50 protein-coding genes, 1 other RNA gene and 1 pseudogene (1 of these 52 running past the window's edge) are annotated in these 56,713 nt (G+C 64.1%); 34 read left to right on the plus strand and 18 right to left on the minus strand.

The window, feature by feature from the left end:
* Positions 1–985, minus strand: a 985-nt coding sequence (gene pyk, locus KZO25_RS17755; protein WP_223137971.1) for a pyruvate kinase, incomplete at its 3' end; no start/stop codon positions are given.
* Between the two features lie 279 nt (positions 986–1,264).
* Between pyk and gap the strand changes: the two genes are divergently transcribed.
* The gene (gene gap / locus KZO25_RS17760) at positions 1,265–2,287 is read left to right on the plus strand and encodes a type I glyceraldehyde-3-phosphate dehydrogenase (RefSeq protein ID WP_066451897.1); all 1,023 of its coding nucleotides are present in this window, start codon (positions 1,265–1,267) and stop codon (positions 2,285–2,287) included.
* Between the two features lie 106 nt (positions 2,288–2,393).
* Here gap and iolB read toward each other — a convergent pair whose 3' ends face one another.
* Genes iolB through KZO25_RS17775 form a run of 3 tightly spaced genes read right to left on the minus strand, consistent with a single transcriptional unit; the run spans position 2,394 to position 5,144 of the window.
* Entirely contained in the window at positions 2,394–3,197 is an 804-nt protein-coding gene (iolB, locus tag KZO25_RS17765; protein ID WP_223137972.1) for a 5-deoxy-glucuronate isomerase, read from the minus strand.
* A gap of 34 nt (positions 3,198–3,231) precedes the next feature.
* Positions 3,232–4,227 carry an inositol 2-dehydrogenase gene (gene iolG / locus KZO25_RS17770; protein ID WP_223137973.1) on the minus strand — a complete coding sequence of 332 codons (996 nt, stop codon included), beginning with the start codon at positions 4,225–4,227 and terminating at the stop codon, positions 3,232–3,234.
* A gap of 53 nt (positions 4,228–4,280) precedes the next feature.
* Positions 4,281–5,144 (minus strand): MurR/RpiR family transcriptional regulator, encoded by an 864-nt coding sequence (locus tag KZO25_RS17775; protein ID WP_223137974.1) that lies wholly within the window; start codon positions 5,142–5,144, stop codon positions 4,281–4,283.
* Between the two features lie 219 nt (positions 5,145–5,363).
* Here KZO25_RS17775 and KZO25_RS17780 point away from each other — a divergent pair, with 219 nt between their 5' ends.
* From KZO25_RS17780 to KZO25_RS17825, 10 genes are all read left to right on the plus strand, one after another.
* Complete coding sequence (locus KZO25_RS17780) at positions 5,364–6,302, plus strand: sugar ABC transporter substrate-binding protein (protein ID WP_223137975.1); 939 nt, start codon at positions 5,364–5,366, stop codon at positions 6,300–6,302.
* Positions 6,303–6,354: 52 nt separating this feature from the next.
* Entirely contained in the window at positions 6,355–7,482 is a 1,128-nt protein-coding gene (locus tag KZO25_RS17785; protein WP_223137976.1) for an ABC transporter permease, read from the plus strand.
* Between the two features lies 1 nt (position 7,483).
* Positions 7,484–8,344, plus strand: a complete 861-nt coding sequence (locus KZO25_RS17790) for an ATP-binding cassette domain-containing protein (protein WP_223137977.1) — start codon at positions 7,484–7,486, stop codon at positions 8,342–8,344.
* A 94-nt stretch (positions 8,345–8,438) separates the two neighbouring features.
* A complete protein-coding gene (locus KZO25_RS17795) occupies positions 8,439–9,236 on the plus strand; it encodes a TIM barrel protein (protein WP_223137978.1) in 798 nt (265 codons plus the stop codon).
* A gap of 76 nt (positions 9,237–9,312) precedes the next feature.
* The gene (locus KZO25_RS17800) at positions 9,313–11,259 is read left to right on the plus strand and encodes a bifunctional 5-dehydro-2-deoxygluconokinase/5-dehydro-2-deoxyphosphogluconate aldolase (RefSeq protein ID WP_223137979.1); all 1,947 of its coding nucleotides are present in this window, start codon (positions 9,313–9,315) and stop codon (positions 11,257–11,259) included.
* Between the two features lies 1 nt (position 11,260).
* On the plus strand, positions 11,261–13,108 hold the full coding sequence (gene iolD, locus KZO25_RS17805; RefSeq protein ID WP_223137980.1) for a 3D-(3,5/4)-trihydroxycyclohexane-1,2-dione acylhydrolase (decyclizing): 1,848 nt from the start codon (positions 11,261–11,263) through the stop codon (positions 13,106–13,108).
* Positions 13,109–13,160: 52 nt separating this feature from the next.
* Positions 13,161–14,063, plus strand: coding sequence for a myo-inosose-2 dehydratase (iolE, locus tag KZO25_RS17810; RefSeq protein WP_223137981.1), 903 nt, complete (start codon positions 13,161–13,163; stop codon positions 14,061–14,063).
* Positions 14,064–14,106: 43 nt separating this feature from the next.
* Positions 14,107–15,609, plus strand: coding sequence for a CoA-acylating methylmalonate-semialdehyde dehydrogenase (locus KZO25_RS17815; protein WP_223137982.1), 1,503 nt, complete (start codon positions 14,107–14,109; stop codon positions 15,607–15,609).
* Positions 15,610–15,685: 76 nt separating this feature from the next.
* Complete coding sequence (locus KZO25_RS17820) at positions 15,686–16,807, plus strand: Gfo/Idh/MocA family protein (protein WP_223137983.1); 1,122 nt, start codon at positions 15,686–15,688, stop codon at positions 16,805–16,807.
* 77 nt (positions 16,808–16,884) lie between these two features.
* Positions 16,885–17,130, plus strand: a complete 246-nt coding sequence (locus KZO25_RS17825) for a hypothetical protein (RefSeq protein ID WP_223137984.1) — start codon at positions 16,885–16,887, stop codon at positions 17,128–17,130.
* Positions 17,131–17,218: 88 nt separating this feature from the next.
* Here the strand turns inward: KZO25_RS17825 and KZO25_RS17830 are convergent, their stop codons facing one another.
* The 3 genes from KZO25_RS17830 to KZO25_RS17840 all read right to left on the minus strand — a co-directional run bounded on the left by KZO25_RS17830 (position 17,219) and on the right by KZO25_RS17840 (position 21,043).
* Positions 17,219–18,517: an aspartate kinase gene (locus KZO25_RS17830; protein WP_223137985.1), complete on the minus strand. Its 1,299-nt coding sequence runs from the start codon at positions 18,515–18,517 to the stop codon at positions 17,219–17,221.
* Between the two features lie 147 nt (positions 18,518–18,664).
* On the minus strand, positions 18,665–19,837 hold the full coding sequence (gene nspC / locus KZO25_RS17835) for a carboxynorspermidine decarboxylase (protein ID WP_223137986.1): 1,173 nt from the start codon (positions 19,835–19,837) through the stop codon (positions 18,665–18,667).
* 6 nt (positions 19,838–19,843) lie between these two features.
* Positions 19,844–21,043, minus strand: a complete 1,200-nt coding sequence (locus KZO25_RS17840; RefSeq protein ID WP_223137987.1) for a saccharopine dehydrogenase family protein — start codon at positions 21,041–21,043, stop codon at positions 19,844–19,846.
* Between the two features lie 373 nt (positions 21,044–21,416).
* Between KZO25_RS17840 and KZO25_RS17845 the strand changes: the two genes are divergently transcribed.
* Together KZO25_RS17845 and KZO25_RS17850 are read left to right on the plus strand one after the other, a co-directional pair.
* Positions 21,417–22,178, plus strand: coding sequence for a Crp/Fnr family transcriptional regulator (locus KZO25_RS17845; protein ID WP_316935858.1), 762 nt, complete (start codon positions 21,417–21,419; stop codon positions 22,176–22,178).
* Positions 22,179–22,323: 145 nt separating this feature from the next.
* A complete protein-coding gene (locus KZO25_RS17850; RefSeq protein WP_223137988.1) occupies positions 22,324–23,352 on the plus strand; it encodes an osmoprotectant NAGGN system M42 family peptidase in 1,029 nt (342 codons plus the stop codon).
* Here KZO25_RS17850 and KZO25_RS17855 read toward each other — a convergent pair.
* From KZO25_RS17855 to KZO25_RS17875, 5 genes are all read right to left on the minus strand, one after another.
* Positions 23,343–24,164 (minus strand): FadR/GntR family transcriptional regulator, encoded by an 822-nt coding sequence (locus KZO25_RS17855; RefSeq protein ID WP_223137989.1) that lies wholly within the window; start codon positions 24,162–24,164, stop codon positions 23,343–23,345. The two genes, KZO25_RS17850 and KZO25_RS17855, sit on opposite strands and share 10 nt — an antisense overlap.
* Positions 24,161–25,186 carry an ABC transporter ATP-binding protein gene (locus KZO25_RS17860; RefSeq protein WP_223137990.1) on the minus strand — a complete coding sequence of 342 codons (1,026 nt, stop codon included), beginning with the start codon at positions 25,184–25,186 and terminating at the stop codon, positions 24,161–24,163. The genes KZO25_RS17855 and KZO25_RS17860 overlap by 4 nt, the downstream gene beginning before the upstream one ends.
* A complete protein-coding gene (locus KZO25_RS17865) occupies positions 25,183–27,081 on the minus strand; it encodes a dipeptide/oligopeptide/nickel ABC transporter permease/ATP-binding protein (protein ID WP_223137991.1) in 1,899 nt (632 codons plus the stop codon). Before KZO25_RS17865 ends, KZO25_RS17860 begins: the two co-directional genes overlap by 4 nt.
* Positions 27,078–28,025, minus strand: coding sequence for an ABC transporter permease (locus KZO25_RS17870; protein WP_223137992.1), 948 nt, complete (start codon positions 28,023–28,025; stop codon positions 27,078–27,080). The genes KZO25_RS17865 and KZO25_RS17870 overlap by 4 nt, the downstream gene beginning before the upstream one ends.
* 63 nt (positions 28,026–28,088) lie before the next feature.
* Complete coding sequence (locus tag KZO25_RS17875; protein WP_223137993.1) at positions 28,089–29,666, minus strand: ABC transporter substrate-binding protein; 1,578 nt, start codon at positions 29,664–29,666, stop codon at positions 28,089–28,091.
* A gap of 168 nt (positions 29,667–29,834) precedes the next feature.
* Here KZO25_RS17875 and KZO25_RS17880 point away from each other — a divergent pair, with 168 nt between their 5' ends.
* Positions 29,835–30,503, plus strand: coding sequence for a DUF1028 domain-containing protein (locus KZO25_RS17880; protein WP_223137994.1), 669 nt, complete (start codon positions 29,835–29,837; stop codon positions 30,501–30,503).
* Positions 30,504–30,539: 36 nt separating this feature from the next.
* Entirely contained in the window at positions 30,540–31,808 is a 1,269-nt protein-coding gene (locus KZO25_RS17885; RefSeq protein WP_223137995.1) for a M20 family metallo-hydrolase, read from the plus strand.
* 56 nt (positions 31,809–31,864) lie between these two features.
* On the opposite strand, the gene ssrA is transcribed toward KZO25_RS17885, so the two are convergent.
* Both ssrA and smpB read right to left on the minus strand, forming a co-directional pair.
* Positions 31,865–32,244: a transfer-messenger RNA gene (gene ssrA / locus KZO25_RS17890) on the minus strand.
* Between the two features lie 98 nt (positions 32,245–32,342).
* On the minus strand, positions 32,343–32,834 hold the full coding sequence (gene smpB / locus KZO25_RS17895) for an SsrA-binding protein SmpB (RefSeq protein ID WP_043511136.1): 492 nt from the start codon (positions 32,832–32,834) through the stop codon (positions 32,343–32,345).
* A gap of 128 nt (positions 32,835–32,962) precedes the next feature.
* Here smpB and KZO25_RS17900 point away from each other — a divergent pair, with 128 nt between their 5' ends.
* Positions 32,963–33,397 carry a type II toxin-antitoxin system RatA family toxin gene (locus KZO25_RS17900; protein WP_223137996.1) on the plus strand — a complete coding sequence of 145 codons (435 nt, stop codon included), beginning with the start codon at positions 32,963–32,965 and terminating at the stop codon, positions 33,395–33,397.
* On the plus strand, positions 33,387–33,704 hold the full coding sequence (locus KZO25_RS17905) for an RnfH family protein (RefSeq protein WP_223137997.1): 318 nt from the start codon (positions 33,387–33,389) through the stop codon (positions 33,702–33,704). The genes KZO25_RS17900 and KZO25_RS17905 overlap by 11 nt, the downstream gene beginning before the upstream one ends.
* Positions 33,705–33,738: 34 nt before the next feature.
* Here the strand turns inward: KZO25_RS17905 and KZO25_RS17910 are convergent, their stop codons facing one another.
* On the minus strand, positions 33,739–34,224 hold the full coding sequence (locus KZO25_RS17910) for an outer membrane protein assembly factor BamE (RefSeq protein ID WP_066451874.1): 486 nt from the start codon (positions 34,222–34,224) through the stop codon (positions 33,739–33,741).
* A gap of 72 nt (positions 34,225–34,296) precedes the next feature.
* Between KZO25_RS17910 and fur the strand changes: the two genes are divergently transcribed.
* Positions 34,297–34,713 carry a ferric iron uptake transcriptional regulator gene (gene fur / locus KZO25_RS17915; protein WP_066452422.1) on the plus strand — a complete coding sequence of 139 codons (417 nt, stop codon included), beginning with the start codon at positions 34,297–34,299 and terminating at the stop codon, positions 34,711–34,713.
* A 134-nt stretch (positions 34,714–34,847) separates the two neighbouring features.
* On the opposite strand, the gene recN is transcribed toward fur, so the two are convergent.
* Positions 34,848–36,524 carry a DNA repair protein RecN gene (recN, locus tag KZO25_RS17920; RefSeq protein ID WP_223137998.1) on the minus strand — a complete coding sequence of 559 codons (1,677 nt, stop codon included), beginning with the start codon at positions 36,522–36,524 and terminating at the stop codon, positions 34,848–34,850.
* Positions 36,525–36,778: 254 nt separating this feature from the next.
* Between recN and grpE the strand changes: the two genes are divergently transcribed.
* The 3 genes from grpE (at position 36,779) to dnaJ (ending at position 40,725) form a co-directional block, all read left to right on the plus strand.
* Entirely contained in the window at positions 36,779–37,408 is a 630-nt protein-coding gene (gene grpE, locus KZO25_RS17925; RefSeq protein WP_066451872.1) for a nucleotide exchange factor GrpE, read from the plus strand.
* 121 nt (positions 37,409–37,529) lie between these two features.
* Positions 37,530–39,464 carry a molecular chaperone DnaK gene (dnaK, locus tag KZO25_RS17930; RefSeq protein WP_066451871.1) on the plus strand — a complete coding sequence of 645 codons (1,935 nt, stop codon included), beginning with the start codon at positions 37,530–37,532 and terminating at the stop codon, positions 39,462–39,464.
* A 106-nt stretch (positions 39,465–39,570) separates the two neighbouring features.
* Positions 39,571–40,725: a molecular chaperone DnaJ gene (dnaJ, locus tag KZO25_RS17935; RefSeq protein ID WP_223137999.1), complete on the plus strand. Its 1,155-nt coding sequence runs from the start codon at positions 39,571–39,573 to the stop codon at positions 40,723–40,725.
* Positions 40,726–40,793: 68 nt separating this feature from the next.
* Here the strand turns inward: dnaJ and KZO25_RS17940 are convergent, their stop codons facing one another.
* Entirely contained in the window at positions 40,794–41,738 is a 945-nt protein-coding gene (locus tag KZO25_RS17940) for an HNH endonuclease (RefSeq protein ID WP_223138000.1), read from the minus strand.
* 145 nt (positions 41,739–41,883) lie between these two features.
* On the opposite strand from KZO25_RS17940, the gene KZO25_RS17945 reads away from it, so the two are divergent.
* From KZO25_RS17945 to greA, 8 genes and pseudogenes are all read left to right on the plus strand, one after another.
* A complete protein-coding gene (locus tag KZO25_RS17945) occupies positions 41,884–42,165 on the plus strand; it encodes a DUF2218 domain-containing protein (RefSeq protein ID WP_223138001.1) in 282 nt (93 codons plus the stop codon).
* A complete protein-coding gene (locus KZO25_RS17950; RefSeq protein WP_262489122.1) occupies positions 42,162–43,073 on the plus strand; it encodes a DMT family transporter in 912 nt (303 codons plus the stop codon). The genes KZO25_RS17945 and KZO25_RS17950 overlap by 4 nt, the downstream gene beginning before the upstream one ends.
* Before the next feature lie 417 nt (positions 43,074–43,490).
* A pseudogene (locus KZO25_RS20250) lies at positions 43,491–43,608 on the plus strand (type II toxin-antitoxin system RelE/ParE family toxin); the annotation flags it as partial.
* Positions 43,609–43,633: 25 nt separating this feature from the next.
* The gene (locus tag KZO25_RS17955; RefSeq protein WP_066451865.1) at positions 43,634–43,936 is read left to right on the plus strand and encodes a HigA family addiction module antitoxin; all 303 of its coding nucleotides are present in this window, start codon (positions 43,634–43,636) and stop codon (positions 43,934–43,936) included.
* 52 nt (positions 43,937–43,988) lie between these two features.
* Positions 43,989–44,792: a 4-hydroxy-tetrahydrodipicolinate reductase gene (dapB, locus tag KZO25_RS17960; RefSeq protein WP_066451864.1), complete on the plus strand. Its 804-nt coding sequence runs from the start codon at positions 43,989–43,991 to the stop codon at positions 44,790–44,792.
* Between the two features lie 427 nt (positions 44,793–45,219).
* Entirely contained in the window at positions 45,220–46,374 is a 1,155-nt protein-coding gene (gene carA / locus KZO25_RS17965) for a glutamine-hydrolyzing carbamoyl-phosphate synthase small subunit (RefSeq protein ID WP_201025424.1), read from the plus strand.
* Positions 46,375–46,479: 105 nt separating this feature from the next.
* Positions 46,480–49,725 (plus strand): carbamoyl-phosphate synthase large subunit, encoded by a 3,246-nt coding sequence (gene carB, locus KZO25_RS17970; protein WP_223138002.1) that lies wholly within the window; start codon positions 46,480–46,482, stop codon positions 49,723–49,725.
* A complete protein-coding gene (gene greA / locus KZO25_RS17975) occupies positions 49,722–50,198 on the plus strand; it encodes a transcription elongation factor GreA (protein WP_066451861.1) in 477 nt (158 codons plus the stop codon). The genes carB and greA overlap by 4 nt, the downstream gene beginning before the upstream one ends.
* Positions 50,199–50,290: 92 nt before the next feature.
* Here the strand turns inward: greA and yhbY are convergent, their stop codons facing one another.
* Complete coding sequence (yhbY, locus tag KZO25_RS17980) at positions 50,291–50,617, minus strand: ribosome assembly RNA-binding protein YhbY (RefSeq protein ID WP_066451860.1); 327 nt, start codon at positions 50,615–50,617, stop codon at positions 50,291–50,293.
* A gap of 176 nt (positions 50,618–50,793) precedes the next feature.
* On the opposite strand from yhbY, the gene rlmE reads away from it, so the two are divergent.
* The 5 genes from rlmE to tpiA all read left to right on the plus strand — a co-directional run.
* On the plus strand, positions 50,794–51,483 hold the full coding sequence (gene rlmE, locus KZO25_RS17985) for a 23S rRNA (uridine(2552)-2'-O)-methyltransferase RlmE (RefSeq protein WP_316935868.1): 690 nt from the start codon (positions 50,794–50,796) through the stop codon (positions 51,481–51,483).
* Between the two features lie 179 nt (positions 51,484–51,662).
* On the plus strand, positions 51,663–53,708 hold the full coding sequence (gene ftsH / locus KZO25_RS17990) for an ATP-dependent zinc metalloprotease FtsH (RefSeq protein WP_066451859.1): 2,046 nt from the start codon (positions 51,663–51,665) through the stop codon (positions 53,706–53,708).
* Positions 53,709–53,870: 162 nt separating this feature from the next.
* Positions 53,871–54,665: a dihydropteroate synthase gene (folP, locus tag KZO25_RS17995; protein ID WP_144439742.1), complete on the plus strand. Its 795-nt coding sequence runs from the start codon at positions 53,871–53,873 to the stop codon at positions 54,663–54,665.
* Positions 54,658–56,007 carry a phosphoglucosamine mutase gene (glmM, locus tag KZO25_RS18000; protein WP_223138004.1) on the plus strand — a complete coding sequence of 450 codons (1,350 nt, stop codon included), beginning with the start codon at positions 54,658–54,660 and terminating at the stop codon, positions 56,005–56,007. Before folP ends, glmM begins: the two co-directional genes overlap by 8 nt.
* A gap of 73 nt (positions 56,008–56,080) precedes the next feature.
* On the plus strand, positions 56,081–56,713 hold the 5' portion of the coding sequence (tpiA, locus tag KZO25_RS18005) for a triose-phosphate isomerase (RefSeq protein WP_223138005.1). Its footprint extends 117 nt past the window's final position; 633 of the gene's 750 nt are visible here — the first part of the coding sequence; it begins with the start codon at positions 56,081–56,083; the stop codon falls past the right edge of the window.

The following is a 56,713-nucleotide window of genomic DNA, read 5'->3' on the forward strand; positions in this document are numbered from 1 at the left end:
CGGCGGCGGTCTCGGCGGAGAGCATCACCGCATCGGTGCCGTCGAGCACCGCGTTGGCCACGTCGAACACCTCGGCCCGGGTGGGCAGCGGCGAGGTGATCATCGACTCCATCATCTGCGTTGCCGTGATCACCGCCCGGTTCAGGGTGCGGGCGCGCTTGATGATGCGCTTCTGCATGCCGATCAGCTCGGCATCACCGATCTCCACCCCCAGGTCGCCGCGGGCTACCATCACCGCCTCACTGGCCTCGATGATGCCGTCGAGCGTCGCCGCGTCGGCCACCGCCTCGGCGCGTTCGAGCTTGGCCACCAGGCCGATCTCTTTCCCCGTCTCGCCCAACAGCGCCCGCGCTTCCTGCATGTCGGCGGCGCTGCGCGGGAACGAGACCGCCAGGTAGTCGACGCCGATGTCGATGGCGGTCTTGAGGTCGGCGCGGTCCTTGTCGGTGAGCGCCGGGGCCGAGAGCCCGCCCCCCTCCTTGTTGATGCCCTTGTTGTTGGAGAGCTTGCCGCCCACCACCACGCTGGTGTGGATCAGGTGGTCGGCCACCCGGTTCACATGCAGCACCAGCCGGCCGTCGTCGAGCAGCAGGCGGTCGCCGGGGGAGACGTCATCGGCCAGGGTCTTGTAGTCGCAGCCGACCCGGGTCACGTCACCGGCATCGGCATCCAGCGCCATGTCGAGCAGAAAGGACTGCCCCTCCTCGAGCGTCACCGGCCCATCCTTGAAGCGGGCGATGCGGATCTTGGGGCCCTGCAGGTCGCCCAGGGCGGCCACGGCCCGGCCCAGGCGGGCGGCGATCTCGCGCACCCGCTCGAGGCGGCGCCGGTGGTCGCCGGGCGAACCGTGGGAGAAGTTGAGGCGCACCACGTCGACGCCGGCCTCGATCATCGCTTCCAGCACGCCGTCGCGGTCGCTGGCCGGACCCAGGGTGGCGACGATCTTGGTGCGACGAAGGGGAGAGCGAGGTTGGCAGTGGGGCATGGAGAGTCCTCCTTGTGGCGACGCCGGTAGTTAACAGGATGTCACCACCTTAGCTGTGCGTGCGTAATATTACTACAATATTTTCCTGCTTCCCAAACCCCTGTTGGCGCGGGATGGAGGCCGCTGCAGCAGCGTTCTATGCGTATTTTGCGGTGCGGCGAAGCAAGGTGTCAGCGTGGCGCCCTCAAAAGTGTTGTAATATTACCAAAAAAACTTGAGACTCAACGGCAATTGCACCACATTAAAATAATTGCTACCCACTCCCGGGAGGAAGATGCCATGACACTCAAGGTTGCCATTAACGGATTCGGTCGCATCGGTCGAAATGTCCTGCGCGCGCTCTACGAAAACGGCTATCGCAATCGCGTCCAGGTGGTTGCCATCAATGATCTGGGCGCCCCGGCGCTCAATGCCCACCTGCTGCGCCACGACACCGTACATGGCCATTTTCCGTTTTCCGTGACGCACGATGACGAGACGTTGACCGTGGATGGCGATCGCATCGCCATCCTGTCGGAGCGCGATCCATCCGCCTTGCCCTGGAAAGACCTGGATGTCGATCTGGTCATGGAATGCACCGGCCTGTTCACCAAGCGTGAGGCTGCAGCTAAGCACCTGTCCGCCGGTGCCGGGCGAGTGCTGATTTCGGCGCCGAGCCCGGATGCCGATGCCACCATCGTCTTCGGCGTCAACGAGGGCGTGCTGAAGCCCGAGCACAAGGTGGTCTCCAACGCCTCCTGCACCACCAACTGCCTGGCGCCGATCGCCCAGGCGCTCAACGAGTCGGTGGGCATCGAGAATGGCCTGATGACCACGGTGCATGCCTACACCAACGACCAGAATCTCTCCGACGTCTACCACAGCGACCCCTACCGGGCCCGCAGCGCCACCCACTCGATGATTCCCACCAAGACCGGCGCCGCCGCCGCCGTAGGTCTGGTGTTGCCGGAGCTTGCCGGCAAGTTCGACGGCCTGGCAGTGCGCGTGCCGGTGATCAATGTGTCGCTGGTGGATCTGGTGTTCACCGCCAGTCGTGACACCACCAAGGAGGAGATCAACGCCATCCTCGTCAAGGCGGCGGAGGCCTCGCCGGTGCTGGCGGTCAACGCCCAGCCGCTGGTCTCCATCGATTTCAACCACGACCCCAACTCCTCGACCTTCGACGCCAACCACACCCGGGTGAACGGACGCCTGGTGAAGGTGATGGCCTGGTACGACAACGAATGGGGCTTCTCCAACCGCATGCTCGACACGGCCCTGGCCATGCAGGCAGCGAGTGACGCCAAGCGGGACGCCGCCTGACGCGGTGATCGCAGACGAGCAAGATCCAGCGCCGGGGCGATGAGTCACCCCGGCGTTCGTGCGTCCGGGCCCCACCCTTGCTGCCGCTGCTCCGCGGGTCACCCGCTCACTGCTTGACGATCCACTCGTGGGCCGGGTCGTTCTGGAACTTCCATGCCCGCTTGGGGCCGGCCATCACGTTGAGGTAGTAGAGGTCGTAGCCGTGGGCGGCACCCACCGGGTGGTAGCCACGGGGTACCATCACGCAACAGCCGTTCTCCACCGCTATGGTCTCGTCCAGGGAGTGGTCATCTGTGTAGACCCGCTGGAAGGCGAAGCCCTGGGTGGGGTTGATGCGGTGATAGTAGGTCTCCTCTAGGATCGACTCTTCGGGAAGGTTGTCCACATCGTGCTTGTGCGGCGGGTAGCTGGACCAGTTGCCCGCCGGGGTGTAGACCTCCACCACCAGCAGGCTATCCGCCGGCTCGGTCTCCGGGAGGATGTCCTGGATATGCCGAGTGTTGGTGCCGCTGCCTCGAGTGCTGCACTTGACCTGCTTGGGAGTGATCAGCCGCGGCGGGTGGTTGCCGAACCCCGGAGCACTGCATATCGCCAGCTCCAGGTCGGTGGTGGCCTCAACGCTGTAGCTTGCGCCATCGGGGAGGTAGACCGAGTAGGGGGGGATCTTCTCGAAGATGTCCATCCGCTCACCGATCTCCTCCCAGCAATGCTCACCGCTGGTCACGGTAGCGCGCCCGGAGAGCAGCACCAGGCAGTGTTCTCGGCCCTCGGTATTGGCCTCGAGGCGCTGGCCTTTATCCAGCTTGTGAACGCGAAAACCCACATGCTCCCAGCCGGCGGATTCCGGGGTGACTTCCAGGACTTTGCCCTGCTCGTCGGGCTGTTTTGGACGTACCAGTAGTGAGGTCATGGGTCGCTCCTGTCCAGTTCAGTGAATTCTAGTGTCAGTGAATATCGTCCAGGGCGATGCGGCGGCCTTCCTTCAGCGATCGCTCGGCCGCCTCGGCGAGGCGCAGGGCCTCGAGACCGTCACTGGCACTGGCCAGGGGGGCGCGCTTCTCCTGCCAGGCATCGACGAAGTCGCCAATCTCACGGCTATAGGCCTCGGCGTAGCGCTCCAGGAAGAACCAAAGCGGCTTTTCTTCTACTTGGCCGGGCTCGCCAGTGAAGCGCAGGCGGGTCTCGCTCTCGTTCTGGGCCTGCAGCATGCCGGCGCTGCCGAAGGCTTCTATGCGCTGGTCATATCCGTAGCAGGCGCGACGCGAATTGTTGATATGGCAGAGTCGGCCGCTGGCCGTCGTCAGAGTGACCATGACGGTGTCTACATCACCGGCCTCGCCGATGGCCGGGTCGATCAGGCAACTGCCCTCGGCGTGGACGTGGGTGATGGGCTCGTCGAGCAGCCAGCGGGCCATGTCGAAATCGTGGATCGTCATGTCCCTGAAAATGCCACCAGAAGCGGCGACGTACTCGGCGGGGGGCGGGGCCGGATCCCGGCTGATGATGGAAAGCGTCTCGAGCTTACCGATGCGGCCGTCGTCCAGCGCCTGCTTGAGGGCGGCGAACTGAGGATCATGGCGGCGGTTGAAGCCCAGCGCGCAGGTAACCGGATTGGCTTCGAGAACCTGGAGGGCGTCACGGGTACGCGCCAGATCGAGGGCAATCGGCTTCTCGCAGAGGATCGCCTTGCCGGCGCGAGCCGCCTGTTCCAGGTAATCGGCGTGGGTCGGTGTGCTGGAGGCGATCAGCACAGCGTCGATGTCGTCATTCGCGAAGATGGCCTCGGCACTCAGGGCTTGAGCGCCATGCTGGGTGGCCAGCGCCTCGGCGGCTGGGGCGTGATAGTCGGTGACGGCGGCCAGGGTCGCCTTGGGATGGCTGGCGATGGCCTGGGCATGCACCTTACCGATGCGGCCGGCGCCGATCAGAGCGATTTTCATGGTGACTCCTAGTGAGTTGCATTTAGTTGAAGCAGGTTGTGGAAAGGGCGATATCAGGCCTGCCCGGCGCTGTCTCCTGAGGGAGGCCGATCCCGAGCCTTGTCCTGACGTACTCCCAGTGAGATGGCGAGGGTCTGGGCCAGGCAGAGTGATGCGGTGAGGCCGCGAAAGCTTTTGACCTCGGCTTCGTGTACGACCAGCACCACGTCGGCAAGGCGGGCCAGTGGGCTAAGGTTGGAGTCGGTGATCACTACGACGGGAATGCCGCGTTCTCGTGCTCCGTCCGCGACGTCGCGGGACTCCTGTGCATAGGGCGAGAAGCTCACGACCATCAGGGCGTCCCGCGAGCCGATAGCCTTGACCTGCTCGCCATACATTCCTCCCAGGCCGTTGACCAGGAAACTGCGCTTGTCGATGTGGTGCAGTGCATAGGTCATGTAGCTGGCCACGACGAAGCTGCGACGGGCCCCCATCACATGAATTGCCTGGGCCTGCTCGAAAATATCCAGTGCCTGCTCCAGGTGTCGCGGATCGATGCGTCCCGGCAGCTGTTCGAGTGCTTCGCGGTTAGCATCGGCGAACTCCCATAGCAGCTGGGTACTGTCGGGGGTCTCGCCGGTGGCGCTGCGCACGGCCCGGATTCGTTCGGTGTAGTTGGGTAGCTCGTCGACCAGCCGCGTGCGGAATAGCTGCTGCATCTCCGAGAAACCCGTGAAGCCAAAATTGTTGGCAAAGCGGATCAGGGTGGAGGGGGTAACGCCGGCCTGTTCGGCTAGCTTGGCCACAGTGGCAAAGGCGACTTCTTGAGGGTGGTCGAGCAGGAAACGGGCGGTCTGCTGCAGGCGCCGGCTCAGTGACGGGTACTCCGCCGTGATGCGCGCTTCCAGCTCGTTGAAGTCCTGGGGTGTCGTGTTCATCTGCCGTTCTACCTCGCCGTTGCCATCTCGGGCGTTGAATCTAGATCGAATGCTTGTGGGCAGTCTAGGTGCTTTGGAATAAATATTCCAGCTACACTAAAATATAGAATGTATAGTTTGATTTATTCCAGAATGGAATCTATATTTCATTGCGATGGCCCGCTTGACTAACCATCACGCAACGACAGCCACATAATGACAATCACGAGGATTCCACCCATGGCACGTCTTTCTCAATGGCTTCTCGCCTCCACTGCCGCTGTAGCCATGATGGCCGGATCGGCCCAGGCCCAAGAGCCAAATCGTTTCATCATGGTGACCCATGGCATTCCCTCTGATCCCTTCTGGTCAGTGGTCAAGAACGGCGCCGATGAGGCCGCCGAGCTGGTAGGGGCGCGCCTGGAGTATCGCGCTCCCTCCACCTTTGACATGGCGCGGATGCAGCAGCTGGTCGATGCTGCCATTGCCTCCAGCCCCGATGGTCTGATCCTTTCCTTCACCGACGAGGATGCTCTAGGGAGCGTTGTGCAACGCGCGACCGACAACGGCATTCCGGTGATCACCATCAACTCCGGTGGGGATGTTTCCGGTAACTACGGCTCCCGCCTGCATGTCGGCCAAAGCGAGTACGAGGCGGGCAGGCTCGCCGCGGAGCGTATGCAGGAGCTGGGCGTCGAAAAGGGGGTCTGCATTAACCATGAGCAGGGCAATCAGGGGCTCGATCAACGCTGCGATGGCTTCGTCGATGGCTTCGACGGCAACGCCGATCAGCTGGCAACGACATATGACCCCACGGGCATTCGTAGTGCCCTTGTTGCCTACCTGAACCAGAACAGCGATGTTCGAGGCGTCCTGGCCCTGGGCGCGCTGGCTGCCGATCCTATGGTGCGTGCCATTCGCGATGAGGGCGCTCTCGACATGTTCACTATTGGCACCTTCGATCTCTCCCCGAGCATTCTGCAGGCCGTCGAGGCAGGTGAAATTGACTTCGCCATCGACCAGCAGCAGTACCTGCAGGGCTATCTGCCGGTGATGTTCCTCGATCAGTACGCTCGTCATGGACTGCTCCCGGCAGGGGATGTGGCGACGGGTCCTGGGTTCGTGACCCAGGAAAATGCCGCTCAGGTCATCGAGTTGAGCAATCAAGGCATTCGCTAATCTTCTGCCTATAAAACGCTGGCCCGGCATCGCCGGGCCCGGGAGTCGTATCATGAAGTCCAATCCAGAACCCCCCCAAGCCGCTGCGCCGGAACCCCAGGATGAGCGCGTGCAGGCGATTCCAGTATGGAAAAAGGCACTGAGCCGGCCGGAGCTAGGGGCGTTGGCCGGCGCTGTCCTGGTGCTTTCCTTTTTTATCGTCGCCGCCAGTGGCACCGGCATGTTTACGCCGGCGGGTATCATCAACGTCCTTCAGGTGGCCGCTCAGTTGGGAATCATTGCGACCGCTGCGGCCCTGCTGATGATCGGCGGTGAGTTCGACCTCTCCATCGGTTCCATGATCGGCCTGGCCGGCATCCTGATTGCCATCCCGGCGGTGGAGTATGGCTGGCCGCTGTGGGCGGCCATCATGCTGGCCTTCTCTTGTGCGGCCCTGGTGGGGTGTCTCAATGGTTACCTGGTCAACAAGACAGGTCTGCCTTCCTTTATCGTCACTCTGGGCTTCCTGTTTATCCTGCGAGGTCTTGCCATCGGCGTCAGCCGCCTGCTGACCGGCCGTACCCAGGTGGGAGGGGTGAGCGAACATATCCCGGGAGACTGGTTAGCTACCCTCTTTGCAGGTGAGGTGGGCACGGGGCTCTTCACTTGGATGGCGACACAGGGCTGGATCGCCACCAACTTCGCCGGCAACCCGGTGGTTACCGGTATCCCGGTCTCCATTGTCTGGTGGCTCGGCCTCACTGCCGTGGCGACCTGGGTCCTGCTTTGCACCCCCTATGGCAACTGGATCTTCGCCAGCGGTGGCGACAAGAATGCCGCACGCAACTCCGGCGTCCCAGTTCACCGGGTCAAGATTTCACTGTTCATCTTCACCGCCTTCTCCGCGACCATCTTTGCTTGCATCCAGGTGATGGATACCGGCTCGGCGGACACCATCCGCGGCCTGCTCAAGGAGCTGGAGGCGATCATTGCGGTGGTTATCGGGGGTGCGCTGCTCACAGGGGGCTATGGCTCCGCAATCGGGGCAGCGCTCGGCGCTCTTATTTTCGGCATGGTGCAGATGGGTATTTTCTATACCGGCGTCAACACCGACTGGTTCCAGGTCTTCCTTGGCGTAATGCTGCTGGTCGCCGTGCTCTTCAACAATTTCATGCGCAAGAAGGCGATGGAGGCCAAGTGATATGAGCGAACGTACTCCTATGATCGAGATGCGCAACGTCAGCAAGCATTTCGGCAGCGTCATCGCCCTTAGCGACATCTCGATGGAAGTGTGCTCCGGCGAGGTCATGTGCCTGCTGGGTGACAACGGCGCCGGCAAGTCCACCCTGATCAAGACCTTGTCGGGTGTCCATAGTCCGTCCCACGGCGAGATGTACCTGGATGGCAAGCCCGTCCACTTCAAGTCCCCGGCTTATGCGCTGGACGCCGGTATCGCCACCGTCTTTCAGGATCTGGCGATGATCCCGCTGATGTCGATTACCCGTAACTTCTTCATGGGGCGCGAACCTACCGTCGGGTGGGGACCCTTGAAGCGCATCGACTGGAAGTACGCCGATCGGGTGGCCAAGGAGGAGATGGCCAAGATCGGCATCGATGTGCGAGACCCCAGTCAGCCGGTGGGCACACTCTCCGGCGGTGAGCGCCAATGCGTAGCCATTGCTCGTGCGGTCTATTTCGGTGCCAAGGTGCTGATTCTGGATGAGCCCACCTCGGCGCTGGGGGTCAAGCAGGCTTCGGTAGTACTGCGCTATATCGCCAAGGCGAAGGCCGACGGCCTGGCGGTGATCTTCATTACCCACAACGTCCATCATGCCTACCCGGTGGCCGATGCCTTCACTCTATTGTCGCGCGGCGGCAGCCTCGGCACCTTCCGCAAGGCAGACATCACGCGCGAGGAGGTGCTGAACATGATGGCCGGTGGCGCCGAGCTGGAGAGTCTCGACGCCGAGCTGGCCGAGTTCCAGCGCTGCGACACGGAGAGGAAGGCGAGCCGTGAAAGTGCCGCGTCCCAGCAGGAGACATCGAGCGCCTCTGGCACATGATGTAAGCAAACTTGGCGCTTCATACCACCGGGCGGGAAATGCCGAATCCGGTGTGCGCAGGCGGATGACGAAACCCTTTCACGGAGTTCTGGCAATGAATCAACGATCAGGATCTTCCCCCTTCACCCTGGCGGTCTGTGCCGAGATGGTATTTCGTGACCTGCCGGTTATCGAGCGGGTCAGGCGGATCGATGCCTTGGGCTTCCAGGTGGAGATATGGGACTGGACGAAGCATGACATTCAGGCCCTGGCAGACACCGGTGCGACCTTTTCCTCCATGACCGGCTATATCGACGGCACCCTCGCTGATCGCCAGGGTGCCGACCGGCTGGTCGAGACGGCGAGGGAATCGATCGAGGTGGCCAAGACGCTGGGCATCCCCCGGCTCAATTTGCATGGCACCGGCCTCGACGGCCAAGGGTTGCCGGTCAAGCCGTGTGTCGAGATGACCGGCCCTATGTGGATCCAGGCGGCGGACACCCTGAACCGCCTGGCCGATCTCGGCCAGCAGCATGGGGTCACCTTCGTGCTGGAGAATCTCAATACTGCCGTCGACCACCCTGGTGTGCCCTTTGCGAGAGCCGAGGATGTTCTGGCACTGGTGGCGGCTGTCGATCGCCCAGAGGTGCGCATCATGTTGGATCTCTACCACGCTCAGATCGGCGAGGGGAATCTGGTCGAGTTGGTACGACGCTGCGCGCCCTATATCGGCGAGATTCAGGTGGCGGATGTCCCTGGCCGCTGCGAGCCCGGCAGTGGCGAAATCCACTATCCAGCCATCGCCAGGGCCCTCGATGAGATCGGCTATCGCGGCACGGTCGGGCTGGAGGCCTGGGCCTCTGGCGGCGACGAGCTGGCCCTGTCCCGCTTTCGAGATGCCTTCACCCTTTAGCCACTTCGAATAGAACAGCGTCGTAGCGCTCGCCGGATCGATGGGTGCCTTACGACAAGCGACGCGGAGAAATGCTATGCAAGATGTTAATACTGACAATCGCCCTCTGGACCTGATCTGCCTAGGCCGCGTCGCCGTCGATCTTTATGCAGAGCAGGTCGGTAGCCGTCTGGAGGACGTCACGAGTTTCGCCAAGTACCTGGGGGGAAGCTCCGGCAACATGGCCTACGGTACGGCGCGCCTGGGGCTCAAGACAGCAATGCTCTCGCGGGTCGGCAACGAGCAGATGGGCCATTTCGTGCGAGAGGAGCTCCAGCGAGCCGGGGTCGACACCTCCGCCCTGCAGACCGACCCGGAGCGACACACCGGCCTGGTACTGCTGGCGCTCAAGGATCGCGACACCTTTCCGCTGCTTTTCTACCGGCGGGACTGCGCCGACATGGCGATCGATGCAGATGCTATCGATCCGGCCTTTATCGGCCGAGCCCGGGCGCTGGCCATCACCGGTACCCATCTCTCCACTGAGACGACTCGGCAAGCCTGTCGCAAGGCGCTGGATGCGGCGGCGTCGCATGGCGTCAAGCGAGTGTTGGACATCGACTACCGGCCGGTGCTCTGGGGGCTGACCAGCCCAGGCGACGGTGAGACCCGCTTCATCGCCGATGAGACGGTTACCACCGACCTGCAGTCCTGGCTCGGCGACTTCGATCTGATCGTTGGCACCGAGGAGGAATTTCATATCGCCGGCGGTAGCACCGATACCCTGGACGCGCTGCGCGCGGTACGCCGGGTCAGCGATGCCACCCTGGTGTGCAAGCTCGGCGCACTGGGCTGCGTGGTCTTCGAGGGCGAGCTCCCCGAGCGGATCGAGGATGGCATCCTCGTCCGAGGGGTCAAGGTCGAGGTGCTCAACGTGTTGGGCGCCGGCGACGCTTTTATGAGCGGTCTGCTGCGGGGCTGGTTGAGGGGCGAGGATTGGGCGACCAGCTCAAGCTATGCCAATGCCTGCGGGGCGCTGGTGGTCTCCCGTCACGGCTGTGCACCGGCCATGCCCACCGAGGAAGAACTGTTCGACTACCTGGCCCGTCGTGACGAGGTGCCCCGCCCCGATAAAGACGAGCGTCTCAACCATCTGCATCGGGTGACGACCCGCACGCCGGTCAGCTGGCCCGAGGTGTGTGGTCTGGCCTTCGATCACCGGCGTCAGCTCACCGACATGGCTCGGGAGGAGCATGCCGATACCGAGCGCCTGCCGCTGCTCAAGCAGCTGCTGGTCCGGGCAGCCGAGCAGGGCGCGCGTTCTAGTGGCCTGTCCACGCCGGCTATTCTGGTGGACGACGTGCTTGGCCAGGATGCCCTCAACGACGCCAGCGGTCGCGGCTGGTGGATCGGCCGCCCGGTGGAGCTGCCGAGCTCACGCCCGCTGCGCTTCCAGCACGGTGACGACCTGGGCAGCGAGCTACGCCACTGGCCGGCCGAGCACATCATCAAATGCCTGGTGTTCTACCATCCGGACGATGCCCTGGAGCTGCGCCTGGAGCAGGAGGCGCGTCTGCGCCAGCTCTATCGCTCGGCTTGCGACAACCACCTTGAGCTGCTGGTGGAAGTGATTCCGCCGTTCAACATGCCCCAGGACGACACCACGTTGCCGCGCAGTTTGCAGCGGCTCTACAACCTTGGCATTCGCCCTGACTGGTGGAAGCTGCCGGCCATGTCGGATGCTGCCTGGCAGGCAGTGGGACGGATCATCGACACCCAGGACCCCCACTGTCGCGGCGTGGTGCTGCTGGGCCTCGACGCCCCCATGGAAGAGATGAAGCAGGGCTTCGGCTCCGCCGCCCGGCAGCCGCGCTGCAAGGGATTCACCGTGGGTCGCACCCTGTTCGCCGCAGCGAGTCGCGAGTGGTTAGGAGGGCGCATCGATGATGCCACCCTGGTGAGCCGCGTCGCCGAAAACTATGCCGAACTGATTCAGGAGTGGCGGTGCCTGCGCCGCACCGCCCACCAGCCGGAGGAGGCCTGATATGCGCACCATTCGTCTTACCATGGCCCAGGCTTTGATCAAGTATCTGACGGCCCAGCGCATCGAACACGAAGGGCGTGAGTTCCCGCTCTTCGAGGGAGTGTTCGCCATCTTCGGTCACGGCAACGTGGCCGGCCTGGGCGAGGCGCTCTACCATGCCCAGGACGCGTTGCCGACCCTGCGCGCTCACAATGAGCAGACCATGGCCCACGCCGCCATCGCTTTCGCCAAGGCCAACGGCCGGCGTCGGATGATGGCGGCCACCAGCTCCATCGGCCCGGGAGCTGCCAACATGGTCACCGCCGCGGCTCTGGCCCACGCCAACCGCTTACCGATCCTGCTGCTGCCTGGCGATACCTTCGCCACCCGGGAGCCCGACCCGGTGCTGCAGCAGCTGGAGAACTTTGGCGACCCGACCATCACGGTCAATGACTGCTTCCGTCCGGTGTCGCGCTTCTTCGATCGCATCACCCGCCCGGAGCAGCTGCTGACCAGCCTGCCCCAGGCCATTGCCACCCTGCTCGACCCGGAGCACTGCGGCCCCGCGACCCTGGCGCTACCCCAGGACGTCCAGACCTTCGCTTACGACTATCCTGAGGCGTTCTTCACGCCGAGGGTGCACCGCATCCGCCGCCCCCAACCGGACTCGCGGGAACTGGAAGAGGCCATCGCCGCTTTGGCCCGCGCCGAGCGTCCGCTCATCATTGCCGGCGGCGGTGTGCACTATGCCGGCGCCTGTGAGCGTCTTGGCGAGTTCGCCCAGGTTCATGGCGTGCCGGTAGCCGAAACTCAGGCTGGCAAGGGATGCCTGCCCGACGCCCATCCTTGCGCGGTGGGCGCCATCGGCGTCACCGGCAGTGCCGCCGCCAACCGCCTGGCCGAGCAGGCGGATGTGATTCTTGCGGTGGGAACCCGCCTGCAGGATTTCACCTCCGGCTCCCGGGCGCTCTTCGAGCATGACGATCTCACCCTGGTGGCGCTCAACGTGGGGCGCTTCGACAGTCAGAAACATCATGCCCTGCCGCTGATCGGTGACGCCCTCGTTGGCCTCGCGGCACTCGACACCGGCCTGTCCGAGTGGCGTGCCGCCGACGCCTGGCGGGAGCAGGTCGGCAGTCTCAAGCGTGACTGGGTCGAGGTGGTGGCTCGCGTCACCGCCGATGAGGGGCGCGAGCTGCCCACCGACGCCCAGGTGATTGGTGCGGTCAATCGCCAGGCCGGGGAGGACGGCACCGTGGTCTGCGCCGCCGGCGGCCTGCCGGGTGAGCTGCACAAGCTGTGGCAGGCCTCCGGTCCGGGCAGCTACCACGTGGAGTACGGTTTCTCGTGCATGGGCTACGAGATCGCTGGCGGCCTGGGGGTCAAGATGGCCCATCCCGAGCGTGAGGTGTTCGTGATGGTGGGCGACGGCTCCTATCTGATGCACAACTCGGAGCTCGCCACCTCGGTGATGCTGGGTCACAAGCTGGTCGTGGTGGTGCTCGACAACCGCGGCTACGGCTGCATCAACCGCCTGCAGCAGGCCACCGGCGGGACTGGTTTCAACAACCTTCTCGAGGACTGCCGTACGGTGGCGGAAGGCGCCCCGAAGATGGATTTCGCGGCTCACGCCCGGAGCCTGGGCTGTCAGGCGGAGAGCGTGTGCGGCATCCAGGCGCTGGAGCAGGCGCTGGTAAGAGCCCGCCAGGCCTCGACCACCTATGTCATCGCCCTGGACACCGACCCGCTGCCCAGCACCGCCGAAGGCGGCGCCTGGTGGGACGTCGCGGTGCCCGAGGTCTCTCAGCGTGAGCAGGTCAACGAGGCTTACCGCGGCTACCGCGAGGCCAAGCGCCGCCAGCATCACTGAAATTAGAACAGCCAGAAGTGGGCCAACAGGCTCACTTGATCAGGAGTTTCTCATGTCTACCGTACGCCTAGGGATCAATCCCCTGACCTGGACCAACGATGACCTGCCGAGCCTGGGGGCCGACACTCCGCTGGAGGTCTGCCTGGAAGAGGGCCGTGAGGCGGGGTTTTCCGGCTTCGAACTCGGCAACAAGTTCCCGCGCACACCGGATGCGCTCTCGGACGTGCTGGGTCGCTACGAGCTGGCGCTGGTCTCCGGCTGGTACTCCGCTCGCCTCCTTGAGCGCAGCCCGGAGGAGGAGATCGAGGCGCTCCAGGACCACCTCAAGCTGCTCAAGCAGTGTGGCGCCAAGGTCATGGTGTTCTGCGAGGTGAGTCGCTGCATCCACGGCAACCAGGCCGTGCCGCTGTCCCGTCGCCCTCACCTCAGCGATGCCGACTGGAAGCGCCTGACCGAGGGGCTAAACGTGGTGGGGGACTACCTCAAGGAGCAGGGTGTACAGCTGGCCTACCACCACCACCTGGGCACCGTGGTGGAGAGTCAGGCCGATGTGGAGCGCATGCTCGACAACACCCGCGACTCCGTTGGCCTGCTGCTCGACTTTGGCCACCTGCGCGGTGCCGGAGGCGCCCCCCTGGCGGTGGCCCGGTGCTACGCCTCGCGGGTCAATCATGTGCACTGCAAGGATGTGCGTTTCGGTGTGCTCGATGAGGTCCGCAATCGCGACAAGAGCTTCCTGGATGGGGTGCTCGACGGTCTCTTCACCGTACCCGGCGATGGTGATGTCGACTTCCTGCCCACGCTGACCCACCTGCGCGAGAGCGGCTACTCGGGTTGGTTGGTGGTGGAGGCCGAGCAGGACCCCGAAGTGGCGCATCCCCTCACCTACGCTCGCCTCGGCTATCGCAACCTGCACGCCCTGGTCGAGCAGGCCGGGTTCCAGGTCGCCGACTGACACTTCGTATACCGAACGACGGACTTACAGAGAGAAGATTTCCATGAACCAGATTCAGCATTTCCTTAACGGCCAGGTGGTGGCAGGTGCCAGTGGCCGTACCGCCCCCGTTTACAACCCTGCCACCGGCGAGCAGAGCGCTGATGTGGCCCTGGCCTCGGCCGACGAAACCCGTGAAGCGGTGCGTATCGCCCACGAGGCGTTTGCCGGCTGGGCGAAGGTCAGCCCGCTCAAGCGCGCGCGCATCCTGTTCAAGTTCAAGGCGCTGGTCGAGGAGCACGCCGACGAACTGGCGCGGCTGATCTCGCAGGAGCATGGCAAGGTGTTCTCCGACGCCAAGGGCGAGGTGACCCGTGGCCTGGAGGTGGTCGAGTTTGCCTGCGGTATTCCGCACCTGCAGAAGGGTGAGCACTCCCTGAACGTCGGTACCGGGGTGGACAGCTACTCGATGATGCAGCCGCTGGGCGTCTGCGCCGGTATCTCGCCGTTCAACTTCCCGGCCATGGTGCCGATGTGGATGTTCCCCATCGCCCTGGCCTGCGGCAACACCTTCGTCATGAAGCCCTCCGAGAAGGATCCCTCCACGACCATGCGCCTGGCCGAGCTGCTCACCGAGGCTGGCCTGCCGGGCGGCGTCGTCAACGTGGTCAACGGCGACAAGGAGTCGGTGGACGTGCTGCTAACCGACGAGCGCGTTCAGGCGGTGAGCTTCGTCGGCTCCACGCCCATCGCCGAGTACATCTATGCCACGGCGTCCGCCCATGGCAAGCGGGTTCAGGCCTTGGGCGGCGCCAAGAATCACATGGTGATCATGCCCGATGCCGACCTGGACCAGGCCGTCGGCGCGCTGATGGGGGCCGCCTATGGCTCCGCCGGCGAGCGCTGCATGGCGATCTCTGTGGCCGTGCCGGTGGGTGAGGAGACTACGAGCCGACTGCGCGAGAGGCTGGTGGCTGAGCTGGCCAAGCTGCGCGTCGGCCCCGGGCTGGTAGATGGCCCGGACAACGACATGGGCCCGCTGGTCACCCGCGAGCACCTGGAAAAGGTTCGCGGTTATATCCAGACCGGTGTGGATGAGGGCGCCGAGCTGGTGGTGGACGGTCGTGAAGCGCGCATCGAAGATGCCGGTGACGGTTATTTCCTTGGTGGCAGCCTGTTCGATCACGTGAAGCCGGGCATGCGCATCCACCGCGAGGAGATCTTCGGTCCGGTACTGGCCATCGCTCGGGCGGCGAGCTTCGATGAGGCGGTGGCCATGATCAACGGTCACGAGTACGGCAACGGCACCGCCATCTTCACCCGCGACGGCGACGCCGCCCGCCAGTTCTGCGAGCAGATCCAGGTGGGCATGGTCGGCGTCAATGTGCCGATCCCGGTGCCCATGGCCTTCCACAGCTTCGGTGGCTGGAAGCGCTCGCTGTTCGGCCCGCTGCACATGCACGGTCCCGACGGCGTGCGCTTCAACACCCGCATGAAGACCATCACCCAGCGCTGGCCCAGCGGTATTCGCGAAGAGACCAATCACTTCACCATGCCGACCCATTAACGTCATCCAATGCGTTATTCCTCATGCGCCGGGCTCTTGGGCCCGGCGCAGTTGGATCAGCACGAGGACCATCAGGATGCAGACTATCAAGATCGGCTTGATCGGCACCGGCTATATGGGCAAGGCTCATACCATTGCCCTGCGGGCCGCCCCCGTCGTCTTCTCTCTTCCTGCCCAGCCAGTCTGCGAGCTGCTGGCTGAGGTGAATGACGAGTTGGCCGCGCGCAAGGCCCGCGAGCTAGGCTTCGCGCGCTCCAGCGGTGACTGGCGGGTGCTGGTGGACGATCCCGATATCGATGTCGTCGATATCTGCGCACCCAACTTCCTGCACAAGGAGATGGCGCTGGCCGCCATCGCCGCAGGAAAGCACGTCTACACCGAGAAACCGCTGGCGCTCTCTGCCGCCGATGCCCAGGAGATGGTCGAAGCGGCAGAAAGAGCCGGGGTGAAGACCCTGGTGGGTTTCAACTACATTCGCAATCCGGCATCCCAACTGGCGAGGGAGATCGTCGCCAGCGGCGAAATCGGCGAACTCATCCACTTCCGCGGTCGCCACAACGAGGACTACATGACTGATCCCGGCAAGCCGCTGGACTGGCATGCCCAGCGGGCCACCGCCGGTGCTGGGGCCTTGGGTGACGTGGGCTCGCATATCCTCAACATGGCGGAGTACCTGACCGGCCAGCGCGTCAGCGAGGTGTTCGGCCAGCTGCAGACGGTGATTCCCCTGCGCCCCCTACCCGATGGCGGCGGTATGGGGGAGGTGGAGAATGATGACCAGGCTCAGGCGCTGCTGCGTTTCGACAGCGGCCTGATTGGCAACATCGAGACTTCCCGAGTAGCAACCGGGCGCAAGATGGGGCTGGCCTACACCCTTACCGGCACCAAGGGTGCGATCCTCTTCGACCAGGAGCGCATGAGCGAGCTGCAACTCTACAAGCACGAGGGGTCCAAGGCGCGGCGCGGCTTCAGCACTCTGTTAATGGGACCCGAGCACACCGACTACGGTGCCTTCAGCCCCGCTCCTGGCCATGGGCTGGGCTACAACGACCAGAAGATCATCGAGATCCGCGACCTGGTGGAGGGGATCGTGGGCGACAAACCTCTCTACCCGGATTTCCGTGAGGCGCTGAGGGTTAACCTGATGATTGATGCCATCGAGCGTTCCCATGCCGAGGGCAGGTGGATGCCGGTCTAGTATCTGCCTGGTCTTTGCCCCTTATCGCTAACCTCGACTACGCTGAGAAAGTACATCCATGGATCAGGAGGTATGACATGAAACGTTATGGATTACGTAGCCTGGCGATGGTATTCGTCGCTTCACTGATGCTGGCGCTTGCCGGCTGTGGCACAGGTACCGGTGAGCGTGCCGCCAGCGGAGCCGGCATTGGTGCTGCCGTGGGCGGCGCCGCTGGTGCCGCTACGGGCGGCAGTGCCGTGCGTGGTGCGGCGATCGGGGCCGGCGCGGGTGCAGCCACTGGGGCCGCTACCGATGAGGATGATATCGACCTCAGTGATTGATTGAAGGCTGGATGATCGAGGCCGCGCCTCCGAGTTGATCGGGGCGCGGCCTTTACATGGCTGGATAGTCGACTGACCAGGCCTGGTGTCAGTCCGGGATATGCCAAGTCTCGGGGCAATCCCGGCTATGGAAGAGGCGCTGGGCGGTGGTGGCGTTGCGTCTCTCGGCAAGGGCCTCGCGGCCTTTGCTCAGCTCGTCCATCATGCCTGCTTGGGGGTGGCGTACGGTGAGCAGTGTCAGATCGTTCTCCCGGCTCACGTCATAGTCGCCTTGCAGCGACTCCACCAGCGGGTCGAGCCGCTCTGGCTTGTCGTCGAGACACAGGGCGAAGCGCATGGCGCTGCTGTCGACCAGGTTGGCATGCATGCCGGCCTCCACCAGCCGGCCGAGTATGTCGTGCAGGCGTGGCTCATCCATGAACGAGAAGTTGCGCGGCCTCACTTCGAGCCATACCTGGTCCTGGCGCAGGATGCAGGAGGGCACGTCGGCATCGAAGCGCTGTTCGGCATCGATCACAGAGGGAGCGGTATCCGGGACCTCGAAGGAGCGCACCATCAGCGGAATCGACTTCTCCTGCAGAGGCCCCAGGGTCTTGGGGTGGATCACCTTGGCGCCGTGCCAGGCCAGCTCGGTGGCTTCGGCATAGGAGATGCGCTCGAGCTGCACGGCGTTGTCGAAGCGGCGCGGGTCGGCGTTGAAAAGCCCGGTGACGTCCTTCCAGATCACCACTTCCTTCGCATCGAGGCAGTGAGCGAAGATGGCTGCGCTGAAGTCGGAGCCTTCGCGACCCAGCGTGGTGGCCTCCCCCTCCTCGGTACCGCCGATGAAGCCTTGGGTCAGGAGCACGCTATCACTGTCCTCCAACTGCTGGCGAATGGACTCTGCGGTGGTTGGCCAGTCGATGTTGGCGGCTTGGTAGCGGCTATCGGTGCGCACCAGCTTGCGGGCGTCGTGCCAGTCGGTGGCGATGCTGCACCGGTTGAGCCAGGCGGCAACGATGGTGGTGGAGATGAGCTCGCCGTAGCATACGGTCTGGTCGTAATGTTTGGCGTAGGGGCTGCTGCGGTGCTTGCGGTGCTGGGCATCTAGCTCCTGGAACAGAGCCGAGACCCGCTCGGCGGGAGACTCGCCAGAGTCGCCGAAAAGTGCCTTCATCGCCTCGCTATGCTCGGTTTTCAAGGAATCGAGGCATTGGCGATATTCGTCAGTTCGACTCTCGTCGCGGGCAGCGGCCAGCAGCGCTTCCAGCTTGTTGGTGGTCTTGCCCATGGCCGAGATCACCACCACCAGAGGTCTGTCTTCATGGGCCTCGATCAGCGGTGTCAATTGGCGTATGGCGTCGGCGTCCTTGATCGAGGCGCCGCCAAACTTGAAAACGGTGGTCATCGTAGCTCTCCCTGGCTGGTGAGATCAGTTTCCATACCATGCGTGAAAGCGTAGCAGGGGAAAAGGGGGGCGGGGCGAGGAGGAAAACGAAGGTGCAGAAACGCAACAGGCACCCGAAGGTGCCTGCTGCGCAGCGAGCGGCAACCCCTAGCTGAGGCGCTGCTTGTAGTCCTCGTAACCGAAGGTCTTCACCGTGCGTATCTCCCGGCTTGTCTCGGCCACGCGGCAAATGGCAGGCAGGCGCATGCCGTTGAAGGTGGTGGTCTTCACCATGGTGTAATGGGCCATATCGGTGAACACCAGGCGGTCGCCGATGGCCAGCGGTGCATCGAAGCTGTAGTCGCCGATGACATCGCCGGCGAGACACGTCAGGCCGCCCAGGCGATAGGTGTGGGCCTTCTCGCCGGACTCACCGGCGCCGATGATATGTGGCCGGTAGGGCATCTCCAGCACGTCTGGCATGTGTGCGGTGGCGGAGGTGTCGAGGATAGCGATGGGGCCGTCATTCTCGACGATATCCAGTACCGAGCAGACCAGATAGCCGGTGTTGAGCGCGATGGCCTCGCCGGGCTCCAGGTAAACCGTAAGGTGCGGGTGGCGTGCCTTGAAGTCGCGGATCATCCGCACCAGCCGTTCGACGTCGTAGTCCTCGCGGGTGATATGGTGCCCGCCCCCGAAGTTGACCCACGCAAGGCTTGCCAGGTACTGGCCGAACCTGGCCTCGAAGGCGCCCAGGGTCTCCTCCAGGGCGTCGCTGTTCTGCTCGCAAAGGGTGTGGAAGTGCAACCCCTCGAGGCCTTGGAGATCCGCAGGCGACAGGTCCGCGGCCCGGGTGCCGAGCCGTGAGCCCGGGGCGCAGGGATCGTAGAGCGGTACCGCGCCGGTGGAGTGCTCCGGGTTGACGCGCATGCCGCAGGAGATCCGGCGTGGTGCGGCCGCGACGGTGTCGCGGAAGCGCCGCCACTGGGTGGGGGAGTTGAAGCTGAGGTGGTCGGCATAGCGCAACACCACCTCCATCTCCTCCTCGGTGAAGGCCGGCGAGTAGCAGTGCACCTCGCCGCCGAAGGTCTCCGCCCCCAGCCGCGCCTCGTCCTGGCCGCTGGCGGTGGTGCCGACCAGATACTCCCGCACCATGTCGAAGGTGTCCCACATGGCGAAGCCCTTCAGCGCCAGCAGGATGCGCGCACCGCTCGCCTCCTGGACCTGCTTGAGCAGGACCAGGTTCTTGCGTAGCAGCGCGTCGTCGACCACATAGGCCGGCGACGGGCACGCCTGAACGTCAAAGGGGTAGGCCGGCGTTTCCCTATTCAGTGAAGCCATGCGCGATCAGGCCAGCGGATCGTCTTCGGGGTCGAGCTCGACCACCTGCCAGGGCAGGCCCATCTCGCCGATGCGCTCCATGAAGGGGTCCGGGTCGAGCTGCTCGACGTTGAACACGCCGGAGCCCTTCCAGGTCCCGTCGAGCATCAGCATGGCGCCGGTGACCGCGGGCACGCCGGTGGTGTAGGAGATCGCCTGGGACTGCACCTCCCGGTAGCAGGCCTCGTGGTCGCAGATGTTGTAGATATGCACCTTGCGCCGCTTGCCGTCCTTGATGCCGTCGGCAATGATGCCGATGTTGGTCTTGCCCTTGGTGCGCGGACCGAGTGACGCCGGGTCGGGCAGCACCGCCTTGAGGAACTGCAGCGGAGAGATCTCGCAGCCGTTCACCTCGATCGGCTCGATGCTGGTCATGCCGACGTTCTCGAGCACCTTGAGGTGGGTGATGTATTTCTCGGAGAAAGTCATCCAGAAGCGAATCCGCTTTAGCCCCTTGATGTTCTGGCTGAGCGACTCGAGCTCCTCGTGGTAAAGCAGGTAGATGTCCTTCTCACCGATGCCGTCGAAGTCGAACTTGCGCTTCTCGGCAAGCGGCGGGGTCTCCACCCACTCACCCTTTTCCCAGTAGCGGCCATTCGCGGTGATCTCGCGAATGTTGATCTCGGGATTGAAGTTGGTGGCGAACGGGTAGCCGTGATCGCCGCCGTTGGCATCCAGAATGTCGATCTGGTGAATCTCGTCGAACAGATTCTTCTGGGCGTAGGCGCAGTAGATGTTGGTCATGCCCGGGTCGAAGCCGCAGCCCAGCGTAGCCATGACGCCTGCCTTGGCGTAGCGCTCCTGGAAGGCCCACTGCTCCTTGTATTCGAACTTTGCCTCGTCCGGGTGCTCGTAGTTGGCGGTGTCGAGGTAGGGCACGCCGGTCTTGAGGCACGCCTCCATGATGGTCAGGTCCTGATAGGGCAGTGCCACATGGATCAGCAAGTCGGGCTTGAACGACTCGATCAGGGCGACCAGTGCCTCGACGTTGTCGGCGTCCACCTGGGCGGTCTGGATCTGGCGATCCAGCTGGGCCGCTATGGCGCGACACTTGTCTTCATTGCGACTGGCCAGGCAGATCTCCGAGAAGACCTCGGGATGCTGTGCACACTTGTGGGTAACCACGCCACCGACGCCACCGGCGCCGATAATCAGGACTTTGCTCATTGGTTCTCGAATCCCGGTCGTAAAATGTCTTTCAAATATAGAGTCTTATCGGAATGGGGGCCAACCTGATTTTGCCCGGACCCGATGCCACCCCGGTCTCGCTCACGCGCTGGGCGCGATGATGGCGCCCAGTGAAGCCGGGAGCAAGTGATTTTATTGTGATATATGAGACGAAAGGAGGTGGAGGCATAGGCAGCAAAACGTATAAGGGCCTTTGCGAGGCCGCAAGCGGGGCCTGGTTGCCACGGGGAGCTACGCGCTGAATGGACGATCGCCATTTAACATAATTCACTTTCAATAACATACGTTATGAGTCGATGCATAAGCTTATGTTTTATTATGTTGCCTTCCACTACTAGCAGGAACGCGGAATGTGACTCTACTCGACACCGTTGTGATGCAGGGGCTCGACAGCCATGGCGTACTGACGGCTGATGACAAGACCTTGCTCTTGAGCCTGGAGCTCAATGCCCGGCGCGTGACGGCTGGCGAGGTGTTGTGGCAGGAAGTGGCCGATGTAGACCTGTTCTGCGTGGTGAAGGAGGGCTGGGCCTACTCCTACCGCAATCTCGGCAATGGCTCGATGCAGATCCTCAAGATCTATCTGCCCGGCGATATCATTGGCATGCGTGATTTTGGCTTCTCGCGACGCTTGGCGGGCGTGGCGATGATCAACGAGGGTGTGATCTGCCCGTTTTCGTATCAGCAGCTCTTTGAACTCTTCGCCCGCTCATCGTCCCTGGCGGCCGGTATCATTGCCACGACGGTACGCCAGCAGGCGATGCTCACCGAGCGGCTGGTCTACCTGGGGCGCTACGCGGCGCACGAACGACTGGCACATTTCCTCTACGAACTCTACCTGCGCCTCAAGCGGATCAATGCGGTGGAGGAGAACGGCTTTTTCATGCCCCTCTCCCAGGAGCAGATCGGCGATGCCCTGGGGTTGAGCGCGGTGCATGTGAGCCGGACCTTTTCCATGCTGCGCGACGAGGGACTGGTCGAGCGTGACCGCCAGCACGTGGTGCTCCCCGACCCCCAGGCGCTGGCTCGCCTGGTCGAGTTCAACGATACCTATATCGATGAATCCCTTCCCCCCGCCTTTCAGAATTTTCTTTCGCTGAATCGAATCGCCTGACCCGGCACCAGGAAAGCCCTTGTATGGCTTGGGCCATTGATAGCATGCGCCAAGCCGGGCAGGACCGTCCGCATCATTCGCGCATCGGTATCGCCTGCTATACGTTAAGGCTGCAAGGGTCGTACCCATCAGCCAGAGAGCCCATATGCCAACGATCGATACCAATGGCCTCGTCGCCGACCTGATGGCGATGCTGGCGATTCCCTCCCCTTCCCTCCATGCTCAGCCGATGGTGGACTGGCTGGCACCCCGGCTAGAGGCGGCTGGCCTGGAGGTGGCCACCACTGCCCGCGGTGACCTCCATGCGCAGCGCAAGGGAGATGCTCCCCGGCGTGCCATAACCGCGCACCTCGATACCCTGGGTGCCATGGTGGTGCGCCGGCGTGACGATGGTCGCCTGGCGGTACGCCCCATCGGCCACTGGAACGCCCGTTTCGCCGGGGGTGCCCGAGTGCGTGTCCATGACCATGACGGCGGGGTGGCGGCGAGCGGCACCCTGCTGCCGGAGAAGGCGTCAGGGCACGTCTTCAACGAAGCGGTGGACGCACAGCCCAGCGACTGGGATCACATTGCCCTGCGTCTCGACGTGGTGGATACCTCGTCTGACGCCCTGGAAGAGCTGGGAATTGGCGTCGGCAGCCTGGTCAGCGTGGAGAGCCAGCCCGAGCGAACCGAGACCGGCTTCATCAATGCTCGTCACCTGGATAACAAGGCAGCCATCGCCTGCGTGCTCGCGGCGCTGCGTGCGGGAGCCGATGTCACCGGAACAAGACTGGTGTTCTCCTGCGCCGAAGAGCTGGGTGTGGGCATGAGCGAGCCGCTGCTTGCCGGAGTAGACGAGGTGCTCAATCTCGATATTGCCGCCCAGGGCGAAGGCCAGCAGCTGTGCCCCGACGGGGTGACCATTGCGTTCATGGATAGCCAGGGCCCCCTGCACCCGGCGGCGAGTCGCCGGCTGGTGAGGCTCTGCCAGCAGCACGCGATCCCCTTCACTCGCGATTGCTTTCCGTTCTACTACTGCGACGGCGATTCGGCCAGCAAGGCCGGTATGGACCTGCGCAACGCCCTGGCATGCTTCGGTGCCGATGCCTCCCATGGCTGGGAGCGGGTGCATTGCGACTCCCTGGTGGCTCTGACTCGGCTGGTGATGGCCTGGCTTGACGTTCAGGAGTGATCGCGGCTTGCCAGATGCTCGTTCAGCGCCAGGTAGTCACGACTCGGACCCTGGCCGTCGGTGGCCTCGGCCCTGAAGAAGGTCCGCTCGAGCATGGCTTCTCTCTCCTCCATCAGTGCCTGGGCGGCACGCATGTGCTCGGCCATGATGGTGCTCGCCTCTTCGGTTCGCTGATGCCGCAGAGCCTCGATGAGTCGCCGCTGGTAGTCGTGGCCGCGACGGCGCAGTTCAGGATAGGGGCGTTCGTAGATGCGCTGGCAAACGGTCATGCTCATCAGCAGGCGGATCGGGAAGCGACACATCAGGGCGAGCAAGGGGTTGGGGCAGTGGTCCACCAGCAGAAGGTGAAACTCCAGCTCCTTGATGCGCTGCTCTCGCTCCTCCTCCAGAGAGGTCGGAGGATGGTCATAGAAGGCCATCACCGTCTCGAGTTCTGCTATGTCGTCTGCCGTCAGCTTGCCGGCCAGGCTCGCCACCAGGGCGGGCTCGAGCTGCTTCCTGACTTCGTAGATGTCGTGGATGGTCGGCGGCCGGAAGAAGAAGTAGTTGCCGAGCAGCTCCATGGCACGATCGTCGCTGACCTCCGATAGAAAGGCGCCGCCGCCGGGGCCGGTGCGTGTCTGGATCAGGCCCTGGAACTCCAGGCCCCGCATCGCCTCGCGGATCGTGCCCTTGGCGGCATCCAGGGCCTTGATCAAGTGTTCCTCACGGGGTAGACGATCGCCGGGGCGAAGCGTCTGGGAGGCCACGTACTCCTTGATGGCCTCGCCAATCGCTTCGGGGCGCTTGCGGCGTGGGGGAGATGACGTCATTCGCTGGCTGTCTCGTTGACTGCTTGGGTGTCCAGGCGTCGCCAGGGCCCTTCGACGGGGTAGCGACAGGCAACTCGATGGTCACCGCTTTGTTCCAGCGTGTCCAGCAGTGGGATGGCTTGGCGGCAATCCGCTGCGGCCCGCGGACAGCGGGGTGCAAAGGCGCAGCCCGGCGGTGGGGCAAGCGGGTCGGGCAGCTCGGCTTCGCCGCTTTCGGCACGGATCGGCGGCCCGCCCGGGATCGGGGCGCTGTCCAGCAGCAGCCGCGTATAGGGATGCGCCGGCGAGTGAAAGAGGCGGCGGGACGGTGCCTGCTCGATGATGCGACCGAAATACATCACCGCGATTCGGTCGCTGATGGTTTCCACCACCGATAGATCGTGGCTGATGAACAGATAGGTGAGATCGAACTCGTCTTTCAGTCGGCGCAGCAGCTTGAGCACCTGGGCCTGAATGGAAACGTCCAGTGCCGAGACCGGTTCGTCGAGCACCAGCAGCCTTGGCTCGGCGGCCAGTGCCCTGGCGATGCCGATGCGCTGGGCCTGGCCGCCGGAGAACTCATGGGGGTAGCGAGAAATGAATTCGGGCCGCAGATTGACCACCTCCATCAGCTCGCCGAGGCGGTGTTCCAGGGCTTTTCCTTGCAGGCCACGCAGATGCTTCAGTGGGGCCGCCAGGATATCCCGAATCCGCTTGCGTGGGTTGAGTGAGCTCAGCGGGTCCTGAAATACGTACTGCAGGCGCCGGGACAGGGCATGACGATCCTTTGCACGCAGCGCCTGGAGGTCCTCCCCGGCGAAGCGGATTTCGCCGGCGGTAGGGGTATCGAGCCCGACCAGCAGTCTGGCCAGGCTGGACTTGCCGCAGCCGGATTCACCGACGATACCCAACGTCTCGCCCTGAGCCACGTTCAGGTCAATGCCCTGGACGGCCTGCACCCCGGGTATGACGGGGCCGAACCAGCGTCGACCACCGCCGAAGGTCCGGGTAAGGCCGCGAATCTCGAGGAGGGGCTCGCTCATGGCGTGACTCCTTGGCGGGTTTCAAGGCCCAGCGGTTTGATGCAGCGCACCTGACGGTCGCTATCCGTGGCGTTGAGCCCCACCTCACCGCGGCGGCAGGCATCCTCCGCCAGATCGCAGCGATCAGCAAAGGCACAGCCTTCCGGCAAGGCGTCGGCGGGAGGTGGCAGCCCGGGAATCGCCGCGGGTTCGTTGTCGGGTTCCCCCAGGCGCGGCACGCAGTCGATCAGTCGGCGAGTATAGGGATGGCGGGGATTGTCGAGGATGTCGGCGGTGGGACCGATCTCGACGATGCGGCCGGCGTACATCACGGCGACGCGGTCGCAGACCTGGGAGACCACGCCGAAGTCGTGGGTGATGAACAGCACCGCGGTGCCCTTGGACTCGCGCAGATTCTTGATCAGCGCCAGGATTTGCGCCTGAACGGTGACGTCCAGCGCCGTGGTGGGTTCGTCGGCGACGATCAACTGCGGGTCATTGGCCAGTGCCATGGCGATACCGACGCGTTGGCGCATGCCCCCGGAGAGCTCATGTGGGTACTGTTCGGCGCGCCGCTCGGCGTTGGGGATGCGTACCTGATTCAGCAGTGAGACAGCCCGCTCTCTCGCCGCCTGCCGCGACATCGGCTGGTGCTGTTGGATTGCCTCGACCAGCTGATCGCCGACCCGGAACAGGGGGTGCAGGGTGGAGAGCGGGTCCTGGAAGACATAGGCCACGTCTCGCCCCCGGATCCGCCGAATTGCGCGATGCGGTAAGTCAAGCAGGTCCCGTCCTTCCAGGGCGATGCGCCCGCCGGTGATTACACCCGGCGGTGACGCGACGAGACCCAGCAGTGAGAGCGCGGTGACCGACTTGCCGGAGCCCGACTCACCGACCAGGCCCAGGCATTCGTTGGGCCTGATGGCGAAGCTCACGCCGTTGACGGCGCGATACGTGCGTCGGCCCACCTCGAAGTGGGTGTGCAGGTCCTCCACGTCCAGCAGGGCGTGAGTGTCGGAGCCCTTTTTTGACGGCACCTGGCGGCGGCGAATGCGCGTGAAGGGGGCTGGGCGCGACAGGGCCCCCGACTTCAGACGCGGATCCAGGGCGTCGCGAATGCCATCTCCCAGCAGGTTGATGCTCATCACCAGCAGGAAGATCACCAGGCCTGGGAGGATGGCCACATGGGGGGCGTTGAGCATCATTCTGCGGCCTTCGCCGAGCATCGAGCCCAGGTCGGCCTGGGGCGGCTGGGCACCGAGGCCCAGGAAGCTGAGGCCGGCCGTCTCGAGGATCATCCAGCCCACGGTGGTCGACATGGTGATGACGATCACCGGCAGCACATTGGGCAGGATCTCGCTGGTGAGGATTCGCAGGTGCCCCTTGCCGGAGAGGCGAGCGGCATCGATGAACTCGCGATGAGCGATGCTGACGGTGACGCCGCGAATATTACGGGCAAAGAAGGGGATATTGACGATGGCGATGGCGTAGAGCGCGTTCATCAATCCCGGGCCGAGTACCGCGACGATCGCCAGGGCGAGCAGGATATAGGGGAAGGCCATCAGCATATCGATGCCGCGCATCAGGGTATTGTCGGTGCGCCCGCCGAAGTAGCCGGCGACGATGCCGATCAGTGAGCCGAAGAAGGCTGCGACCAGTGAGGCGGCGATGCCCACCGCCAGGCTGATGCGCGTTCCCCACAGCAGGCGTGAAAGGATGTCGCGCCCCAGGGCGTCAGTGCCCAGCAGGTGGCCTTCCGTTAGAGGCGGCTGCAGGCGATTCGCGGGACTGGTGGAATTCGGGTCGGCCAGCGGCAGCCAGGGGGTGATCAGGCATAGCAGCACGAGGAGCACGAGCAGTACACCGCCAAAAGCGGCCAGACGGTTGCGGGCAATCAGCCGGATGAAGTCCGTCATGCCTGGATCCTCGGGTCGAGCCAGTGCTGGAGCAGGTCGGCGAGCAGGTTGAACAGCACATAGGCGGCGGCCACCACCAGCACACCGCCCTGGACCAGCAGCAGGTCCCGGGTGGAGATGGCATTGACCAGCATGCGGCCGATGCCGGGCCACTGGAATACCGTCTCGATGTAGACGGCACCGCCGATGACGAAGCCGGCCTGGACGCCAATCACCGGGATCAGGTTGACCAGAGCCACCTTGAAGGCGTGGCGCAGTACCACGCGATTCTCGCCCAGCCCCTTGGCGCGGGCCGTACGAATATAGTCCTGGCGCAGGACCTCCAGCATGTTGGAGCGGGTCAGCCTGGCGATGACGCCGGCGGCTACCACGGCCAGTGCGATGGCCGGCAGCACCAGGTGATGCAGTATGTCGAGCACGCCACCGCCGCCGTAGGCTGCCGTCATGCCGCTGGCCGGAAACCAGCGCAGGCCCACCGAAAAGAACATGATCATCAGCATGCCGAGCCAGAAGGCCGGCACCGAAATACCCACCAGCACCAGCAGGGTAATGATCCTGTCCCCCCAGCCGTACTGGCGAACGGCCGAAACGATACCGGCAGCAACACCGACGATCGTGCAGAGCACCAGCGACGTGCCGGCTAGGATCAGGGTGGCGCTGAAGCGCTCGAGTACCTCATCGAGCACCGGCCGGTTGAGCGCATAGGAGCGGCCCAGATCACCCTGCAGGATATTGCCCAGCCACACCAGGTACTGTTGCGGCAGTGGCAGGTCCAGGCCAAGGTCGGCGCGCAGTCGCTCGAGGTTCTCGGCTGTCGCGTAGGACCCCAGGATGGCTTGGGCCGGATCGCCTGGGATCAGCGACATGATCGAGAAGACGATGACGGAGAGTCCGAGCAGCACCGGCAGGGTCAGCAGCAGACGGCGAAATGCGTAGCGGATCATGATAGCGGTGTCCGAATCGAGTATGCCGGCGGCACGGCCAGAGCCATGCCGCCAGCGGTCGGGTCACTGTTTTTCGACGTCGTGCAGCAGCAGGAAGAAGGATGGCTGCAGCCGGAAGTTCTCGACGTTGGCGCCAGCCACTGCGTTCTGCTTCCAGTTGGCGATGAAGGCCCATGGCGCGTCTTCATGAACAATGGCCTGCATCTTGCGATAGAGGGCGGCGCGCTCCTCCTGATTCACACTGCGGCGGGCCTGCTCGAGCAGCTCATCGACCTCGGGGTTGCTGTAATAGCCGGAGTTGAAGCCGCCGCTTTCCGGCATGGCGTCGCTACGCAAGGCCAGGAAGGGGAGGGTGTCGGGGTCGTTGGTCATCCAGGCCATCTGAGCCATGTCGGCCTTTCCTTCCAGGCCCGGGTTGACGCGGTCCAGGAAGGTATTCCACTCGTATGTCTCGATCTTGACCTCGAGCCCTACCTCGGCCAGGTCGGCTTGAATGGCGGTGCCCATGGGGACGGGATCGAGCATGCCCGAACCGCCTTCGGTGACGTAGAAAGTCAGTTCGGCGCCTTCGTGGCCGGCTTCTGCGATCAGTTCACGCGCCTTGTCCGGGTCATAGGGGTACGGGTCGAGTTCCTCATTGTAGGCCCACTCGAAGGCCGGGGGGATGGGGCCCGCGGCGACCGCGGCGGTGCCCTGCAGGACATCCTCGACCAGCGACTGCTTGTCGATGGCGTAGTTGATCGCCTGGCGCATGGCTTGGTCCTGGAAAGGTCCCTCGCGGGTGTTGAGGATCAGGAACCAGAGGTGGGGGCCGGCCTGCTCATAGACCTCGAACGCCTCGTCCTCCGCCATGGCGGCGACGTTGTCGGGCGGTACTTCCACCATCAGGTCGATGCCGCCGGAGAGCATTTCGGCGACTCGGGTGTTGGCATCGGTGATCGGGCGAAAGACGACCGCTTCGAGCGAAGGCGCGCCGTCCCAGTATTCCTCGTTGCGCGTCACCACCACCCGGCTGTTGCTCCGCCACTCCTCGAACTGGAATGGCCCGGTGCCCGAGGGATTCCGTGCCACCTCTTCGCCGTGCTCCTCTATCGCCGCCGGAGAGACGATGAGGCCGGTCGGGTAGGCCAGGTTGGAGAGGAAAGGCGCATAGGGCTCTTCCAGCTGAAAGGTGACCTCATGCTCGCTCGTGGCCTCGACCGACTCGATGGCATCGAAGAAGAATGCCAGCGGGAAGGGGCCGGTATCGTGGTAGGGGTGCTCCTCGTCGAGCATGCGCTCGAAGTTGAATACCACCGCCTCGGCGTTGAATTCGCTGCCGTCATGGAAGGTGACGTCGTCGCGCAGGGTGAAGGTATAGACGGTGCCGTCGTCGCTGATCGTCCACTCGCTGGCCAGGGAGGGTTCGACCTCCAGGGTGCCATCGGCGTAGCGCACCAGGCCGTCGTAGAGGTTCATCATGATGCGGAAATCATTGACCGCGGTGACCTGAGCCGGGTCGAGCGCCTTGGGTTCGGCGATCTGCCCCACGATCAACACATTGGGGGGCGTCTGGGCCACTGCGCTACCGGCGGCGGTGAATACGGTCGTGGCCAGGGCAGGGAGCAGCCAGCGGCGTGCCCTTGAATGTTTGGGTGTCATGTCTTGCCTCTCCGAATGAGTGTTGTGGTTGTTCACTGGCGAGTTGCCATCGGTGAGCGAGAGCGGCTACGCTGAAGCGAGTTTGTATTTATCATGATAAATTATTCCCCATAATGTATGGCACAGAGACGCCTGCCATGCAAGCACAGGGGAAACACGGAGAGTCCCATGACCTTCAGCCTGATTGCCCTGGATCCCCGCGATGGCTGCCTGGGGGTTGCCTGCGCTACCGGAAGCCCCGGGGTCGGTGGCTTCGTGCCTCACTTGCTGCCTGGCGTGGGGGCCGCCATTACCCAGGGGTACAGCACTCATGTGCTGGCCGCCGAACAGGGTCTGGCGCACCTGGCTGAAGGGGAGCCGGTAACGACGGTGGTGGCGGCCCTGCGCCAAGCCGACCGAGGGGCAGCCTGGCGGCAGCTGGCGCTGATGAATACTCAAGGGCACGTTGCCGGCTGGACCGGCGAGAGCAACGTGCCGTGCATGGATATGCATCTGGCTGAGGGGCTGGTGGTGGCCGGTAACATGCTGGCCAGTGACCGGGTCGTGCCCGCCATGGTCGCCGCCTTCCATGAGGCCAGGTCCCGGGGCGACCCGCTGGCCGAGGTGCTTCTGGCCACGCTGGCTGCAGGCCAGGCCGAAGGGGGCGATCAGCGAGGTGCCGTCTCGGCCGCCTTGAAAGTCAGGCCCCCCGGCGGTGTGCCCTATGACCTGCGCATTGATGACGCTGCGGACGCCGTGCTGGCGCTGTCGCGTCTTCATCAGCGCATTCGTGAGGACCGGGATTTTCAGGCCTTTCTGGCCCGTTTGCCGGATGCCACCGACCCCCATCGTCATTAGCGTCGACACATTGAGATCACCTGGAGGAATATTGCCATGCCCCTTTCCTGCTCTGCCGATGACCTGGGGCGACGCCTGATGGAGCGGCTCGATGAGGCGGCCGTCTATTCGTTGCCCGGCCATGGCGTTACACGACTCTTCGCCGGCGAGGAGCACCGCCGATTGCTTCCTCTGCTGTCATCATGGATGCGCCTCGCCGGCCTCGAGCCGGAGCTGGATGCCGTGGGCAATTTGGTGGGGAGATGTCCCCGAGCCCTCGCTGGGGAGCCTGCACTTATTCTGGGTTCTCACCAGGATTCGGTGATCGAGGGGGGTAAGTATGACGGTATGCTGGGCGTTGCCATGCCCTTGCTGGCGCTCGAGGCACTACGCGAACAGGGCCGCGAACCCAGCTGTGCGGTGGAGGTGGTGGCCTTTGGCGACGAGGAGGGCGTGCGCTTTCCATCCACCCTGGTGGGCAGCCGGGCACTCGCCGGCACCCTTGATCCGAAGGTGCTGGAAGGCAAGGACAAGGAGGGCGTGACGCTGCGCGAGGCGCTGACGTATCTCGGCGCCGATACGTCACGACTGGCCGAGGTGAGTCGCAATCCGGAGCGCGTGCTGGGCTATGTCGAGGTGCATATCGAGCAGGGCCCGGTGCTCGAGAATGAGGGGTTGGCGCTGGGCGTGGTGACGGCCCTGACGGGCATCGAGCGACACCGCGTAACGGTGTCCGGCAAGGCGGGACATGCCGGTACGACACCCATGGAAGGTCGCCGTGATGCACTGGTGGGCGCCTCGGCGATGGTGCTGGAAGCCGACAGCCTGCTTCGCCGCCGGGACAGTCTGGTTGGTGTTATCGGGCAACTGACCGTGCGGCCCGGTGCGGTCAACGTCATACCCTCCGAGGTCGAGTTCACGCTGGAGCTGCGCTCACCGGACCCTGAAAAGCGTCTTGCCGGCCGTCGCGAGATCCTTGCCGGCCTGGCAGGGATCGCCAAGGAGCGGGGGCTGGAATTCACCACCTGCATGGATTACGAGGCCGAGGGAGTTGCGTGCGCTGAGCGGCTGATCCAGGCCCTGGAGCAGGCATGCCGGGAGGTGGGGCAGCCGAGCCGCCGCCTGTTCAGTGGGGCCGGGCATGACGGCCTGGCAATGCATGCCCTGACCGATATCGGCATGCTGTTCCTCCGCTGCAGGGATGGGCTGAGCCACCATCCTGACGAAGCCATCACGGCGGAAGATGCTGAGGCAGGTACGCGCGTGATCATGCAACTGCTGACAAGCATGGCCACGGCTTGCCGAAAGGAAACCGGGGAGGGCTGAAAGGGAGGCCAATAAACGAAAAAAGCACCCGTAGGTGCTTGATTCGTCTAGCTAATTGGTGGAGGCGGCGGGAATTGAACCCGCGTCCGCCGGTACTCGCTCTTCGGCTCTACATGCTTAGGTCCGTTTTTTGATTTAACGCATCTGGCTCCAACGGGCAGGATCCAGCTACGCGATTCCTCTAAGATTTAGCGACTGGCGAGAGGACACCACCAACCGCGATCCCATCATTTTTAGCTCATATCCCGTCCGCAATGAATGGGCACATCGCTTCGGGGCCGGGCTAGAAGCTAACAGCTATTAAGCTGCCAGCGCGCCCTGAGCGTAGTTGTCGTCGTTTGCGACTATTTAGTCGTGATGTTGGATTTACGAGATACATCACGCTCTCGGCATGCACCTAGGAGGTTGTCACCGGCGTCGAAGCCATGTCGCCCCCGTAGCAGGCCCATCATATCAGCATGGGCAATTGTGTGACACCTGTTTGCAGGGTGGGTTCCGTCGTTTCGCGATAGATCGATTCCCCCCTGCGGCCGGTCAGGCCTTGGTCTGTTCCCGCATGATGCGGCCCTTCTGACGCTGCCAGTCCCGGTCCTTCTCGGTGGCGCGCTTGTCGTGGAGCTTCTTGCCGGTCACCAGAGCCAGTTCGCACTTGACCTTGTTGCCCTTCCAGTAGAGCTTCAGCGGCACGCAGGTGTGCCCCTTCTCCTGGGTGCGCGAGAAGATCTTGGCGATCTCCTTGCGGTGCAGCAGCAGCTTGCGGGTGCGCGTGGGATCGGCCAGCACATGGGTGCTGGCGGTGTTGAGCGGCATGATGTGGCAGCCAAGCAGCCACGCCTCCGCATCCTTGATCAAGATGTAGGTGTCGGTGAGCTGTGCCTTGCCGGCGCGAAGGCTTTTCACTTCCCAGCCGGCCAGGACCAGCCCGGCCTCGAAGGTCTCGTCGATGTGATACTCGAAGCGCGCCTTCTTGTTCTGGGCGATGGTGCTGCTGCCTGGGCCCTTGCCCTTGGCTTTCTTGTTGGCCATGGTACCTCGTATCGTGTTCGGCCTTTGGCTAGCTCCCCTTCGATATGGGGGGAAGCGTGATACCATTCAAGGCATGAAATAACCGCTCATGATACGCCCTGGGCACTGTGAAGTCAGCGGAGAGCTCCATGCCAACGGTCAATCGTTCCGCCCTGGTGCGGCACACCCCTCGGAACATGTTCGAACTGGTCAACGACTTCGAGCGCTACCCGGAGTTTTTGCCGGGCTGCCGTCGGGCACGGCTGCTCGAACGCGATGAATCGCACCTCATCGGCGAAATGACCCTGGGCCGGGCCGGCATAGAGCAGAGCTTTACTACCCGCAACGACCTCATCGAGCCTGAGCGCATCGAGATGTCACTGGTGAGCGGTCCCTTCAAGCGGCTTCGCGGCCGCTGGTTGTTCCTGCCCATGGGCGATGATTCCTGCAAGGTCAGCCTGGAACTCGAGTTCGAATTCGCCAATCGCCTGCTGGGGATGGCCTTCGGCAAGCTGTTCCAGCAGGTGGCCGGACAGCTGGTGGACTCCTTCACTCGCCGGGCCGATGAAGTCTATGGCCGTTAGCGAAGGGCGTATTCACGTCGAGGTGGCCTTTGCGCTGCCCGAGAAGCAGCGCATCGTCGAGCTGGACGTGGCCGAGGGCACCACGGTGCGCCAGGCCGTGGCCCAGGCCGAGCTGGCCAGGCATTTCCCGGAAGTGGCGGCCGACACCTTCGAACGTGCCGACCTGGGCATCTTCGGCAAACCGGTACGGGACCCCGACTCGCAGCTTCTGCGGGAAGGGGATCGGGTCGAGGTCTACCGCTCCCTTGAGATCGACCCCAAGGCGGCCCGTGCCGAGCGCGCGGCGCGCGCTCGGCAGTCAACCTGACCCTTCACGGGTATACCCTTTTGCCGGGTTTCGACTAGAGCTCCAGCGGCTCTGTCGTGGCGGGTTCGCCACCGCGTGGCAGCGTGCCGCCTGCATCCGGCGCGGAGCGAGGCGCTGCTTCCGGCTGGGTCTCCGGCAGCTCTCCCATGGGGCTGGCGCCATCGACAGCCGGGCCAACGTCATCCTGAGCGCGGAGCTGAATATCCTCGGACAGGTCGCCTCGCTGATTGATATCGACCAGGCGGTCATTATCAAAGGTCAGCGTCACACGGCGCTGCTGGACGCCGCCATACGCCTTGTCGAGCCGGAAGATGTAGTCCCACTGGCTGGCGTCGAAAGGCGCTTCCAGCAGTGGGCGTCCCATGACACCCACGACTTGGCTGCGGCTCATGCCGGGTTGCAGCTGTTCGACCATGCCTTCGGTAATGTAATTACCCTGGGCCAGGTCGCGCTTGTACACACAGCCACTGACCAGGGTCAGGGCGAGGATAAGAGTGGCGGTCTTGATCAGCTTTTGCATTTGGGTCCGTTCTTCACTATCGTGGATTCGGTCGATCATACCCGACCCTACCTGATACTGCGAAGAGCGAACATGGCCGACCAGAACCATGAACTGCGCAAGGCGGGCCTCAAGGTCACCTTGCCCCGCGTGAAGATCCTGCAGATCCTCGAGAATGCCACAGGCCAACACCACCTGAGTGCCGAGGATGTGTACAAGTCACTGCTGGATGCTGGCGAAGACGTTGGTCTCGCCACCGTCTATCGTGTGCTGACCCAGTTCGAGTCGGCCGGCTTGGTGATTCGCCACAATTTCGACGGCGGCCATGCCGTGTTCGAGATTTCCCAGGAAGAGCACCATGACCATATGGTGTGCCTGGACAGCGGTGAAATCATCGAGTTCTTCGACGAGACCATCGAGCGTCGCCAGAAAGAGATCGCCGAAGAGCATGGCTTCGAGCTCGTCGATCACGCCCTGGTGCTCTACGTGCGCCCCCGCGGCTCTGTCTGATCCGTCGTAGCGCACCAGTGGTGTTCCAGACATAGCCGGGCCATTTGGCAGGCTTGACAGCGACCCCGCTCCGAAAGGTGCGGGGTCGCTGTCGTCTAGGCGGTGGATGGTGCTGGGAGCCTGGAAGGTGGCGCTCAGTGGTGTGCGTTCTGCTGGCTGCCGTCGAGCATCTCCCGGGCGTGGGCCAGGGTGCGGTCGGAGAGGTTGACCCCGCCCAGCATGCGCGCCAGTTCGGTGACCCGCCCGGCCTCGTCGAGTAGCGCCATGCGCGTCTGGGTGGTGTTGCGCTTCGCCTGCTTCTCGATATGCAGATGATGATGGGCCTGGGCTGCCACCTGGGGCAGGTGGGTCACCGTCATTACCTGCCCGCCGGTGCCGAGCCGTCGCAACAGCTGGCCGACGATCTCTGCGGTGGCGCCCGAGACACCGACATCCACCTCGTCGAAGACGAGGCTGGGAATGGTCGAGTGGCGTGCCGCCACCACCTGGATTGCCAGGCTGATGCGCGACAGCTCGCCGCCGGAAGCCACCTTGGAGAGCGGGCGAGGCGGTTGGCCTGGGTTGGCGCTGATCAGGAAGCGAACGCCCTCCAGGCCATCGGCGGCCGGCAGCTCGCGGGCTTCCACTTCAACCTCGAAGCGCGCCTTGCCCATGGCCAGGAAGGCCAATTGCTCCTGTACCGCCTTGCCGAACCGGGTGGCCGCCTTCTGCCGCGCCTCGCTGACGCTACGGGCCTGCTGGCGCCAGGTATCGCGCAGGGCCTCCACCTCCGCACGCAGCGCTTCCAGGTCGTGCTCTCCTCCCTCCAGGCCTTCCAGCTCCGCCTGCAGCCGCCGGTGCAGGCTGGGCAGCTCTTCGGGCATGATGTGATGCTTGCGAGCGATGCGATGGACTTCGCTCAGCCGCGACTCCACCCAGGCCAGCTGCTCCGGGTCCAGCTCGGTGGTATCCACGAAGCGGTGCAGCTCCCGTGCCGCCTCTTCGATCTGGATGCGAGCCTCGCCCAGCATGCTCAGCGCCTCGGCCAGCCCACCCTGGGAATGGCCCGGCAGCACGCCAAGGCGGCTGGTCGCCTGATGCAGCAGCGCAAGTGCGCCGCCGTCGTCGCTGTCGCAGCAATCGGCGGCGAACTGGGCCTCGCGAATCGTCTCCTCGGCATGGGCGAGCTGCTCCTGTTCGTGCTCCAGGGTCGCCAGCTCGTCGTCTCCCAGGGCCAGAGCGTCCAGCTCCTCGACCTGATAGCGCAGCAGCTGTCGCCGCGCCTGCACTTCGTCGCCGCTTTCGGCCAGACGCTTGAGCCGGCGGCGCGCGGCCTGCCAACTGCGGAAGGTTTCGGCCAGTTCGGCCACCGCCGTGCGCTGGCCGGCGAAGTCATCGAGTAGGCGCAGGTGGGTCTCCTCGCGAAGCAGCGCCTGATGGGCGTGCTGGCCGTGAATTTCCACCAGATGCTCGCCCAGCGCCTTGAGGTCGGCGATGGTTGCCGGCTGACCGTTGATCCATGCCTTGGAGCGGCCCGCAGCGGTCACCACGCGGCGCAGCAGGCAATCGTCTGCGGGCAGTTCGCGCTCCGTGAGCCAGGCGCGGGCGGCTGGCAGTGCAGCGATGTCGAAGCGGGCGCTGAGGTCGGCACGCTCGCAGCCATGGCGAATACTGCCGGCGTCGGCGCGCTCGCCCAGGCACAGGCCCAGGGCGCCGAGCAGGATCGACTTGCCGGCCCCGGTCTCACCGGTAATGGCGGTCATGCCACCGGCAAGCTCAAGGTCGAGGCGGTCAACGATGGCGTAGTCACGAATGGCAAGCTGAGTCAGCATCTTTCCTCCCGGCACCTTAGGCTCTCGCCAGCGCGTTGCGACAGCTGGTCTGAGCGGCAGGCTGGATATTCATACACCTTTATTGGGTTTTTATACAGTAGACCAGTCTCTCTCTCAATGCACATGTCAATTCCTTGGCCATTTATTCTTGAGTTTCTGGCCACGGCCCCCATATAGGCGGCAGATTGCGATGCTATCGCCAACCCGAATGCTGTTCGGCCCGCGGGGCCGATTCACCGTTTCAGGAGATGTTCATGGCTAAAGAACCCCAGACCCCGCTGGACGACGAGCTGGCAAGGCGCGAAGAGGAGGCCGAACCGCAGCCTGTAGAGGGCACGCTGGAAGATGAAGCCATCGAGGCGGCCGAGGAAGCCGAGGCCCTGGGCGAGCAGGCCGAAGTGGGCGACAACCCCGAGGCCGAGATGCTGGCCGCCCAGGTTGCGGAGCTCGAGGAGAGCCTGGCCGAGGCCAAGGACCAGGTGCTGCGCACGGCTGCCGAGGCGCAGAACGTGCGCCGGCGCGCCGAGCAGGAGGCCGAGAAGGCGCGCAAGTTTGCCCTCGAGAAATTCGTGAAGGAGCTGCTCCCGGTGGTCGACAGCCTGGAGAAGGCACTGGAGGCCATGGGTGATGATGCCAGCGAGGCCCACCGCGAGGGTGTGTCCATGACCTTGAAGATGCAGCACGACGTGCTGGGCAAGTTTGGCGTCGAGTCGGTTGACCCGCAGGGTGAGCCCTTCGACCCCCAGTACCACGAGGCCATGGCCATGGTGCCCAACCCCGAGCTCGAACCCAACAGCGTGATGGAAGTGATGCAGAAGGGCTACCTGCTCAATGGGCGCCTGGTGCGTCCGGCGATGGTGGTGGTCAGCAAGGCTGCCGGCTGAGTTTACACATCGGAATCGGGGGCAGGACTTGAAATAAGAGACTCTGCCCCCCAGATAGACGACAACCCCGCGGCAAGCGCCGCAGAGACGAATTCAAGCAACGACTTTTCGAGGATTTCCTATGGGACGCATCATCGGTATTGACCTGGGGACCACCAACTCCTGTGTGGCCGTGCTCGACGGCGACAGCGCCAAGGTGATCGAGAACGCCGAAGGTACTCGCACCACGCCTTCCATCATCGCCTACACCGATGATGGGGAGATCCTGGTGGGGCAGTCGGCCAAGCGCCAGGCGGTCACCAACCCCGAGAACACACTTTACGCCATCAAGCGCCTGATCGGCCGTCGCTTCAAGGACGATGTCGTCCAGAAAGACATCAAGATGGTGCCCTACGGCATCACCGAGGCCGACAACGGCGACGCCTGGGTGGAAGTGAAGGGCAAGAAGCTGGCACCGCCGCAGGTCAGCGCCGAAGTGCTGAAGAAAATGAAGAAGACAGCGGAAGACTACCTGGGTGAAGAAGTCACCGAGGCGGTCATTACCGTGCCGGCCTACTTCAACGACAGCCAGCGCCAGGCCACCAAGGATGCCGGCCGCATTGCCGGCCTCGAGGTCAAGCGCATCATCAACGAGCCCACGGCGGCGGCGCTGGCCTACGGCATGGACAAGGCGCGCGGGGACAAGACCATTGCGGTCTACGACCTGGGCGGCGGTACCTTCGATATCTCCATCATCGAAGTGGCCGATGTCGACGGCGAGACCCAGTTCGAGGTGCTGGCCACCAACGGCGACACCTTCCTGGGCGGCGAAGACTTCGACATGCACCTGATCAACTATCTGGTCGATCAGTTCAAGTCCGACAGCGGCATCGATCTCTCCGGCGACAACCTGGCCATGCAGCGCCTCAAGGAAGCCGCCGAGAAGGCCAAGATCGAGCTCTCCAGCGCCCAGCAGACCGACGTCAACCTGCCCTACATCACTGCCGACAACACCGGCCCGAAGCACCTCAACGTCAAGGTGACCCGGGCCAAGCTGGAGTCGCTGGTGGAGGATCTGGTCCAGCGCTCCCTGGGGCCGTGCAAGACCGCGCTCGCCGATGCAGGCCTGTCGGCCTCCGAGATCGACGACGTGATCCTGGTCGGCGGTCAGACCCGCATGCCGATGGTGCAGAAGAAGGTCGCTGACTTCTTCGGCAAGGAAGCCCGCAAGGACGTCAACCCTGACGAGGCCGTGGCCGTGGGTGCGGCAATCCAGGGCGGCGTGCTGGGCGGCGACGTCAAGGACGTGCTGCTGCTCGACGTCACCCCGCTGACGCTCGGCATCGAGACCCTGGGCGGCGTGATGACCCCGCTGATCGAGAAGAACACCACCATCCCGACCAAGAAGACCCAGACCTTCTCGACCGCGGATGACAACCAGACCGCCGTGACCATCCACGTGCTGCAGGGTGAGCGCAAGCAGGCGGGCGGCAACAAGTCGCTGGGCCGCTTCGACTTGGCCGACATTCCGCCGGCACCCCGTGGCGTGCCGCAGATCGAGGTCGCCTTCGACCTGGACGCCAACGGTATCCTCAACGTGTCCGCCAAGGACAAGGCCACCGGCAAGGAGCAGTCGATCGTGATCAAGGCCTCCAGCGGCCTGTCCGACGACGAGATCGAGCAGATGGTTCGCGATGCCGAGGCCCATGCCGACGAGGACAAGAAGTTCGAGGAGCTGGTGGCGCTGCGCAACCAGGCCGACGGCATGGTCCACGCCGCTCGCAAGACGGTGCAGGAAGCCGGCGAGCACGCCACCGACGAGGAAAAGCAGGCCATCGAGACGGCTGCCTCCGAGCTTGAAGAGGCGCTCAAGGGCGACGACAAGGACGACATCCAGGCCAAGCTGGACACCCTGACCGAAGCCTCCGGCAACCTGGCCCAGAAGATGTATGCCGCCCAGGCCGAGGCTGCTCAGCAGGGCGGTGGTGAAGAGGGCCAGGAGCCTGGCGCCAAGCAGGAAGATGACGTGGTCGACGCCGAATACGAAGAAGTCAACGACGACCAGAAGAAGCCGTAATCGTCGAGGGTATGCCACGGCCGGCGGCAGCGCGGGGGGATGACTCCCGCGTTGCCGTTTCCGCGGATCAGGCGATAACTGCCTAGACCAGGAGGCGCATGGACCCATGTCCAAACGCGATTATTACGAAGTGCTCGGCGTCGAGCGCGGGGCCGACACGAAAGACATCAAGAAGGCCTACCGGCGCCTGGCACAGAAATACCATCCGGACCGTAATCCGGATGACGAGAGTTCGGCCGAGCGGTTTCGAGAGGTCTCGGAAGCCTACGAGGTCCTGAGCGACAGCGAGAAGCGTGCCGCCTACGACCAGTTCGGCCATGCCGGCGTCGACGGCCAGGCCGGCGGTTTCGGTGGCGGCGGCTTCGGCGGTGGTGCGGGAGCCGGCGGCTTCAGCGACATCTTCGGCGACGTCTTCGGCGACATCTTCGGCGGTGGCGGTGGCCGGCGCAGCCCCCATGCGCCGCAGCGGGGCAGTGACCTGCGCTACAACCTGGAGCTGGACCTGGAGAGCGCGGTTTCCGGCACCACCGTCGATATCCGCGTGCCCCGCCACGTGGAGTGCGACCGCTGCGACGGCCAGGGTGCCGAGCCGGGCTCCAGCAAGGAGACCTGCCCCACCTGTAACGGCCACGGCCAGGTGCGCATGCAGCAGGGCTTCTTCGCCGTGCAGCAGACCTGCCCCACCTGCCACGGCAACGGTGTGCATATCAAGGTGCCCTGCCACAAGTGCCACGGCGAAGGCCGCGTGCGCGAGACCCGCACCCTGTCGGTGAAGATCCCGGCAGGCGTGGATACCGGCGATCGCATCCGGCTCAACGGCGAGGGCGAGTCCGGCGTCAACGGCGGGCCCCCGGGCGATCTCTACGTGCAGGTGGCGATCAAGCCGCACCACATCTTCCAGCGCGACGGCAAGCACCTGCACTGCGACGTGCCGATCAACTTCATCGACGCCGCACTCGGCGGCGAGCTGGAAGTGCCGACGCTGGACGGCCGGGTCAAGCTCAAGATCCCGGCTGAAACCCAGACCGGCCGGCTGTTCCGCCTGCGCGGCAAGGGCGTCAAGCCGGTGCGCGGCGGCCCGCCCGGGGACCTGCTGTGCAAGGTGGTGGTCGAGACACCGGTCAATCTCAACGACGAGCAGAAGGACCTGCTGCGCCAGCTTCAGGAGAGCCTGGGGGGCACCAACAGCGCCCACCACTCGCCCAAGAAGAGCGGCTTCTTCGACGGCGTGAAGAAGTTCTTCGAGGACATGAAGCCGTAGCAAAGGTGGTCGCGCACAAGAGACACCGCCCCGGTATCTCTCGATGCCGGGGCGGTGTCGTTTTCAACTCAGCGTTGCAGGTGATCTAGTCGCCAGGTCAGCGCGCCCTGGGCCGGATGCCAGCGGCTGTCGCGGGGCAAGGCCAGCGGGTGGCCGTCCAACTCGCAGAGCCAACGGTTATCCGACACCAGTGCATCGATGGTGGGGCTGACGTGCCACTTGTGATCCGGCCCTGGTGCAATGAGGTGATTGTCCATGGCCCAGTGCAGATTGGGAGTGAGTGCCAGTCCGTTGGTGGGATGGTCGTCCTGACTCTCGGCGAAGGGCACCAAGTGAGCGGCCTCGACCAGGTAACGGTAATCAGGCGAAATGTAGCGTAGGCGGCTGGCCGCGCATCGATAATCGTAGGCTTCCAGTACCAGTGAGCGGAATGCGGCTGAGCGCGCTTGGAGCTGGCTGGCCTCATGTACTCCTTCTGCCAGTCTCTCGGGGTTCTTTTCGTATTCGCCACTTGAGAAAGCCAGGCCAAGGTAGTCGTGAAGTGCCTGCTGTGCGGCTGGGGAGTGCCCAAAGTATTGGCCTATCACTACGGCCGCAGCTTCAAAAGCCAAAGGCTTATCCTGTGCTGCGCGAAAGAGAGCGCTATCCAGGTCGGCGGCAACAAAGCGGTGTTCGATATCACTCATCGACTTAGGTTGGCCGAACTGCTTGGCGATCTTTTCCAGTTTGTCATGAAACACTGGTGCCCAGAGGCGGCCATTCGGTCCTGCATCCGATGACAGGTGCCATAACGGTAACCAGGGGTTGGCCTTCTGTCGCTCACCGGTTGCGATTTCGTATAGCTCGCAGTAACGCGTTACCAATCGGGTATCGATAGGGATTCGGCTTGAGGCGACATGACCCGCCTGGATCTCACAAATAAGAGCGAGAATCAGGCACGGTTTATTGGCGGCCGGTGCGCCCTTGCTTTGGCCCACTCGTAGCCGTGTCAGGCTCTTGAGTGCCGGGTTCATGCCGCCTCCCTGCTTCAGTATTGTAAACGTTTCGTTCAGCCTATCACGATGAGGCGAATATTCGCTGAAGAGTGGTGCTGCGTACTGGCATTGGCCATCCGCTCGTCTTAGTCTTGAGTTCAATCGAAAACGAATGGAGGTCGTCATGCCGATGTCGCGAACGGAGATCGCTACCGAGTCAGCTGCGAAGCTGATGAACCGGTTGTGCAAGCACTGGGCGCACAAGCTGGAGGTGGAGCAGGGCGAAGCCGAGAGCCGGGTGGTCTTCGAGGAGGGCTCCTGCCTGATGCAGGCCGAGCCGGGCAAGCTGGTGGTGGCCCTCGAGGCGCTGGAGGAGGAGAGCCTCGACCGCCTGGAGGGCGTGCTGGATGCCCACCTTCAGCGCATGGCGGGTGACGAGGATCTGGATATCGTCTGGGAAAATTGAACGTCACGGCGTCGCCCCGCGCCGCCCACCTGGGGATGCTGCTGTGGGCGGTACTGGTGGGGCTGTCGTTTCCCGCCGTCGAGCTGATGAGCCAGCTGCCGCCGCTGTCGCTGACCGCGCTGCGCTTCGCCATCGCCTGCGCGGGGCTCTGGTGGCTGGCGCGCCGCTCGGCCGATTTCCTGCCCTCCTGGCGGCTACTGCCCCTATACAGCCTGATGGGCCTCTGCCTGGCCGGTTTCTTCGGCGCCATGTTCTGGGCGGCACATCACGCCACGGCGCTCTCCATGGCGACGCTCTACGTCACCGTGCCGCTGCTGGCCTTTATGCTGGGGCTGGGCTTTCGCGTCGAGCGGTTGACCTGGCAACTGCCGGCGATTCTTGCGCTGGGCGCCATGGGGGCGCTGGGCCTGGCCGTTGCCGAGTCGATGGGGCATGGCGAAGGGCTCCAGTTCGGCATCGGCGAGGCGGTGTTCTTCCTCGGCTGTGTCTCCTCGGCGCTCTACCCGGTGCTGAGTAAGTGGGGGCTAGCCCATGGCTGGCTGCCGGAAGCGGCCTCGGTGCGTACCTTCTGGAGCCTGGGAATGGGCGGAGTATGGATCGGCCTGCTGGGGTTGGCGATAGAGCCCGCCGCCGAGCTCATGTCGATGCGCTGGCAGGACCTGCTGCTGGTGACCTACCTGGGGCTCTTCTCCAGTGCCCTGACCTTCTGGTTGATGCAGCGGGCCACCTCGGCGCTGACCCCCGGTCCCGTCACCGCCTACGGCTATCTGGTGCCCTTCGTCTCCATGCTGCTGCTGTTCATCACCGCGCCCGAACAGATCGGCTGGCACTGGCTGCCGGGCAGCCTGCTGGTGCTGACCGCCATTGCGCTGCTGCTGCGCAACGGGCGCAGCGAAGCGCCGTCATGAGTCGTCCGACGAGGCCGCGTTGGTTCGCAGGCGTGTGTCGGTGGCAGCCGTGGGTGGTCAGGTGGGTAATCCTGTTTGACGTATAACGCAGCGCGTAATGGCATGATGACATGATCGAGTCCTTTGCCTGCAAGCGAACGCAGCGACTTTTCGAGGGGGCGGGGTGCTCCAACTCATTTCGTGCCTTCCGGCGCCAGGCCGAGCGCAAGCTGCAACTGCTGGATTCGGCGACTACGCTGGATTTCTTGCGCTCGCCGCCCGGTAACCGTCTCGAGGGAAGTGCTGATTTATGTCGCGAGCGATGAGAGGCTGGCCGCCGCCGGAACGGAGAAGCCGGAGTTTACACAGCAGTAAATGAGGATTTTGAGTACCGCCGGCGGTCAGGATATCGAGCGCAGCAATAAATCAGCGTTTTCCGAGGCGCTGCGCGGTGCCAGGCAGGGCCAACAGCATTCGTATCAACGATCAGTGGAGAATCTGCTTTCGCTTCGAGAACGGGGCCGCCTTCGATGTCGAAATCGTGGATTATCACTGACCTCTGTCAAACAGGAGTTGCCATCATGATCAAGAATGGCATGCGACCTATCCATCCAGGCGAGATGCTGCGGGAAGACTATCTGGAGCCGCTGGGGATGAGCGTCAACGCCCTGGCACGTGAGCTGCGTGTGCCCTCGACCCGGTTGCACGAGATCGTCAAGGAGCGCCGTGCGATTTCGGCGGATACAGCCCTGCGTCTGGCGCGTTATTTCGGTGGTGATGCCCAGTCGTGGCTGAACCTTCAGGCAGCGTATGAGCTCAAGAGAGTCGAGCTCGATCATGGCGACGAGATCGAGCGCAGCGTATTGCCACGAGATGCAGCCTGAGCCTCTGGTATACTCGCGGCATCTTAACGCCACCGCATTTGCAGGAGTCCGCATGACCCGTATCGCCATCGTCGGCGTCGCCGGCCGCATGGGCCGCACCCTGGTCAACGCCGTGCAGCAGGATGCCGGAGCCACCCTGGCCGGCGGTATCGTCGAGCCGGGCAGTTCGCTGGCCGGTGCCGATATTGGTGAGCTGGCGGGCGTCGGCAGGCTGGGGGTGACGGCGGTGGACTCCCTCGAGGCCATCGTCGATGACTTCGACGTGCTGATCGACTTCACCAGCCCGCAGGTGACGCTGGCCAACCTGGCGTTCTGCGCCAAGCACGGCAAGCGGATCGTCATCGGCACCACCGGGCTCTCCGACGAGGAGCTGGCCGCGCTCGACGCCTACCGTGACAGGCTCCCGCTGGTCTTCGCGCCCAACATGAGCGTCGGGGTCAACCTGACGCTGAAGCTGCTGGAAACCGCGGCCCGGGCGCTGGGCGACGAGGGCTACGACATCGAGGTGATCGAGGCGCACCATCGCCACAAGGTGGATTCCCCCTCGGGCACCGCGCTGAAGATGGGCGAGGTGGTGGCCGAGAGCCTCGGCCGCACGCTCAAGGAGCACGGCGTCTTCGCCCGCGAAGGCCAGTGCGGGCCGCGCACGGACAAGGAAATCGGCTTCGCCACGGTGCGTGCCGGGGATATCGTCGGCGAGCACACGGTGATGTTCGCCACCGAGGGCGAGCGCATCGAGATCACCCACAAGGCGTCGAGCCGCATGACCTTCGCCAAGGGTGCGGTACGCGCGGCGCGCTGGGTGGCCGACCGGCCCAACGGCCGGTATGACATGCAGGATGTGCTTGGCCTCTGAACCTGTGGGGCGGCCGTCGACCGAGGGGCGCCGAGGACAGGCCGAAGAGGAGGTCCGATTCCAGGGATGGAATCGGTAGCGCCCAGGGATGGGTTCACAGCGCCTCCTCGGAGTCCTGTGCTCGGATCAGCCCCGGATCGTCAGCGTGGATATGAGGTTCAGGGTGCAAGATGGTAGCCAGGTGAGGCCGAATCCTGTAATATCCCCAAAATTTTGGCCGGGCGCCTGAAAATAGCAGTCATTACTGCGCGCTTGTTGCGTTTGCCAGCCCCCGAAGAATATGACAACAAGCGGGATGAAACCGGTTCTTTTATCGGCTTCGTCCCGCTTTTTTACGAGCCGAATCTGTCGCAGCGACGATAGCCGCGGAGCCTGCGCCCCTCAGGCTCCCACAGCATGGGAGGACCTTGTCTTGAACAGCCCCGCATTGAACAAACCCGCGATACTGGCCCTGGAAGATGGCAGTCTCTTTCACGGCACGGCCATCGGTGCCGATGGACAGACCAGCGGTGAGGTGGTGTTCAATACGGCCATGACCGGCTATCAGGAAATCCTCACCGACCCCTCCTATACCCGGCAGATCGTCACCCTCACCTACCCCCACATCGGCAATACCGGCGTCAACGCCGAGGATGTGGAGTCCGGCGCCATCGCCGCCGCGGGCCTGGTGATCCGCGACCTGCCGCTGATCGCCAGCAACTTCCGCTCCGAACAGTCGCTCTCCGACTACCTGAAGAGCCAGAACGTGCTCGGCATCGCCGATATCGATACCCGGCGGCTGACCCGCATCCTGCGCGACAAGGGTGCCCAGAACGGGGCGATCCTGGCCGGCGACCTGGCCTCCGGCGAAGACGCCGTCGAGCGCGCACTGGCGGCGGCGCGGGAGTTTCCCGGCCTCAAGGGCATGGACCTGGCCAAGGTGGTTTCCTGCCAGGCTCCCTACGAGTGGACCGAGGGCGAATGGACCCTGGGTGAGGGCTACGCCGACACCAGCCAGAGCGAGCGCCCCTTCCACGTGGTCGCCTACGACTACGGGGTGAAGCGCAACATCCTGCGCATGCTGGCCAGCCGCGGCTGCCGCCTGACCGTGGTGCCGGCCCAGACCCCCGCCGCCGAGGTGCTGGCCATGAACCCGGACGGTGTCTTCCTGGCCAACGGCCCCGGTGACCCCGAGCCCTGCGACTACGCCATCAAGGCGATCGGCGAGATCCTCGAGACCGACATCCCGGTCTTCGGCATCTGCCTGGGCCATCAGCTGCTGGCGCTGGCCAGCGGAGCGAAGACGGTGAAGATGGGGCTCGGCCACCACGGCGCCAACCATCCCGTGCAGGACCTCGACACCGGCCACGTGATGATCACCAGCCAGAACCACGGCTTTGCCGCCGAGGAGTCGACCCTGCCGGCCAACCTCCGTGCCACCCACCGTTCGCTGTTTGACGGTTCGCTGCAGGGCATCGAGCGCACCGACCGCCCGGCCTTCAGCTTCCAGGGCCACCCCGAGGCGAGCCCCGGACCCAAGGACGTGTCGCCGCTGTTCGACCGTTTCGTCGCCATGATGAAGGAGCGCCTCGCCACGCGCTGAATGAATCTGCCCGGTCAGCCCCAGGCCCCGCCGGGCATCGAACGCTTCAGCGGACTCTGCGAGAGCCGCCTCACTCGTTAGCCAACAATTTTCGCGGGAACCGTCATGCCCAAACGTACCGACATAAAGAGCATCCTCATCATCGGCGCCGGCCCCATCGTCATCGGCCAGGCGTGCGAGTTCGACTATTCCGGCGCCCAGGCCTGCAAGGCGCTGCGCGAGGAGGGCTACCGGGTCATCCTGGTCAACTCCAACCCGGCCACCATCATGACCGACCCGGCCATGGCCGATGCCACCTATATCGAGCCGATCACCTGGCAGACGGTGGAGAAGATCATCGAGGCCGAGCGTCCCGATGCCCTGCTGCCGACCATGGGTGGCCAGACGGCGCTCAACTGTGCGCTGCAGCTCGACGAGCACGGCGTGCTCGAGAAGTATGGCGTGGAGATGATCGGCGCCAACGCCGATGCCATCAACAAGGCCGAGGACCGCGACCTCTTCGACAAGGCGATGAAGAACATCGGCCTGGCGTGCCCCAAGGCCAAGGTGGCGCACTCCATGGCAGAGGCCTGGGAGATCCAGGCCGAGCTGGGCTTTCCCACCATCATCCGCCCCTCCTACACCATGGGTGGCTCCGGCGGTGGCGTGGCCTACAACAAGGAGGAGTTCGAGGAAATCTGCACCCGCGGCTTCGAGCTCTCCAACAACCATGAGCTGCTCATCGACGAGTCGCTGCTGGGGTGGAAGGAGTACGAGATGGAGGTCGTTCGGGACAAGAACGACAACTGCATCATCGTCTGCGCCATCGAGAACTTCGACCCCATGGGCGTGCATACCGGGGACTCCATCACCGTGGCCCCGGCCCAGACGCTGACCGACAAGGAATACCAGATCATGCGCGACGCATCGCTTGCGGTGCTGCGCGAGATCGGCGTCGAGACCGGCGGCTCCAACGTGCAGTTCGGCGTCGACCCAAGGACCGGGCGCATGGTGATCATCGAGATGAACCCGCGGGTGTCGCGCTCCTCGGCGCTGGCCTCCAAGGCCACCGGCTTCCCGATCGCCAAGATCGCCGCCAAGCTGGCCGTCGGCTATACCCTGGACGAGCTGCAGAACGACATCACCGGCGGGCGCACCCCGGCCTCCTTCGAGCCGGCCATCGACTACGTCGTCACCAAGATTCCGCGCTTCACCTTCGAGAAATTCCCCCAGGCCAACGACCGCCTCACCACCCAGATGAAATCGGTGGGCGAGGTCATGGCCATCGGCCGCACCTTCCAGGAGTCGCTGCAGAAGGCGCTGCGTGGCCTGGAGACCGGCAACGACGGGCTCGACCCCAAGTTTCCGGAGTGTAAGGCCGGCGAGTTCACCGACGATGCCATGGCGCATATCAAGGGCGAGCTGCAGGCCGCCGGCGCCGAGCGCATCTTCTTCATCGCCGACGCCATGCGCGCCGGCATGAGCGTCGACGAGATCTTCACCCTGACCAATATCGATCCCTGGTTCCTGGTGCAGATCGAGGAGCTGGTCAACATCGAGCAGCAGGTGAGCAAGCGTTCACTGTCCGACTTTACCCCCCGCGAGCTGTTCGGCCTCAAGCGCAAGGGCTTCAGCGATGCCCGCCTGGCGAGCCTGCTGGGCGTCGCCGAGAAGGAGTTCCGCAAGACCCGCCAGAAGGCCGGCATCCGCCCGGTCTACAAGCGGGTGGACACCTGTTCGGCGGAGTTCGTCTCGGACACCGCCTACATGTACTCCACCTACGAGGAGGAGTGTGAGGCCGAGGTCTCCGACCGCCAGAAGATCATGGTGCTGGGCGGCGGGCCCAACCGTATCGGCCAGGGCATCGAGTTCGACTACTGCTGCGTCCACGCCGCCTTCGCCATGCACGACGACGGCTATGAGACCATCATGGTCAACTGCAACCCGGAGACCGTCTCCACCGACTACGACACCTCCGACCGCCTCTACTTCGAGCCGGTCACCCTGGAGGACGTGCTGGAGATCGCCGACAAGGAGAAGCCGATCGGGGTGATCGTGCAGTTCGGCGGCCAGACGCCGCTCAAGCTGGCCCGAGAGCTCGAGGCCGCCGGCGTGCCGATCATCGGCACCACGCCGGACGCCATCGACCGTGCCGAGGACCGCGAGCGCTTCCAGCAGATGATCGATAAGCTGGGCCTCAAGCAGCCGCCCAACGCTACCGCGCGCAGCTTCGACGAGGCCTTCGCCAAGGCCGAGGCGATCGGCTACCCGCTGGTGGTGCGCCCCAGCTACGTGCTCGGCGGCCGTGCCATGGAGATCGTCTACGACGCCTCCGAGCTCGAGAACTACATGACCCACGCGGTGAAGGTCTCCAACGACTCGCCGGTGCTGCTCGACCACTTCCTCAATGCCGCCATCGAGATCGATATCGACGCCGTCTCCGACGGCCACCAGGTGGTGATCGGCGGCATCATGCAGCACATCGAGCAGGCCGGCGTTCATTCCGGTGACTCCGCCTGCGCGCTGCCCCCCTACTCGCTGCCCGCCGAGGTGCAGGACGAGATGCGCGAGCAGGTCAAGAAGATGGCCGTGGAACTCGGCGTGGTGGGCCTGATGAATGTGCAGCTGGCCTGGCAGGACGGCGAGATCTACGTCATCGAGGTCAACCCCCGCGCCTCGCGTACCGTGCCCTTCGTCTCCAAGTGCATCGGCATCTCCCTGGCGCAGATCGCCGCCCGCTGCATGGCGGGCAAGACCCTGGCCGAACAGGGCTTCGAGCGCGAGATCGTGCCGCACTTCTATAGCGTCAAGGAGGCGGTGTTCCCGTTCAACAAGTTCCCCGGGGTCGACCCCATCCTGTCGCCGGAGATGAAGTCCACCGGCGAGGTGATGGGCAGTGGCGACACCTTCGCCGAGGCCTTCTACAAGGCGCAGCTCGGCGCCGGCGAGGCGATTCCCGCCCTCACCGGGGAGCGCAAGGCGTTCCTCTCGGTGCGCGATCCGGACAAGTCGGGTGTTATCGAGGTGGCGCGTTCTCTGCTAGCATTAGGGTTCGGCCTGGTCGCCACTCGTGGCACCGCTGCGGCACTCGAAGCGGCAGGCCTCCCGTTCGACATCGTCAACAAGGTCTATGAAGGCCGGCCGCATATCGTCGATCTGCTCAAGAACGACGAAATCGCCTATATCGTCAATACCACCGAGGGCCGTCAGGCAATCAATGACTCCTCGGTGATCCGTCGTACCGCGCTCGCCCGCAAGGTGCCCTATGCCACGACCCTGGCAGGGGCCAGCGCCGTTTGCATGGCGCTCGAATATGGCGATGCCATTACAGTACGTCGGTTACAGGAACTGCATGCAGGAGCTACGCAATGAACAAGGTCCCCATGACCGTTGCCGGCGAGGCACGCCTGCGCAAGGAGCTGGAATATCTGAAAGGCGAGGCGCGCCCCAAGGTGATCGCCGATATCGCCGAGGCGCGTGAGCACGGTGATCTCAAGGAGAACGCCGAGTACCACGCCGCCCGCGAGCAGCAGGGCTTTATCGAAGGGCGCATCAAGGAGATCGAGAGCAAGCTCTCGGCGGCCCAGGTGATCGATGTCATGAAGCTGCCGCAGACGGGCAAGGTGATCTTCGGCGTCACCGTCGAGCTGATCAACCTCAACAATGACGAGACGGTGACCTACCAGATCGTCGGCGAGGACGAGGCCGAGATCAAGGCCGGCAAGATATCGGTGACCTCGCCCATCGCCCGCGCCCTGATCGGCAAGGAGGAGGGCGACGTGGTGGTGGTGAACACCCCGGGCGGCGAAGTGGAATACGAGATTGCCGGCGTCGAGCACCGCTGAGCCGGCGCCAAGCGAACAACCCCCGGCGACGCGGGTCGGCGGGGGTTGTATCGTCAAGGGCTGCTTGATGCAGCCCTGCATGCGGCTCGGCTTCAGTGGCGGCCGTGGTGGCCCTCGAAGCGCTTGACGTTGGAGAGCTTGGGGTTGCCCTTGGGGTTGGCTCGATAGAGCAGCGCCATCTTGCCGATGGTCTGTACCCGCTCGGCCCGGCTCGCGGTCAGCAGGGCCTCCAGCGCAGCGGCGCGGTCATCACGCTCCGTCAGGGCCAGCTTGACCTTGATCAGCTCGTGGTCGTTGAGCGCGCGATCGAGTTCGGCCAGCAGCCCCTCGGATACGCCGTTTTCGGATACCGTTACCACCGGGGTGAGGTGGTGGCCGATACTGCGAAATGCTTTCTTTTGTGCCTGTGACAAGCTCATGGTATGTTGCGTCTTCCCGGTTGCGCTCAGCGCACCATGGTACGGTGAAACGCGTCTCGACGAAAGCATTCAAGCGCTTCTCGGCGGCTGCCGTTTCGCTTCGCACCTTGCCGCTTCTGGCGCTGGTCTAATGGCTTTACAGATCCCTATTTCAAACGATGTCTCAAGGTGATGCCGTGGCTCGTTCCACTCCCTCCTCGCGTGGCGATGCGTCCAGTTCCGGCGACAAGCGTGCGTCGGGCAAGGCCGGGGCAAGCAAGACCAGCAAAGGCTGGCTGAAGGAGCACTTCGACGACCGGTTCGTGCAGCAGAGCTGGCAGGATGGCTATCGTAGCCGGGCCAGCTACAAGCTGCTGGCGCTGGACGAGAAGGACCGACTGTTCCGGCCGGGCATGGCGGTGATCGACCTGGGTGCGGCGCCGGGCGGCTGGAGCCAGGTGGCCGCCGAGAAGGTAGGCCCCAGTGGCGTGGTGATCGCCTCCGACATCCTGGAGATGGACGCCCTTGCCGGCGTCGACTTCATTCAGGGCGATTTCACCGAGGAATCGGTGCTCGATGCGATACTCGAGACCCTGGGCAATCGGCCGGTAGACCTTGTGATGTCCGACATGGCCCCCAATATGAGTGGTATGGCGGCCATCGATCAACCCCAGGCCATGTACCTGGTCGAGCTGGCGCTTGACCTGGCTCGCCAGACATTGAAGCCACAGGGTCGCTTCCTCGCCAAGGTGTTCCAGGGCGAAGGCTTCGATACCTACCTCAAGGAGCTGCGCGACAGTTTCAGCCGGGTGGTGACCCGCAAGCCAGAGGCCTCGCGCGCTCGTTCGCGTGAAGTGTACCTGCTGGCGGAAGGATTTCGCGGCTGAGCTCCGGCTCGGCCACAATGATAGTCAAAGACTAACGGCGCAATGGCCGGACAGGGCTGCTCAACTATGTCACAGTATGGGCAGACATAGCCCCCACGGCTGGGCGGAACACGCCCCGCAGTGCGTGGTCTTACAAACAGGCGTTTCGGCCGACAGATGCTTGCAACGAGGGTAGGCCCTTGAACGATATGGCAAAGAACCTGATTCTGTGGTTGGTTATCGCCGCAGTATTGCTCACGGTATTCAACAACTTTACCGTCGATACCACACCGCAGACGATGAACTACTCCCAGTTCGTCCAGCAGGTGCAGAATCAACAGATCCGCAGCGTGACCATCGATGGCCACACCATCACCGGTGAGCGTCAGGACGGGTCGGAATTCCAGACCATCCGGCCCGCAGCGGAAGACCCCCGGCTGATGGATGATCTGCTGACCAACAACGTCACCGTGGTGGGCAAGGAGCCGCAGCAGCAGAGCCTGTGGACGCGGCTGCTGATCGCCAGCTTCCCGATTCTACTGATTCTTGCCATCTTCATGTTCTTCATGCGTCAGATGCAGGGCGGAGCCGGCGGCAAGGGTGGTCCGATGAGCTTCGGCAAGTCCAAGGCCAAGCTGCTCTCCCAGGATCAGATCAAGACCACCTTCGCCGACGTGGCCGGGTGTGACGAGGCCAAGGAGGAAGTTGAGGAGCTGGTCGACTTCCTGCGTGATCCCTCCAAGTTCCAGCGCCTGGGCGGCACCATTCCCCGCGGCGTGCTGATGGTGGGCCCGCCGGGTACCGGTAAGACGCTGCTCGCCAAGTCCATCGCCGGCGAGGCCAAGGTACCGTTCTTCTCGATCTCCGGCTCAGACTTCGTCGAGATGTTCGTCGGTGTGGGTGCGTCCCGTGTGCGCGACATGTTCGAGCAGGCCAAGAAGCAGGCGCCCTGCATCATCTTCATCGACGAGATCGATGCGGTGGGCCGCTCCCGCGGCGCCGGCATGGGCGGTGGCAACGACGAGCGCGAGCAGACCCTGAACCAGCTGCTGGTAGAGATGGATGGCTTCGAGGCCAACGAGGGCGTCATCGTCATTGCCGCCACCAACCGTCCCGACGTGCTCGATCCGGCGCTGCTGCGCCCGGGGCGCTTCGACCGCCAGGTAGTGGTGGGGCTGCCGGATATTCGGGGCCGCGAGCATATCCTCAACGTACACCTGCGCAAGGTGCCGCTGGGCGACGACGTCAAGCCGTCGCTGATCGCCCGAGGCACGCCCGGTTTCTCCGGCGCCGATCTGGCCAACCTGGTCAACGAGGCGGCGCTGTTCGCCGCACGGCGCAACAAGCGTCTGGTGAGCATGGAAGAGCTGGAGCTGGCCAAGGACAAGATCATGATGGGCGCCGAGCGCAAGTCCATGGTCATGACCGACAAGGAGAAGCTCAATACCGCCTATCACGAGTCGGGCCACGCCATTATCGGCCTGGTGATGCCGGAGCACGACCCGGTCTACAAGGTGACCATCATCCCCCGCGGCCGAGCGCTGGGCGTGACCATGTTCCTGCCCGAGCAGGACCGTTACAGCCTGTCGCGTCAGCAGATTCTCAGCCAGATCTGCTCGCTGTTCGGCGGCCGTATCGCCGAGGAGATGACGCTGGGTCCCAACGGTGTCACTACCGGGGCGTCGAACGACATCAAGCGCGCCACCGAGCTGGCCCACAACATGGTGGCCAAGTGGGGCCTCTCCGAGGAGATGGGTCCGATCATGTACGATGAGGACGAGTCCCACCAGTTCCTCGGCGGTCCCGGCCAGGGCGGCAAGCTCAAGTCCGGCGAGACCACATCGCGCCTCGACAAGGAGGTGCGCAAGATCATCGATGAATGCTACGCCAAGGCGCAGCAGATCCTCGAGGAGAATCGCGACAAGCTTGACGCCATGGCCGATGCGCTGATGCTCTACGAGACCATCGACGCCGACCAGCTCCGCGATATCATGGAGGGCCGAGCGCCGCGGCCGCCCAAGGACTGGGAGGACGGCGATTCCGGCACCGGCGCACCGGTAACCGGCGAGACGCCGTCTACCGGCGAAGAGTCCGAACCCGAGCCCGAAGCGGCCGGACCCACCGATGGCGGCAGTGGTGGAGACAGCAGCAGCGATGGTAGCGATAGTGGTAATGGTGATGAGGATGAAGACGAGGAGCCGCGTCGTCGCCCGTCAGACCCGCTGGGTGGTCCGGCCGGGTCCTGATATCGACTCATCGCAGGCAGGCGCCCCTCTGGGGCGCCTTTGCCATGCGGGGCAACCGTTTTGTCAGCATGCCGCAACAGGACCGATTGCATGATGGAAACCGCTACACCCACCTGGCTGCCGTGCGGGCGTCACCGTCTCGACCTCTCCTACCCCCGCATCATGGGGATTCTCAACGTCACACCCGACTCCTTCTCTGACGGTGGCCAGCACACCGTCATTGACGATGCCGTGCGGCATGCCGAGCGCATGCTTGCCGAGGGCGCGGCGATTATCGATGTGGGGGGCGAATCCACCCGGCCTGGTTCCCGGGATGTCTCCACCCAGCAGGAGCTGGATCGTGTCATGCCGGTGGTCGAGCGTCTGGTGCGCGAGCTTGACGCCCTGGTGTCGGTGGATACCAGCAGTCCCGTGGTGATGCGGGAAGTCGCCGCGATGGGCGCGGGGATGATCAATGATGTTCGTGCCCTGCAGCGTGAGGGGGCGCTTGAAGCAGCGCTGGGTACCGGCCTGCCGGTCTGTCTGATGCACATGCAGGGCGAGCCGCGGGACATGCAGCACGCCCCTCGCTATGATGTGCCGGTGGAGGCCTCGGTCAGCGATTTTCTCGAGTCACGAGTCGCTGCCTGCGAAGCCGCCGGGCTGCGGCGTGAGCGCCTGCTGCTCGACCCGGGATTCGGCTTCGGCAAGAGCGTCGAGCACAATCTGAGGCTGCTCAATCGCTTGAGTGATCTGAGCACGCAGGGGCTTCCGCTGATGGTGGGGATGTCGCGCAAGAGCATGATCGGCAAGGTGCTCGGGCGGCCGGTCGAGGAGCGACTGCCAGGTGGCCTGGCGCTGGCGTCACTGGCCGTCGAGCGCGGCGCAAGCATTCTGCGCGTCCATGATGTTGGCCCAGTCCTGGATGCGGTAAACATGACATGGGCCGTGCTTAGGGAAGGCTGCGAGCATGACTAGACGCTATTTCGGTACCGACGGGATTCGGGGTACGGTGGGTGAATATCCGATCACCGCCGACTTCATGCTGAAGCTGGGCTGGGCCATGGGTCGCGTGCTGGCCCGGGACAACGGGCGCGCTCGTGTGCTGATCGGAAAGGACACCCGTATCTCGGGCTACATGTTCGAGTCGGCGCTGGAGGCGGGGCTCTCGGCGGCGGGGGTCGACGTGGCCCTGCTCGGCCCGATGCCAACGCCGGGGATCGCCTATCTGACGCGGACCTTCCGGGCCGATGCCGGCATCGTGATTTCGGCGTCGCATAATCCCTTTGCCGACAACGGCATCAAGTTTTTCTCCACCGAAGGCACCAAGCTGGCCGACGAGATCGAGGAGCGCATCGAGGCGATGCTGGACGAGCCGCTGACCACGGTGGCCGCCGATCGGCTGGGCAAGGCGGTGCGCATCGACGATGCCGCCGGCCGCTACATCGAGTTCTGCAAGTCCACGGTGCCCAAGCGTGTCAGCCTGCATGGGCTGAAGATCGTGCTGGACTGCGCCCACGGGGCTACCTACCACATAGCCCCCAGCGTCTTCCGCGAGCTGGGTGCCGAGATCAGCCTGGTGGGGGCGAGCCCCGACGGGCTTAATATCAACCGCGACGTAGGTTCCACGTACCCGGCCACGCTGCGTGCCGCGGTGATCCAGCAAAGTGCCGATCTAGGCATTGCCTTCGATGGCGATGGCGATCGGGTGTTGATGGTCGATGCCGACGGGCGCGAGATCGATGGCGACGACATCCTCTACCTGATCGCCCGAGACCGGCATGAGCGGGGGCAGCTCAACGGTGGCGTGGTGGGCACCCTGATGACCAACTTCGGGCTTGCCATGGCGCTGGAGGCGATGGGCGTTCCCTTCGAGCGCGCCAAGGTGGGGGACCGCTACGTGGTGGAGCGCCTGGTTGCCAACGAGTGGCAGCTGGGCGGCGAGTCGTCCGGTCACATCGTCTGTGCCGACGTGCAGAGCACCGGTGACGGTATCGTGTCGGCATTGCAGGTGCTGGCGATCATGGTCGCGGAAGACAGGTCGCTCAAGAGCCTGTTGTCGGGCCTGGAGAAGGTACCCCAGGTGCTGGTGAATGTGCGCCTGACGCCGGGCAGCGATGCCAAGTCCTTGATGGAGAGCCCGGCGGTCAAGGATGCGGTAGCTTCCTTGGAAGAGGAGTTGGGCGACGAGGGTCGCGTACTGCTTCGTCCTTCGGGCACAGAACCGCTGATTCGCGTGATGGTGGAGGGGCGGGCGCATCTCGATGTTGAGGGCATGGCTCGACGCCTGGCTGCCGAAGTGCAGCAGCAGTTGGGCTGACGGCCGCGCCGAATGGTTGTCTTGACACGACGCCTCCTATACCATTTCGCACCACTTTGAAAGAGGACGCCGTATGCGAACGCCGCTGATTGCCGGGAACTGGAAGATGAACGGTTCGGCCTCTCTGGTTGAGGATTTCGGTCGTGCCTTTCCCCGTACCGTGCTCCCGGCGTCGCTGGATGTGGTCATACTCCCGCCCTTTCCTTACCTGGACATGGCGCAGCGGGCCTTTGCCGATACCTCGCTCGAACTGGGTGCCCAGACGCTCAACCCGCTGCATTCCGGAGCCCGCACGGGTGAGGTGAGCGGTCAGATGTTGCGGGAATTCGGCGTGAGATATGCGCTGGTGGGGCACTCCGAACGCCGCCAGCTCTACCGCGAAAACGACGAGGCCGTGCATGATCGGCTGCTGGCTGCGCTCAGTGTCGATATCACGCCTATCCTCTGCGTGGGAGAGAGCCTGGAGGAGCGGGACGCGGGGCACACCATGGAAGTGGTGCTGGGCCAGGTGGGCTACGTGATGGCGCGCCTCGAGCCCGAACAGCGTCCACGGGTGGTTATCGCCTATGAGCCGGTCTGGGCGATAGGCACCGGTCGCACGGCGACACCCGGCCAGGCCCAGGAAGTAATGGCCGGGATTCGAAAGTATCAGGCCAGCTTCGATCGCGAGCTGGCGGCAGGGATGCGATTGCTTTACGGCGGCAGC

It is taken from the genome of Halomonas sp. ANAO-440 (assembly GCF_019915905.1).
GTDB lineage: Bacteria > Pseudomonadota > Gammaproteobacteria > Pseudomonadales > Halomonadaceae > Halomonas > Halomonas chromatireducens.

Excerpts from the sequence above, each read along its gene's own strand:
- gap (WP_066451897.1), top strand. The coding sequence starts at position 1,265 with ATGACACTCAAGGTTGCCATTAACGGATTCGGTCGCATCGGTCGAAAT.
- iolB (WP_223137972.1), bottom strand. The coding sequence starts at position 3,197 with ATGACCTCACTACTGGTACGTCCAAAACAGCCCGACGAGCAGGGCAAA.
- iolG (WP_223137973.1), bottom strand. The coding sequence starts at position 4,227 with ATGAAAATCGCTCTGATCGGCGCCGGCCGCATCGGTAAGGTGCATGCC.
- KZO25_RS17775 (WP_223137974.1), bottom strand. The coding sequence starts at position 5,144 with ATGAACACGACACCCCAGGACTTCAACGAGCTGGAAGCGCGCATCACG.
- KZO25_RS17780 (WP_223137975.1), top strand. The coding sequence starts at position 5,364 with ATGGCACGTCTTTCTCAATGGCTTCTCGCCTCCACTGCCGCTGTAGCC.
- KZO25_RS17785 (WP_223137976.1), top strand. The coding sequence starts at position 6,355 with ATGAAGTCCAATCCAGAACCCCCCCAAGCCGCTGCGCCGGAACCCCAG.
- KZO25_RS17790 (WP_223137977.1), top strand. The coding sequence starts at position 7,484 with ATGAGCGAACGTACTCCTATGATCGAGATGCGCAACGTCAGCAAGCAT.
- KZO25_RS17795 (WP_223137978.1), top strand. The coding sequence starts at position 8,439 with ATGAATCAACGATCAGGATCTTCCCCCTTCACCCTGGCGGTCTGTGCC.
- KZO25_RS17800 (WP_223137979.1), top strand. The coding sequence starts at position 9,313 with ATGCAAGATGTTAATACTGACAATCGCCCTCTGGACCTGATCTGCCTA.
- iolD (WP_223137980.1), top strand. The coding sequence starts at position 11,261 with ATGCGCACCATTCGTCTTACCATGGCCCAGGCTTTGATCAAGTATCTG.
- iolE (WP_223137981.1), top strand. The coding sequence starts at position 13,161 with ATGTCTACCGTACGCCTAGGGATCAATCCCCTGACCTGGACCAACGAT.
- KZO25_RS17815 (WP_223137982.1), top strand. The coding sequence starts at position 14,107 with ATGAACCAGATTCAGCATTTCCTTAACGGCCAGGTGGTGGCAGGTGCC.
- KZO25_RS17820 (WP_223137983.1), top strand. The coding sequence starts at position 15,686 with ATGCAGACTATCAAGATCGGCTTGATCGGCACCGGCTATATGGGCAAG.
- KZO25_RS17825 (WP_223137984.1), top strand. The coding sequence starts at position 16,885 with ATGAAACGTTATGGATTACGTAGCCTGGCGATGGTATTCGTCGCTTCA.
- KZO25_RS17830 (WP_223137985.1), bottom strand. The coding sequence starts at position 18,517 with ATGACCACCGTTTTCAAGTTTGGCGGCGCCTCGATCAAGGACGCCGAC.
- nspC (WP_223137986.1), bottom strand. The coding sequence starts at position 19,837 with ATGGCTTCACTGAATAGGGAAACGCCGGCCTACCCCTTTGACGTTCAG.
- KZO25_RS17840 (WP_223137987.1), bottom strand. The coding sequence starts at position 21,043 with ATGAGCAAAGTCCTGATTATCGGCGCCGGTGGCGTCGGTGGCGTGGTT.
- KZO25_RS17850 (WP_223137988.1), top strand. The coding sequence starts at position 22,324 with ATGCCAACGATCGATACCAATGGCCTCGTCGCCGACCTGATGGCGATG.
- KZO25_RS17855 (WP_223137989.1), bottom strand. The coding sequence starts at position 24,164 with ATGACGTCATCTCCCCCACGCCGCAAGCGCCCCGAAGCGATTGGCGAG.
- KZO25_RS17860 (WP_223137990.1), bottom strand. The coding sequence starts at position 25,186 with ATGAGCGAGCCCCTCCTCGAGATTCGCGGCCTTACCCGGACCTTCGGC.
- KZO25_RS17865 (WP_223137991.1), bottom strand. The coding sequence starts at position 27,081 with ATGACGGACTTCATCCGGCTGATTGCCCGCAACCGTCTGGCCGCTTTT.
- KZO25_RS17870 (WP_223137992.1), bottom strand. The coding sequence starts at position 28,025 with ATGATCCGCTACGCATTTCGCCGTCTGCTGCTGACCCTGCCGGTGCTG.
- KZO25_RS17875 (WP_223137993.1), bottom strand. The coding sequence starts at position 29,666 with ATGACACCCAAACATTCAAGGGCACGCCGCTGGCTGCTCCCTGCCCTG.
- KZO25_RS17880 (WP_223137994.1), top strand. The coding sequence starts at position 29,835 with ATGACCTTCAGCCTGATTGCCCTGGATCCCCGCGATGGCTGCCTGGGG.
- KZO25_RS17885 (WP_223137995.1), top strand. The coding sequence starts at position 30,540 with ATGCCCCTTTCCTGCTCTGCCGATGACCTGGGGCGACGCCTGATGGAG.
- smpB (WP_043511136.1), bottom strand. The coding sequence starts at position 32,834 with ATGGCCAACAAGAAAGCCAAGGGCAAGGGCCCAGGCAGCAGCACCATC.
- KZO25_RS17900 (WP_223137996.1), top strand. The coding sequence starts at position 32,963 with ATGCCAACGGTCAATCGTTCCGCCCTGGTGCGGCACACCCCTCGGAAC.
- KZO25_RS17905 (WP_223137997.1), top strand. The coding sequence starts at position 33,387 with ATGGCCGTTAGCGAAGGGCGTATTCACGTCGAGGTGGCCTTTGCGCTG.
- KZO25_RS17910 (WP_066451874.1), bottom strand. The coding sequence starts at position 34,224 with ATGCAAAAGCTGATCAAGACCGCCACTCTTATCCTCGCCCTGACCCTG.
- fur (WP_066452422.1), top strand. The coding sequence starts at position 34,297 with ATGGCCGACCAGAACCATGAACTGCGCAAGGCGGGCCTCAAGGTCACC.
- recN (WP_223137998.1), bottom strand. The coding sequence starts at position 36,524 with ATGCTGACTCAGCTTGCCATTCGTGACTACGCCATCGTTGACCGCCTC.
- grpE (WP_066451872.1), top strand. The coding sequence starts at position 36,779 with ATGGCTAAAGAACCCCAGACCCCGCTGGACGACGAGCTGGCAAGGCGC.
- dnaK (WP_066451871.1), top strand. The coding sequence starts at position 37,530 with ATGGGACGCATCATCGGTATTGACCTGGGGACCACCAACTCCTGTGTG.
- dnaJ (WP_223137999.1), top strand. The coding sequence starts at position 39,571 with ATGTCCAAACGCGATTATTACGAAGTGCTCGGCGTCGAGCGCGGGGCC.
- KZO25_RS17940 (WP_223138000.1), bottom strand. The coding sequence starts at position 41,738 with ATGAACCCGGCACTCAAGAGCCTGACACGGCTACGAGTGGGCCAAAGC.
- KZO25_RS17945 (WP_223138001.1), top strand. The coding sequence starts at position 41,884 with ATGCCGATGTCGCGAACGGAGATCGCTACCGAGTCAGCTGCGAAGCTG.
- KZO25_RS17955 (WP_066451865.1), top strand. The coding sequence starts at position 43,634 with ATGATCAAGAATGGCATGCGACCTATCCATCCAGGCGAGATGCTGCGG.
- dapB (WP_066451864.1), top strand. The coding sequence starts at position 43,989 with ATGACCCGTATCGCCATCGTCGGCGTCGCCGGCCGCATGGGCCGCACC.
- carB (WP_223138002.1), top strand. The coding sequence starts at position 46,480 with ATGCCCAAACGTACCGACATAAAGAGCATCCTCATCATCGGCGCCGGC.
- greA (WP_066451861.1), top strand. The coding sequence starts at position 49,722 with ATGAACAAGGTCCCCATGACCGTTGCCGGCGAGGCACGCCTGCGCAAG.
- yhbY (WP_066451860.1), bottom strand. The coding sequence starts at position 50,617 with ATGAGCTTGTCACAGGCACAAAAGAAAGCATTTCGCAGTATCGGCCAC.
- folP (WP_144439742.1), top strand. The coding sequence starts at position 53,871 with ATGGGGATTCTCAACGTCACACCCGACTCCTTCTCTGACGGTGGCCAG.
- glmM (WP_223138004.1), top strand. The coding sequence starts at position 54,658 with ATGACTAGACGCTATTTCGGTACCGACGGGATTCGGGGTACGGTGGGT.